Raw genomic sequence first — 57,325 nt, 5'->3', positions numbered from 1 at the left:
CATAAAGATTCGCCATATTGTGGTAGGCTGGCGCATTATCTTGAGCCGCCGACTGTCGGTACCACTTTAAGGCTTCAAGATAATCTTGCCTGACACCTTGACCATTGTCGTAACAAAGGCCCAAATTGTTCTGTGCGGCAGCGTTTCCCTGCTCAGCAGCTTTACGATACCATTTGAAGGCTTCTGTTAGATTGTGCCTGAAAACCAAACCATCACTATAAGCGTTGCCAAGTTTAACCTGCGAGTTGGCATGCCCCTTTTCTGCCGCCTTGCGGTACCATTTCACCGCTTCTTTGCGGTCGGCTTTGACGCCCCACCCTTCTTCATACATTATTCCCAGGTTGTACTGTGCCATGACCCAACCCTGCTCAGCCGCGCGGCGGTACCATTTGGCGGCTTCGGCCTTGTCCTGTTTGACGCCCTGCCCCTCAAAATACATGTAGCCGACCTGGGCCTGTGCCCTGGCATTGCCTGCCTTTGCCGCTTTACTAAAGCGTTGAAAGACTTTTTGATAGTCTCCTTCCTGATAGGAGGGAACGCCATCTTCAAAGGAACCACTCCATGCCTGGCTTGCTACGAACAGGCTGAGAATAAAAAATAGGCCCGGTATGATTTTCTGTCGTTGGCCTGGGCTGGTTTTCATAGAGGACATTCAACGGATGGTTCAAGTAAGTAGGGAAATTCCCAATCTGTCGCCCAGGTTTCAAGGGCTGTTTCGGGAAGCAGGCAGACGATCCTGTTTTCTTTTCAGCGCTTTCTCCGGGTAACAGGGAATTCGCCGGGATACTCAGTCTCAGCCGCCTCTGAGTTTCAGCAGCTCCTTTTTCGATTCCTCATGCCCCTGTGCCGCCGCTTTTTCAAACCACCGCACGGCTTCGGCATTGTCTTTCGGCAAGACCTCCCCGCTTAGGTAGCCCATGCCCATCATGTATTGGGATTCGGCCCAACCTAATTCGGCTGCCTTGCGAAAGTTGCGTTCGGCCTCGACCAAGTCTACCTTGACACCCAAACCCAGGACGTAGAGGTAACCTATATTGTGATAAGCGAGGGCGTAATCCTGTGCCGCTGACTGACGATACCATTTCAGCGCTTCAGCATAGTCCCGCTTGACGCCTTTTCCATTACTGTAAGCAAACCCCAGGTTGCTCTGGGCTGTGGCATTTCCCTGTATTGCTGCCTTGCGATACCACTTCACGGCCTGGGCATGATCCTGCCGTAAACCCAAACCATGGGCGCAGGCCCAGCCCAGTTTGGTCTGGGCCTTGGCATGCCCTTTTTCGGCCGCCTTGCGGTACCATTTCACCGCTTCTTTGGGGTCTGCTTTGACGCCCCACCCTTCTTCATACTGCATTCCCAGGTTGTACTGGGCCATGACCCAGCCCTGCTCAGCCGCGCGGCGGTACCACCTGGCGGCTTCGGCCTTGTCCTGTTTGACGCCCTGTCCCTCAAAATACATGTAGCCGACCTGGGCCTGTGCCCTGACATTGCCTTCTCTAGCGGCATCATGAAATAATCGGAAAGCTTTGGGATAATCTCCTTCCTGATAAGGGGAAAGGCCATCTTCAAAGGATGCAGCCCATGACTGGCCTGTAATTGCCATGCTGAAGAAAAACAGCAGGAAAAAGAGTTGGCGGCTTTTCTGGCGTAGGGGAATGTGGAATGTCATGGGTGTCTTATCGCAAATCATGGCTGTGGAATAATTCTGCCATAAAATCATTTATCCAGGATGAAAAAAGCCCGGCTGTGATTGCCGGACTTCTTGATTTTCAGCATGACGCCGCCTTGTTTCGCAAGGCCTTCAGAAGTAATGCATGTGCCATTCGTTGTATCGAATGAGGTTGTCCATGATGTCGAGCCCTTTTTGAAGGACGTCGTCACCGTAGGTTTCCCTGATGTCTTCTGCCCATTGTGCTGCGGCGTTGAGTTCCATGTTCTGGGCCAGACGCACGCCGCTGCTTTCTCCGGCATGGCCTGTAGCCCTGCCTATCCGTTTCTTGGCCCACCCCACGCCCAGCGGAATGGTGGCTTCTTTAAGCGCATGTAAGAGAGCAATATGCTGGCGCACGTCCATGGCCGTTGAGCGCAGGTCCCTGCCCGAGCGAAGTTTTTTTTGGCACCAGGAGCCGAATATCGGGTTTTTGACAGGATCACAGATGTCTTCATCGCGCCAATGCCTGAAGGCCAGCATCTTCTCATGATAGGTTTTGAGCGCGGCATTGGAAGCGTCAAGTCCAAGAGACAGGCCATTTACCAACCTGCCGCCCCAGGTTTCAAGCGCTGCTTCGGGAGCCAGATAGGCGATCTCGCTTCCTTTTTTAGCTATTTCTCCAGATAAGGTGGCATTCCCGGCATTGTTTGATTGCGTATCCATTTCCATTAAACTTCGCAAGCCTTTTTCTCCCTCTTTTACTACATTGCTCCAAGGTGTAATCTGACGGGCATTCTGCTTATCTGCTTCAGCGATTTCCTCTGGGCTGAGATGTTCCACCGGAACATAATGGCCATTGTAAATATTGTATGAATTGATAGGTAAATCTCCCGCTTTGCTCGCTACCTTTGCACCGCCCAGAGCAAATCCTGTTGCGATGTGACTGCCAGCCCGAGTCGCTCTTGAAGCATCCAAGATATCTCTTGCCATGTTCATCCTGTCCTCCGGATCAGGCCCGAGAAAACGCAGCCCCTCGGCGTATCGTTCATTTTCCGGCCTTGTCACAGGCGGCTGTGTTGCCACGCTCACATCCGGGGATAAATTGCGCTTCACCACCGACCCACTGCCGGACGCCAACCCACCCGCCTTGTACGGCGCTGCTGTCCCAGATGCCTTTTGCTCTGCCCATTGGCTTACCCTGTGGTTTTTTCCGTAGTCATCAAGAAGCTTGCCTATCCCGCCGGTTGGGTCCCCTGTATCGGTATTGCCCGGTCCTGCGGCTTTGGCGGCGCGCTTCCATAGCGTAGCCCTGTCAGCCTGATCTGCTTCCCCGAATAGGGGTGACGATTGCTCCACAGGACTCTTTTTGGGTACCGTCACACCTGTGTCTTCTCCGAAGAGGAAATCCGGCTTTTGCCTTTCCTTGGCTGAAAAGAATGCCGCTGTTTCGGCTGCCACTTTGCCGGGTTCGGCTGCAATGTGCGCCGGGATTGTCAGGTTGTCCGACTCAGACAGGATACCCATATCCTTCATGGTCCTGTGTATTCGCCATTGACTGTCACCCCAATACTTCTCGGGGCCGGGCAAATCCCGTGGCCTGGATGTGTTGTCTTGTTCAAACATATTTTGTGTCCCTGTGCGTGCATAGGTTTACTGTGCTATCGATATCGGCAGCACAAAAAGACCATATTTGGCTTATTATACCACAAACCCAAAGAATTAGTCCGTTTATGGACTGCAATGAAGATAAAATAGCTGGTAGACCTGGCAAAAAATTATTCCGCCAGGATGAGGCTCGCATTTTCGTTCCGTTTTAGCCAGGCCAGCGCTCAAATCCCGCATTACTTGGTAAAATCGCCTTTTTTCGCCCGCGAAACCGACAGGCAAAACACATGGATCAACTGATCGCCCTGGTAAAAGACGTCAACGCCATCGTATGGGGACCGCCCATGCTGCTCCTGCTGGCCGGTGTCGGGCTGTATCTCGCCTTCGGGCTGAAGTTGGCTCCCCAGCGGCACCTGGTCTACGCCTTTTCGCTCATGTGGGCAGGCCGCAAGAAAAGCGGCGCCGCCGGAGACATCACCCCCTTCAATGCCCTCATGACCGCCATGGCCGCACATGTGGGCACAGGCAATATTGCAGGCGTTGCCACCGCCGTCTACTATGGCGGCCCCGGTGCGATATTCTGGATGTGGGTCATTGCCGTCATCGGCATGGGCACCATGTTTTGCGAAGCCACCCTGGCCGTGCATTACCGTGAAAAAGACGAGCTGGGCAACACCGTCGGCGGCCCCATGTACTACATCAAAAACGGCCTGGGAGAAAAATGGAAATGGCTGGCCGTCCTTTTCGCGGTCTTCGGCATGCTGGCAGCCGCCGGTATCGGCACCACCGTACAGTCCCACTCCATGTCGGATGCCCTCTTTGACACCTTCGGCATCAATCCGCTGATAACCGGCATCATCGCCGCCATCCTGTCCGGCGCCGTGCTGCTGGGCGGCATCAAGCGCATCGGCGACGTCACCGGCAAGCTGGTTCCCGTCATGGCAACCACTTACGTCCTCTCCGGCATCATCATCCTTGCCCTTAACATCACCGAAATCCCGGCCGCGCTTTCCCTGATTGTCGAATGCGCCTTCAGCCCGACCGCGGCTACCGGCGGCTTTGCCGGGGCCACCGTCTGGGCAGCCATCAAGTTCGGCTTTGCCCGCGGCGTCTTTTCCAATGAAGCCGGCATGGGCAGTTCCCCCATCGCACACGCCGTGGCCCAGACAGACAACGCCGTCTCACAGGGCACACTCGCCATGATCGGCGTTTTCATGGATACCCTCGTCATCTGCACCATGACAGGCCTTGTCATCATCGTCACCGGCGCCTGGAAAAGCGGCGCCAATGGCGCTGCCATGACAAACCTCGCCTTTTCCAGCGACCTGCCCGGATTCGGCAAATACATGGTGACACTCGGGATGGTGCTCTTTGCCTTTTCCACCCTCATCGGCTGGAGTTTTTACAGCGAAAAATGCACCCAGTACCTTTTCGGCGTCAAGGCTATCACCCCTTTCCGGGTTGCCTGGGTGCTGTTGATCCCCATCGGCACCCTGCCCCAGGTCGACCTGGGTTCGCTGTGGCTCGTGGCAGATATGCTCAATGCCCTGATGGCCATCCCCAATCTTATTGCGCTGGTGCTGCTTTCCCCTGTCATCTTCCGCCTGTCGCGGGACTATTGGGCCAGCCTAAGGAAACGCTGATTAAATGATTTTGGGAGATGAAGTGCAAGGCGCACCGCGCGCAGCAACCAGGATATATCTTAAGACAGGCGAAGGTTGCGAGCACCGCGTAACGCAGCAATTCGCTCACAAAGCCTTTTAAGCAACGTTTCCCTAACGGCTGGTGCGGGCAAAATACAGGACCACGTCGATAGCTGATACCGCACAGGCAGCGCCAATCGCAAAAACGGACGAATACCCCAGCATGGTGGCAACAACCCCGGTAACCGGCCCCGTAAAGGCATACGAAATATCCTGGAAAGCAGCATAGCCGCCGAGCGCCGTGCCCCGCACCTGCGGCGGGATACGCTTGACGATTTCCACCCCCAGCGCGGGAAAAATCAATGAGCAGCCCACACCGGTGAGCGTGGCCCCTGCCAGCGCCATCACGGGAGACGTCGCCGCCCACAGCACCAGCATGCCCGCCGTTTCAACCGCCAGCGAAACACAGGTGAGCCGGATGCCGCCCAGCCTGTCCGGCAATTGCCCGAAAAAAACGCGCATCAGCACATACGCCAGCCCGAAACATGTCAGGGCAAAGCCTGCATTGCCCCAGCCCTGGTCCTTGAAGTAAAGCGACACAAACGTGCCAATCAGCGCAAACCCCGTTCCCTGCAGCGCCAGCGCCACACACGGCAGCCAGATCAGGCCGATAATACGGGAAAGCCGCAGCTTTTCTCCTCCCAGTGGCTCCGTTTTGGGCACCCGGATATCCAGCAGAAAACTCAACAGCGGCAACAGCAGGGTGGCAATCCCGAGGGAAATAAAGCCAAACTCGCGGTACAGCGGCAGGCCGATCGTCATATACGTAAAAAAAGTCGCCGCTGTCAGCGAGGCAATCGTTACATCTTCTTTCGGTATCTGGATTTTTCCGGTTGACATATCCATCCAGGATCAGGGGCAGCAACACAGGCATTCAAAAAGGGAAGTGTAGGCCCAAAAAAAACATTACTGCATATCTGTCCCCCCGTTTTTGCCGCTTTTACGGGCAAAAAAAACTTGAACCCGGCCTCCCGGCATGGTGTAATGGAAGTGTTTGCCGGTACCGTCTGTCCGGCACCCGTATCATCGCGCTAATCTGACCCCTGAAAGCCCGCATGCGTTTTCTCCTCCGCTTTTCCCTGCTGCCGCTTTTCCTTGCCCTTCTGGCGCCTGCTTCCCATGCCCAGGTGGACCAGTTCGGGCGCGGGGTTCCGAACAATCTCTTCGGTGACTACCGGCCCGCCCACCAGCGCGCCAACCCCGGTGCCGAATGGGAGCGCACAAAGGCGCGCGAGCAGCGGCAGATCGACCGTGAATTCGAGCAAAACCGTAACCGCAACAGCCGCAGCTATGGCGGCAGGATAGACAACCGGGATTACAGCCGGGGCAGCCGCAGAAATGACGAGCGAATGCGCTACCACAGCGCCGACCCAAACCGTCACCGCCACAGCGGCCGGATAGACAGCAATACCTACGGCGCAACCACCGCCCCGGCCCCTTCCGCCAGGTCAACGCACCAGTGGGTCGGGCCTGATTATTCCACACGGCAGAAAAACGCCTGGCACACGCCTGCACAAGGCACCCCGCCTGCCCGGCAGGCAAAAAGCCTTTACACACCGGACCGGCAGGACAAAAAACCCGAAAAATACTACGGTACCCGTTCCGGCGAATCGCTTTACCCCTACACCACCAGACCCGTCAAGGGCAGCCTGGCCGACAATACCGCCAACAACAAAACCAGCGAGACCTCCCGCAAGGCAGCCCGGGCACTCTATGAAGCGGCTAGCCCGCATGATCCCTCCTATGGCAGCAACAAGGCCTGGGGTACCTCACGCGAGACACGCGTGGATACCCGCCGCTTTTACCAGGACGAAATATCAAAATACCGCAGAGAACACAAGCCGCCTGCTTACTGCAAGGACGGGAACGTATCCGGGAAAGGCACCGGCGCCTGCTCGGGACACGGCGGCCTCTTGAAACCGAGCTAGCGAAAAAACGGGCACATGCAGCAAACCATTCGCTGCATCGTCCGCACCCCTTTTCCCCAAACCCACAGCCCATCAGCCTTTCCCGATGATGTGACAAAGTTTCGGTCAAATAGCCTGAGCCCCCTTGACAGTAGCGTATAACGGTAGAGAGCACAGTGTCCACTGTGTCCTTTACATTCTGTCACCCCGTCATACAGGAGGCACAGACAAGCTTATACGGAAACCTTCATGAAAAACCTATTTGATAACAATAATCCCTTGCCGGACAGGAATACCAATTTCAGGACAGTCCATGTTGACCGCGGCTTTACGGAAAACAACGGCATCAGTCCATCGGACAGCACATCATTAGCGGCGGCGGGTACAGCGCCTTATGCTTTTTCGCCAGCCAGTATCACCCGTACGGATGACAGCAGCACAGCATCACCGCATGGCCTGGAAGATGAACGGGTCAGACGCGAAAACCAGAATGCCTTTTTCGGCATTCCCCGAAAACGGGATATCCTTTCCGGTAACGCAGCCAGTCCAACTGACTCACCCGATCTTTACGGCAACACCATGCAGGAAATACAGGATCGGGCCGATCCCGCAAAACTGAAATGGAACTGGAGCGGAAAAACCGATGAGGCATTCCGTTACCGTTCGGATGAACCGGCCCGTAATGCCGCCCTGAAAGCATTTCAGCGTATGGGGCAATTGAGTCCTGCCGAAACAGCAGCCGCCGAACAATCCCAAAAAACCATCAACACGGCAAACCAGGAGAAAAACCGGAACCATGCCGGTGACAGCCTTTCCTTCCGCGCTGCCGGAGCCGATGCACAACAGCGGCAAACAGGAAATGCCCCGATCATCAGGAAAGAGCAGATGATTCACGACCTGCGAAACCAGGCCGACAGCGCAGATAACGCCCGTCATGGGGCAACCGGCATATCGCGCTACCAGGACAACTACCAGGCAGCCTACCTGAACACGCAACCAGACGATGTCACCAGGCAAGCAGCCGATATCTACGAGACGCCCGCCAGCAGTATCGGGAACCAGTTTGCCACCAATATGTATGGCGGCGTTTTCGACGTACCTCCCGTCCAGTGGGCAGATCTCATTCCACATTCCATCAACAGGATATCGCGGGCGTCAGGAAACGGCAATTTGGTAGAAACCTTTTCGGGGTTGCAGGAAAAGGTATATCGAAGTGGAAAGGATGCTATGAACGGGGATTCTGCATTGACTGCCCCGGATGGCACAAGCACCGCTACAGGCAAGGCCGTGGAGATCGGCAATGCAGTGGCTCGCCTGATTCCCGCAGTAGCCTTTGCCACCCTGACAGGGCAATATGGGATCAATCCCCGATTGATCGGATCAGCATTTATCGCTGGGGAAATAAGCGACGCTTACCATACGACAGAGGCAAATGCACTGGAAAGGTATGACCGCATGTCTTTCGATTCGCTGATGCAGGACCCTCATTTCAGGCGGCATTACCTTCAGTACAGACAATACAAGCCTGAATTAGTGGCACTTGGCGAAGCCAAAAAAGAGGCGGCATCCGTTCGGGGTGCGGATGAGGCAGCCGAAAAGTTTCTCATCCATCTGGCAACGCTGCGGCTGGACAAACTCGTCCCCGAAGAAGGCACCTCTGCCGCCCTGGATTTTGCCAGAAACATGGCAAAGGATGGCCTGAAAACAGCACTGGGAGAAGCATTACGCATGTACCTAAAAAACGGGCCTGCCATTAACGACGGTCACGGCTGGTAAAAGTGCAAGAAGGCCGGACAACCCGGTCTTCTTTCTTTTGCATCGGCACAAAAATATGGCAAGATAGGCTTGCATCGCCTTTCCAACTAACCGAATCACCAGGAGCCCTGGCATGACATTGTCCTACCATCAACGCCTGACCGGCAACTTCCACAAAACATCCGCCCTGCTCCTGGTCCTGGCATTATGGCTTGTTTCGACCACAGTCATGGCAGACACCTTTTCCGAAGGAGCAAAATATTTTCAACAGGGCGATTATGCCAGGGCGCATGTTTATTTCCAAAAAGCCGCTGAAGAAGGTCATGTCAAAGGCTACGTCGGCCTGGCGACCCTGTATGAAAAGGGATTCGGCGTCAAGAAGGATCTGGCAAAGGCGGCCTACTGGCAGGAAAAAGCAGCGGAAAACGGCGATGTACTGGCGCAGTACAATACCGGTGTAATCTATGATGATGGCATCGGCGTGAGGCAGGATTATGCCAAAGCCGCGTACTGGTACCAAAAAGCTGCCGACAGCAGCGAGTCAAGTGCCTTGAACAACCTCGGCAACCTGTATCGTCACGGCAACGGGGTAAAACAGGATTATACCAAGGCGCTTACACTATACAAGAAAGCGGCTGAACTGGAAAACCGCACTGCCATGTTCAATATTGCTGTTTTCCATGACCTGGGCCTGGGAGTGAAGCAAGACCTTACCAAGGCTATCCAATGGTACAAAAAAGCAGCCGACAAGGGATATGCCGACGCCCAATTCAATCTCGGCGTTTCCTACTGGCAAGGCAAAGGCGTAGCTGTGGATTATGTCAAGGCGGTTGAATACTACCGCAAGGCGGCAGAACAAGGCATGTCGCGAGCCCAACTGCTTCTGGGAGAGGCATACGAACTCGGCATCGGCATCGGGGCTGATCGCGAAAAAGCGCTCTACTGGTACACCAAAGCCGCCGAACAGGGAGATATCGATGCGCAGGGAAAACTGAAAGAATTGCAATGACCTGCTGGTCACAGACCCTATAAAAACAATACAAAGCATCGACCGGAAAGTATGGCAAGATAGGCTCATATAACCCTGTCCATCAACCGCATCACCAGGAGCCTTGGCATGACATTGTCCTACCATCAACGCCTGACCGGCAACTTCCACAAAACATCCGCCCTGCTCCTGATCCTGGCATTATGGCTTGTTTCGACCACAGTCATGGCAGACACCTTTTCCGAAGGAGCAAAATATTTTCAACAGGGCGATTATGCCAGGGCGCATGTTTATTTCAAAAAAGCCGCTGAAGAAGGTCATGTCAAAGGCTACGTCGGCCTGGCGACCCTGTATGAAAAGGGACTCGGCGTCAAGAAGGATCTGGCAAAGGCGGCCTACTGGCAGGAAAAAGCAGCGGAAAACGGCGATGTGCTGGCACAGTACAATACCGGTGTAATCTATGCTGAAAGCATAGGGGTAAAGCAAGATTATGCGAAAGCTGCCTTTTGGTACCAGAAGGCAGCTGAGCAAAATGATTTTGGTGCACTGAACAACCTCGGCAACCTGTACCGGGATGGCAACGGCGTAATACAGGATCATGCCAAGGCGCTTGCACTATACAAGAAAGCAGCCGAACTTGGCGCCGCTGAAGCCATGTTTAATATCGGCACTTCTTACCGCCGTGGCCTTGGTGTAAAGCGCGATGACATTATTGCTACCCAATGGTACAAAAAAGCAGCCGACAAGGGATATGTCGACGCCCAGTTCAATCTCGGCGTTTCCTACTGGCAAGGCAAAGGCGTAGCGGTAGATTATGTCAAGGCGATTGAATACTACCGCAAGGCAGCCGAACAAGGCATGGCACGCGCTCAACTGCTCCTGGCAGAGGCCTACGAACTCGGCATCGGCATCAGAGCCGATCGTGACAAAGCCCTCTACTGGTACACCAAATCCGCCGAACAGGGTAACAAGGATGCCCAAGGAAAACTGAAAACACTGCAATAACCTGCCACTCCTGTTTTACGCTGCCGGTTCCCCTCTGTCTTCCCGCGCCGGAGCACACCCGACCCCACCGCCCCCTCAAAATTGATAAAAGGCAGCAAACCCGGCCTTATATCCCCCTTTTGCCCTGCGCCATGATATGGTATTGTAATGTTGCTTTCATGAAATATTTTTCCACTCCATCCGGGAACACCCATGCCAGCCGAACCCAGTGAGACACTGGAAGATATTGTGACCGAACCGTTTATCTGCACCATTTATGGCGCAGATACCGAGTTTGGCCTGTATGATCAGGTATGGGACGATGGCTCCTACATCTTCTACGGTTACCAGACAAAAAACGACCCGCGGATAACCATCGCCGGACAGACCATCTCGCTGCAGGCCGAGATCATCCCCGAAGGAGCGCCCGAGCGGACCAACCCCTTTTTACTTTCCCGGAAAAAAGACCAGAACACCGTCACCTGGTACGAAAATGCCCTCGGCACCCTGTCTGCCGCCTTTGTGTTCCTGCGCGAATTTGAGGAAAAGCGGGGTTTCCTGCTGGACGGCACCTTGAACAGCAAAACCGAAAAATACTACAACCACGAAGACCTCATCAGCCAATTGGATTCCTTTTCCGCTGTCCTGAGAGACAACACGCTCCCCTTTTCCCGGAAAGTCGAGCTGCTGGCCCCGGTGTTGACATCCATCCGGCGCATCCTGCAAATCAACCGCATCCCGGATGAACTCAAATACGAGGAATCCGTCTTTTACCTCAATGTGTTAAAGCTCCAGGAACACGTCCAGTGGCTGATCGAAGAAACCGACAAGACCAACGAAGATATCATCCCCGACTTCAGGCTGATTGCCGAACACCTGGCTGACGTCCTGACAGAAATCAAGGATGATCATGAAAATGTCGCCCGCGGCAGGGAGCCCGTCCCGACCAGTGAGGAAAAATCCGCGCTTCTCGAAATAATGGAAGAAGCGGCCCGGATCATCGACATGAAAAAAGGCAGCAAACAGGCCATGCAGCATATCGGGCGCAAACTTGAGCTTTGCCAGAAAATCTGGTCTTCCCCGACTGTCGACTGGCAAACCCGGCTGGACTATGCCACCCGTGCGATTGATTTCATCTCTGATGCCATCAACGAGATGGAGGCTGCAGCCATCGACAGCAAAAAACGCCATGCAAAAATCCCTGCCCTTTCCCGCTATGCGGAAGAAATCAATACCTGCCTGGCCGAATTCGACAAAACCGGCTATGCCGCCATCACAGGCCCGGTTGCCGAGCGTTTCCTTTCCAGCATCAACGAAACACGAAAAGCTATCGACAACCCGCCCCTGACAAAAGAAGCACTGGGAGCCGCACTCAAAATCAATTCCCTCCTCGTTTCCGTAACAGAAAAAGACGATGAACTTTCCACCTCGCTCCACCTGTACCTGGCCGATAACGACTACACCTACGCCCTGCACTACCTGTATGTGCTCATTCTCAACGGCAAAATCCACGAAATGAAAATCATCGGGCAACAAACCCTTTTCACACCAAACGCGCCCTGATCCCCTGCACTCACCTTCCTGTAGCAAAAAACCGATCACTTCCTTTTGTTTTTTCTCGAAAAAACCAAACATTTTAGTGGTAGAATGCTCTCTCTTTTTAATGGCAATCGCCGTGCATTTATTTTCGTATAAGCGCTTCATGCGGGCGTTTACACGAAAATAAGTTTGACAAGAGTTTTTCAGGGGAAAAGTTTCCGGCTTTTCCCCTTTCATCTATTTTCTCAAGAGGGCAGGAATCGCGGTGGAAAACGCTCCCATCATCGAACTCCGTGGCGTTGCCAAATTTTATGGCGACACAGCCGCTTTGCATAATATCAACCTGGAAATCGCGAACGGCGAATTCCTCACCCTGCTCGGCCCTTCCGGCTGTGGCAAGACCACCATCTTACGCCTGATCTCCGGCCTGGAAAAACCCAGCCAGGGCGAACTACTGCTTAACGGCACCAATATTGCCGACACCCCGCCGGAAAAAAGGCAGGTCAACACGGTCTTCCAGAACTACTCCCTCTTTCCGCACATGAGCGTGTGGGACAACATCGCCTTTGGCCTGAAGATGAAACGTCTTCCCGCCGCCGAAATCGACAAGCAGGTAAAAGAAGTCCTGCGCCGCGTCCACATGGAGCCGCTGGCACGCCGCATGCCCAGCCAGCTTTCCGGCGGTCAGCAGCAGCGCGTGGCCATTGCCCGCGCCATTGTCAACAACCCACTGGTCCTCCTTCTGGACGAACCCTTTTCCGCGCTGGACTTAAAACTCCGGAAACAGCTCCAGATGGAAATCAAGATGCTCCAGCGCCAGCTTGGCATCACCTTCGTTTTCGTCACCCATGACCAGGAAGAAGCCTTTGCCATGTCAGACCGTGTCGTCGTCATGAACGACGGCGCCATCATGCAGGTCGGCACCTCCCAGGAAATCTACGAAGAGCCGCAAAACCTCTTTGTGGCCGGCTTTGTCGGCGACATCAATGTGCTTGAAGCCACCGTCAAGGCCGTGCGCGAGGATGGCACCTACCAGGCTGACGTCGAGGGCATCGAATTCCCCCTGCGCACCGAACGCGAACTCGAAGTCGGAGAAAACGTCAAGGTACTGCTGCGCCCTGAAGATCTGATCGTCTACCTCGAAAAAGAAAAAGCCTTAAATCCCCCGTTTTTCACCGGGAAAATCGAGCATACCGTCTACAAGGGCGCCACCGTTGACATCCTGCTCACTTTGGACAATGGCAAAGTCCTCCAGGCCGCCGAATACTTCAATGAAGACGACGAAGACATCACCTACCGCGAAGGCGACCGCGTTTCCGTCTCCTGGATCGAGGGCTGGGAAGTCGTACTGGACGAGGAAGGCGAATAATGGCCGTTGCAGAGTCCAAAAACCGCTCCTTTTTCCGGGGATTTTCCATCACCCTGACCTGGCTGTGGCTTGCGGTCTTTGCCCTGTTGCCCACGGTGGCTTTACTCCTGGTTTCTGTACTGGACACCACAGAGCTGCATGCCTCCATCCCCCTTTTGACACTGGACAACTACGCCGAGCTTTTTGACCCCGTTTTTGTTTCCATCCTGTGGGAAACCATCCGCCTGGCCGTACTTTCCACCGTCTTGTGCCTGATCATGGGTTACCCCTTCGCCTACCTCATTGCACGGGCAAAGCCGGTTTTGCGGCCCTGGCTTTTACTCCTGGTCATCATCCCCTTCTGGACCAATTCCCTCATCCGCACCTACGCCCTGATCCTCATCATCGGCGCCCAGGGCATGGTCAACAAGATCCTGCTTTTCTTCGGGATCATCGACATGCCGTTACAGATGATGTACACCGACTTTGCCGTCTTTATCGGCCTGTCCTATACCTTTTTGCCCTTCATGGTGCTGCCGCTGTACGCCTCCATCGAAAAGCTTGACGGCACCCTGATCGATGCCGCAAAAGACCTGGGAGCGAGCAACCTGCGCACCTTCTGGCACATTACCCTGCCGCTCACCCTGCCGGGCATCATTGGCGGGTGCATGCTCGTTTTCCTGCCCTCGCTGGGCTGCTTTTACGTCCCCGAAATCCTCGGCGGCTCCAAGAGCATGCTCCTTGGCACCTTCATCAAAAACCAGTTTTTGCTGACCGAAAACCTGCCGCTGGGCTCTGCCGCCAGTACCGTGCTCACCGTCTTGCTGCTGGCCATGGCTATCCTCTACCGTATCAGCAACCGGCGCATTGCCTCACAGGAAAACAAGACCCTGCTGCCCGTCAAGGCTGCCGGTTCTGATCCTCAACCGGCCCCACTGGTGTAAGGAGGCAACGCCATGCTCAGCCGATATCTCAAACGCCTTTACCTTGCTGGGGTCTACGCCTTTTTCTACGTGCCCCTCCTGATCGTTTTCGTCTACTCCTTCAATGCGAGCAAATACACCGTCAACTGGACCGGCTTTTCCTTTCGCTGGTACGAAGTGCTCTTTAACAACAGCGCCCTGCTGGATGCTGCCCTCAATTCGCTTTCGGTTGCCGTGTCAGCTGCCACCGTCGCAACCATCTTAGGCACCATCACGGCGCTGTGCGTGAAAAGATACCGCTTCCCGGGCCGACAGACCCTCTACGGGGCCGTGCTGCTGTTGACCGTATCACCCGATATCGTCATGGGCATCTCTCTTCTCATTCTCTTTCTCGCCATGAAAATGGAGCTCGGCTTTGTCACCCTGCTCATTGCCCATACCACCCTGTGCGCGCCCTTTGTCACCGTTACCGTCCTGTCGCGCCTGGCCGAATTTGACGAAAACCTCATCGACGCGGCAAGAGACCTCGGCGCCTCCGAAGCCGCCGCTTTCCGGCATGTACTTTTGCCCATGACAGCCCCGGCGATTGCCGCCGGCTGGCTCTTGAGCTTTACCCTGTCACTGGATGACATCCTTATCAGCACCTTTACCACCGGCCCGCATTTTGAAGTGCTGCCCGTAAAAATCTATTCCATGGTGAAGCTGGGCGTCAAGCCCGACGTCAACGCCCTGTCAGCCGTTATGTTCGTATTGACGCTCTTTTTTGTTATACTCGCGCAAATCATTTATCAATCAAGGAGAAAATAATGACAAAATCCGCTTTGTTTTCCCGTATCTTCCGCCGTCCCGTCCTGGGGCTGGCCTTTTTTCTCTTCCTGGCAACGCTCATCGGCTTCAAGGGCGCCCATGCAGCCAGTGGACAGGTCGTAGTCTACAACTGGTCCGAATACATCCCCCAGGAAGTGCTGGACAAATTCACCAGGGAAACCGGCATCAAAGTCGTCTATTCCACCTTTGAGTCCAACGAAGCCATGTATGCCAAGGTCAAAATGCTCCGCGGCAAATCCTACGACGTCGTTGTGCCTTCCGGCTACTTTGTTGACCAGATGCGCAGAAACAATCTCCTGCAAAAGATTGACCACAAAAAACTCACCAACCTCAACAACATCGACCCTTCCATCATGGACAGGGAGTTTGACCGCGAAAACCATTACAGCATCCCCTACATGTGGGGCGCTGTCGGCCTGGCCTACAACACCAAGTATGTGCCCAAAGGCTCGCTGACCCAGTGGGCACAGTTGCAGAAACCCGAGTACAAAGGCCACATCATCATGACAGACGATCTGCGTGACGCCTTTGGCCTGGCGCTTTTGGCCCAGGGCCGCTCGTCCAACACCAAAAATGCGGCAGATATCAAGGCTGGCTACGAATTTCTCGCCAAGCTCAAGCCCTCCATCCGTGTCTTTGATGTCACCGCCACCAAACAGGCGCTGATCACCGAAGAAGTCTGGCTCGGCCCGATCTGGAACGGCGACTACCTCGTTGCCAAGGAAGAAAAGCCCGAGCTCGAATTTGTGTTCCCGTCCGAAGGCGCCATCCTCTGGGTAGACAGCTTTGTCATCCCGGTCGGCGCGAAGAATGTGGACAATGCACACACCTTTATCAACTACATGCTGCGCCCCGAAGTTGCTGCCGCCTGCGTCAAGGAGTACAAGTACTCCACGCCAAACCTGGCCGCCATCAAGCTCTTGCCGGCTGACATGCGCAACGACCCGATCCTGGTGCCCGGCAAAAAAGAACTGCGCAACGCCGAATTCACCGTGGGTGTTGGCGATGCCCTGAAAATCTATGAAAAATACTGGGAACAGCTCAAAACGCTGAAGTAAGCATCCCCCCGGAACAAAAAAGGCTGTCACCACCCGTGACAGCCTTTTTCTTTTCACCCGCTTACGCGGCACTGACATCCGTTACCTCGATTTCCATTGTCTCTGCCAGCACCCAGCCATACAACCCAAAAGAAGAATCAATGACAAAATACTGCTGCCGGGCCTCGCGCAGCTTTTCCAGCAATTCCGCTTCGGACGCATACAGCAGCGGCCAGCCGTAGCGCTTCTTCTGCCCCAGCAGATCGCGGTTATCCTCGATAAAATCTTCAAGCGACGCCGCTTCAATATCAAAAATAATGCTGCCCTTATCCTCATTCTCAAACGCATGGGCACAGACGCTGCCAAACACGATAGCTGTGCGCTCATGCTGCGCGCCAGCATGGTACTCAGTATCAAAAACAATCCGCTCGTTTCCCAGATCGACCGTATACGACAAAATCCTGTTGCCATGAATCTGTGACATGCGGTTGCCCGCTCCTCGTAATATTATCCCTGCCAATCCATCCGGCCCCCAATTTTTCCACAAACCGGCCTGCTCTGCACCCGCCTTACCCCTAGCCATCCGTATCAATCCGTGCGGCAATGCCATTTCCCGTCCGCCCTCTGCGATTTTTCAAGCCATACCGCTTGCAGCCAGGCCAATTTGCGGTACACTTGAAACGTTACCAACGATACTTTTTTGCTATGGGACGCACGTTCCTCCTGGCAGATAACCATACATTACGCTTTACCTCCCCGCCCTGCATTCCTGCTGATGGCTTTCTGTGCGCCGTCGCCCCGCCCTCTTTTTCCCGCATGAAAGGGCACTGAGCATGGAATGGCTGATGGAACCGGCAACCTGGATAGGCCTTGTCACCCTCGTAGTCCTCGAAATCGTCCTGGGGATCGACAACCTGATCTTCATCGCCATCCTGGCGGACAAGCTTCCCGCGCGCGAACGCAACCATGCCCGCATCGTCGGGCTCACGCTGGCGCTCGTCATGCGCCTGCTCATGCTCACTGCGCTGTCGTGGATGGTCAAGCTCACCACCCCCTGGTTTACCATCTGGGACATCCCCTTTTCCGGGCGCGACATCATCCTGATCCTCGGCGGATTCTTCCTCCTGTACAAATCCACCACCGAACTGCACGAACGGGTGGACGGCAAAATCCACCTTCGCGCCAAAGAGCGCATCGTCCCGTCCTTTGCCGTGGTCGTTGCCCAGATCGTCGTGCTGGACGCCGTCTTTTCCATTGACTCCGTCATCACCGCCGTCGGCATGGTCGAGCACCTGCCCGTCATGATGATAGCCGTTATCATCGCCATGGGCGTCATGATGATGGCTTCGCGCCCGCTGACCAATTTCGTCAACGCCCACCAGACCGTGGTCGTACTCTGCCTTTCCTTTTTGCTCATGATCGGCCTTGCCCTCATCGCTGAAGGTGCTGGCCTGAAAATTCCGAAAGGCTACCTGTACGCCGCCATTGGCTTTTCCATCCTGATTGAATTCTTAAATCAGCTGGCACAGCACAACCTCACCAAAAACATGGAACAGGTACCCATGCGCGAGCGCACCGCCGAGGCCATCCTGCGGCTTTTGGGCAACAAGACAAAGGCTGAAAAAGAATTCGAGCCCGAATTTCCCGAAGAAACCATTGCGCTTTCCGCCTTTGCCGAAGAAGAACGCAACATGGTCTCAGGCGTTTTGACACTGGGCGAGCGCTCCATCCATTCCGTCATGACACCGCGCACCGAAGTCTCCTGGATCAATCTTGATGACGATCTGGACACCATCCAGGAAACACTGCGTACCATCCCCCACAGCGTCTTCCCCGTCTGCCGCGGCCAGCTCGACAACGTCATCGGAATTGCCAGGGCCCAGGACCTCATGGACGACATCCACTCCGGCCGCACGCTGGAAAACACCAAAAGCATCCGGGAGCCGCTTGTCATGCCCGAATCCGCAGGCGTCCTCAAAGCCATGAATATCCTGAAACAAACCCGCGGCCACCTTGCCATGGTGGCTGACGAATACGGCTCCATACAGGGTATCCTCACCCCCATTGACATCCTCGAAGCCATTGCGGGCGAATTTCCCGACGAAGACGAGCAGCCAAGCGCTGTCGAAGAAAAACCCGGCGTGTGGGTCATGGACGGCACCACCAACATCTACTACGTCGAGCAACTGCTCGAAACCGATGGCCTCGTTGACGAGGACGACGACTATGCCTCGCTGGCGGGTCTCCTGCTGGAGCGCTTCGGTACCGTGCCCCATGTCGGGCAGGTACTTGAGTATGCGGACTTTCGCTTTGAAGTGCTGGAGATGGGAGGACGCCGCATCGCCAAGGTGCTGGTGACGAAGATCGAACCGACGCCGGTAGCGGATGAGCGGCAGGGGAAGCTGCTGTAGCGCGTCTTTCTCCTTCGCTGGGGTTGTTCTCTACGATGAGATTGGCCCTCAAGATTGGTTTCATCAGGTGGGTCAACCACCCACCTGATGAATGGAAATCGAGGACTAATCTCCTCGCAGCAAATTACACTAGCGAAGGACAAAAACAAAAAAACGCACCATACTGTCGCATTACTCCCCCTTTTCCAGTTATCCTTAACGCTCCCCTTCCATATTGAAAGGCGTCCCATGAGCGATTTCCACGAAAACTTCTTTGTCATCACCGGTGCGCCGGGCGCGGGCAAAACCACCCTTTTGCGTTCCCTGGAAGATCACCACTTCATGATAATGGCAGAAGCCGGACGCTCCATCATCCAGGACCAGACCGCCATCGGCGGCAATGCCCTGCCCTGGGAGGACAAACGCGCCTATGCGGAACTCATGCTCAACTGGGACATGCGCTCCTACAAGGAAGCGCCCAACCACAGCCGCCCAGTCCTGTTTGACCGCGCGATCCCCGATATCATCGGTTACCTGGAGCTCAATGACATCCCGGTGCCGACACACCTCGCCAGGGCGGCAGAAAAATTCCGCTACAACCGGAAAGTCTTTATCGCCCCCTACTGGTCTGAAATCTACGGGCAGGATACCGAAAGAAAACAATCCCATGATGAAGCACTGGCCACCTACGATGCGATGGTCAGGGTATACGAGCGCCTGGGCTATGAATTGCTCACCCTCCCCAAAGCCAGCCTGGACAGGCGTATCCAGTTCATCACCGAACATCTGGACAGCCTGAGCCCGGAAAAACCATCTTACTATCCCTGAAGCGGCCCGAAATCCGGCTTGTTTTCTCGAACCACTTTTACATCGGCAATTTCCTCTTTGAGCCTGCCAACCGCCCGGAACTGCCGGGCAACCCAAATGGAAAAGAAAGCTGATGTGTCCGGTATAATAAAAAATTCACCCTGAAAAAAGAAAGTTACGAGATGTTTTCATTTTTCAAGAAAAAAGACAAAGAATCCGAAGCCATTGATATCCCCGAATGGGCGGCCTTCTCCACGGCTGAAGAATACAAGGCCTTTCTCGATGCTATTGACAGCTACTTCAAGGGAATGGATGTTACCTACATCCTGGAAGACGGCACCATAGAAGTCGATCCCGATTCCTTCCGCTTTTCCAAGCTGGGGCTGTCCAACATCGCACAGGTGTGCAAACAGCATGCGATAGAAGACTACCCTGAGCTTATCAACGGGCATTTCACCACCATGCTCAAGACGCTTGAATTTGACAAGACCTTCGACGAAAACATTACTGATTTTGAAAAAATAAAGCAATACCTGGCCGTTCGCCTCTACAACGCAAAGTACATCGCCTATATCGGCGGGCTGGACGACGACACCGAAATGTCGGTGAACCGCTATCTGGCCGAAGATGTGTTTGCCATGCTGGTTTTTGACCTGCCGGATGCCATCCGCAATGTCCAGCCTTCGCACGTGCTGGACTGGGGCAAGGATGAGGATGAGCTGTTTGCCATCGGCATTGCCAACATCCGGGAAAACTACCCCATGGAAATCACGCAGGAAGACATGGGCGGCTTTTCCATCTGGTTTGTGAATAACGACCACTTCTTCACCGCCAATATCCTGTATGAGCTGGAAGCGCGGCCCGAACTGGTCGGCCGCCAGGGCTCGCTCATTGCCATTCCGCACCGCCACTCTGCCCTCATCTACCCGATCGAAGACCTGGGCGTGGTAGAAGCCATCCAGAAACTGATACCGGCAGCCTATGGCATGCACGAGGAGGGGCCGGGCTCACTCACACCCAATCTTTTCTGGTACCACAATGGCATTTTCACCCGCCTGCCGTATGAAGTGCGTGAAGAAAAGCTGCACTTCATCCCGCCGGAGAGTTTCCTGGACATGCTCAACCGGCTGGAAAACCGACTTCACTAGGCTCAGGCCTCAGTAAAAAGCAGCAGGCAGACTACCAGCTTTCTCGCACCGCCAAAGGACGCCTGTGAAAACCGCCCTCAACACCCTGCTTTTTCTTGTGGCATGTGCCGCCACCGGCACAGTCTGCGCCGACATACGGGAAGCGGCAAACACTCTGTATCACGCCGGCAGCTTTAAGGAAGCCCTTGAAATCTACCGGCACCCCGAATTCAGCCACGACGCGGCGGTACAAAACCGTATCGGCACGATCTACCTTGAGCCCGCATTCAGGAATAAAAAACAATCAGCCCAATGGTTCAGGAAATCAGCGGAGCAAGGCAACCGGTACGGGCAATTCAATCTCGGGCAGGCCTATAAAAACGGCACCGGCGTCAGCAGGGACTACGCAAAAGCAATGCAATACTTCCATCAGTCAGCCTCCCAGGGCTATGCCCCTGCCATGAACGCCATTGGTGCCCTGTATGAAGAAGGAAAAGGCGTTGAAAAAGACGAGGATAACGCCATACAGTAGTATCTCAAAGCTGCGGGAAAAGGCGATGCCAACGCCATGCACCGCCTCTTTGACGCCTACGCATACGGCAGGCTGGGGCAACCGGTAGACAAGGCTCAGGCAGAGGAGTGGAAGGCAAAAGCCGAAGAAGCCGGAAAATAAAGCGGCACTGGACAAAGCCAACGTTATAATTTCAGTGGCTGAAGAAAAATAAAGGAGGAAGATAAACATGAAAAAAATACTGGCTATTGCTATTGGCGTATTCTGTGTAAATGCGTGGGCAGCGGGTCCTGCTTCTGACTGGACTCACGTCAAAACAATCACTGGCGGGAATATTTATCTAAACAAAAAGACCATGGAGCAGGAGGGTGCGTATAAAAAAGCGTGGGTGATGATTGAAATGACCGAGCCGATGGTTGTTAACCATAAGGATAATCTCGTCAAATCATTCATGGTATTGCGTGCCTACGACTGTGAAGGGAAAAAGGAAAAATTCATATCCCAGGCCGGTTATGCGGGGAGCATGGGTACAGGCAAAGAGATGCTGTCGGATACCGCAACCAAGGACGAATGGAAAGCCATTGTTCCGGGCAGCAGCCAGGAAGCCATCATCAAGGCGGTTTGCGCGGCAAAATAACGATCGTCTGCGCAGCCGTAGCGCGCCCGCCGTCGCGCTTACGGCTGTATCTTTTTCGCCACCACCCCGATCAACGCCGACATGCCGTTATGCCCTTTCCCCTCACTCAGGGACGCATCATAGCTCTCCACTTCCACAATGATGAGCGGGTCAAGCGCCTCCCGCAGCATGGCCTCGGTATACAACTGCTCAATCACGGGCGGCCCGCCGGTGCCGTACTGAAGCTGCTCGGCACGGTACCCATGCAAAAACAGGATGCCGCCCGGCCTGAGTGCCTGGATGCACTCGGTAAAAAGACGGTTGCGCATATTGGGCGTCGCAAAATTCATGAAAATCAACACCACGGCATCATACGACTCCGCCTGCCATACCCAGCTATCGATGGAAGCAACGGCATAATTGACGCTCACGCCTTTTTCAGCCGCCAGCGCCCTGGCCTTTTCAACCGCCACAGGAGAGAGATCAAACGCATCGACGGTCATACCCTGCTGCGCGCACCACACACTGTTTCTCCCCTCGCCATCCGCCGGGACCAGCACGCGCATGCCCGGCCGGAAATACACCTGCCTGGCGGCAAGCCATGCATTGGGCGCCGTGCCATAAAAATAGCCGGATTCCCCATAGCGGGTATCCCACATGTGCCGGTTTTTCTCTTTCGGGTCTGTCATGGCTGTTCAGAGATCATCAAACACCTTTTCCCCGCCATTGATACGCAAAAGCGCCTGTTCGGCGCCGGGGTGCCCCTGCCTTGCCGCTTCCATGTACCAGTCCCAGGCGCGGCGCACATTGCGCCGGACTCCCTCACCCTTCTCGTACAGGAGCCCCACCTCGTGCTGCGCCCCCATATTACCCAGTTCGGCGGCCTGGATCATCCACTTTGCCGCTTCGGGCAGGTTTTTACGCACGCCTGTGCCGCTGGCATGCATGCGGGCAAGCTGCATCATCGCCTGGACATTGCCCTGCTCTGCCGACTTGAAAAAAAGCTCCAGCACGAGGCGGTAATCCGGTTTCGTCCCGTCGTTTCTTGTCATGAGCCGCATCCCGGCATCAAAGCGCGCCCGCGCATCACCTGATTGCTTGAGCGCCACCGCAGAATAGTAGCCGCCGATATTGCTCCGTTTTGCCGTTTTCGTGCCATTCATCCGGCTTTCCCGAAGCTCGTGCTCATCCATCAGCATGAGCTGGTGGCGGGCATTGCGGTTACCCTGCTTGATCGCCTTGCCAAACCATTCACGCGCCTCGCTCCAGTCTTGAACCACGCCAATACCGCGCAGGTACAGGTTGCCCACGGCAAGCTGTGCTTCCGCATCGCCCTGCCTTGCCGAGCGCATGGCCCACTTGACACCCTCTTCCGGGTTTTCCCGTACGCCCCTGCCGGAAAAATACATGCCGGAAAGAATCAGCTGCGCCCTGGCATATCCCTTTTCGGTCGAGCGCCTGATCCATTTTTCAGCCAGCATATCGTTTGAGTCCATCTCATCACTGGCAAGATAGGCATAACCCAGCTCACACTGCACCTTGGGGTCGCCCTTTTCGGCGAGGAAAGTGGCAAGCTTCAAGACCATCCGGATATCCTTGTTGAGCGTGGTATTGCGCGCGTACCGGCTGACCAGTTCATACACCGCGCCGGGATGCCCCTGCCTTGCCGCCTCGGCAAACCACTTTGCCGCACGGGCATCGCTCCGTGCCACACCGCCCTTGCCGTACTTGAACGCCACCCCCAGCTCAAACTGCGCCTTGACGTCACCCGCCTTTGCCGCCAGCAGCAATACCGCCGCCTGCCTGACTTCCATGTCGGCAAGATTTTCCCCGTATGGCAAAACAGCCGGTTCCGGCATCGTTTTCTCCTCCTAAGGCATATCCGTCAGGCGCAGCATATCACGCAGCGCCACATTATTCTGCTGTGCCGAGCGGCGGTGCCACTTGCGTGCCTCGACACGGTTCGCCTTTACCCCCATGCCCGTCTCGTACATGGCGGCCAAAAGCCGCTGTGCCTCGCTGTGCTCATGCTCGGCTGCCCAGATAAAAAGCCCCAACGCCTTTGCCTCATCCTTTTGCACTCCCAGCCCGTTGACATACAGGATCGCCAGCTGGTACCGGGCTTCGGCATAGCCCTGTTTTGCCGCCCTGGCATACCAGATCGCAGCCGTTTCCTCGTCAGCCTTTCCCGCTACGCCCCGCGCACAGGCCAGCCCCAGCGCCGATTGTGCCGGGGCATAGCCCTGTGCGGCCGACTGCGCATACCATTTTACCGCCTCGGCATACGCCGTTGCCCTCTCTGCCGCCGCCAGCGCCGAGCGCGCTTCCTGCCACTTTACCAACCCGGCATAATACTGTGCTTTTGCCTCGCCCGATTTTGCCGCGTCCCAGGGGTTTTCCATGAGGTCACGCTCTTCAAGGACCTGGTTCACTTCAGCTTCATGGTTGTGCAGTTCGCGCGCTTTCCCATACCATTGGCGCGCCTTTTCCGTATCCCTCTCCACACCCAGGCCATACTCCAGCATCCCGCCCAGCTCAAACATCGCCAGGCTTGAGCCTGCATTGGCCGCCGTTTCAAACCACCGGTAGGCTTCTTCCATATTCTGCTTCACGCCATAGCCATCCACATAAAACGCCGCCAGCCGGTAAGCCGCTTCCGCCTGCCCGCCCTGGGCTGCCTTCATCAGCCAGGCCGCCGCTACATCCGGGTCCGGCTGCAGGGCGTCCACACCCCACGAGTACACAAGGCCCGCCTCGTACTGCGCCTCCGCATCCCCGGCTTCGGCTTTGGCAATGATATGGCAGGCAGCCCTGTCCAGCATGGATGAATTTTTCAGTGTACCCGCCATGATGGCGTCACACGAGGCATTGGCCGCCATCACCGCTGCGGCAGGAAAACACCATGCCAGTAAAAGCCCCGCTCCCAGAAAAAACCGCCGCATCATCGTCCCCTTTCCTTTTCATCCCCTGCGGGTGTCAGCAACAGCATATCCTGCAATGCCCCGATATCGTGCAGCGCCGCATGCCGGTACCACACGCGCGCCACTTCCCGGTTCTCATTGACGCCGATTCCCCTCACGTACAGCATGCCCATCAGGCTGCATGCCTTGTCATACCCCTTCGCCACCGATTGCCTCAGCAACCCTTCCGCTTCGGCCAGGTCGGGCTTTTCCACCTGTCCCTGCAAATGCAGCAGCGCCAGCTCATACTGCCCTTCAGCATCCCCCTGTGCTGCCGCTGCGCTGAAAAGCGCTGCCGCCTTTTTCAGGTCTTTTTTTCCCGGCGCATCCTGCGTGTACAGGATGCCCAGCTTCACCTGCGCAGGCGCATAGCCCTGCCCGGCCGACTTGCTGTACCATTTTTCCATCCGGTCATAATCGGCCCGGTACCGGTTGTCGCGGTTGTATCGCGCCGCATAATACTGGGCAACCGGGTCTCCCGCTTCGGCGCGAACCATCGGGTCTTCCAGGAGGATCATGTCTTTGGGTGAAAGCGTCCGCTTTGCATAAAAATTGCCCGATGCCTGCGCCTTGGCAACCCATTTTTCAGCCGCTGCATCATCGCGCTTACCGCCAATACCCAGCGCATAGCACTCGCTTAATCTCGCCTGGGCCAGCGGATGCCCTTTTTCGGCCGCCCGGACAAACCACTGGCGCCCCCTCACTTCATCGAGAGCCACGCCCGTGCCAGAGGCATACTGCGTGCCCAAAAGATACATGGCATCCGCATCATCCTGCCTTGCCGCCTTTTCAAACCAGGCAGCGGCCTTTAGCGGCTCCCCCTGCACGTGCAGCCGGTGAAGCGCTGCCAGCCCCACTTCCACCTGCGCCGCCTTATCGCCCGCATTTGCCTTTTTGCACAGGGCGTTGATCGCCTGCTCGTATTGTGTGCCTGCGTAATCCGGACACAGGGCATTTACCCCGCTTTCGCTTCCCTGTGCCGTGGCGCACGAGGAAAAGATCATGGCAAAAAGAGCCGTCCATCCGGTGAGAAAAAGCCGCCTTGCCATATCCATCCTATCGCTTGTAGCCCTCCAGCCGGTACAGCGGCCCGGTGGCGTTACCGCTGCCGTTCTTGACAGCCTTGCGGTACCATTCTTTCGCTTTCTCCTTGTCCTGCGCCACCCCTTCGCCATATTCATAGGCCACACCCATCAGGTACTGCGCCTCGCCGTAGTTCTGGTCAGCGGCCTTCTGAAACCACTCCACCGCCTTGACAAAATCCTGGTCCACCCCGAGCCCTGCCAGGTGAAGCGAACCATAATTCGTCTGGGCACGCGGATATCCCTGGTCAGCGGATTTTTTCAGCCAGGCAGCCGCCTCGTCATAGCTGCGCTTGACCCCCTGCCCCCGGAGGTACATCATCGACAGCTTGTACTCCCCCAGCGCGTCACCAGTCTCTGCGGCCTTTTTATACCAGGAAAAAGCCGCCTTCAAATCCTTTATCACCCCGTCACCGGTGTCATACATCTGCCCCAGCTTCAGCATGGCGCCCACATGCCCACGCCCGGCAGACTTTTCCAGCAGCTTCACGGCCCGGCTGTAGTAGGCCCGGTTATAAGCCGCCATGCCCTTGGCATAGTCCCGCTCACCCCGCGGGTCCATCGCCGGTGGGGTATCACTGTCATCAGCCCCGTCTGCCTCCCGGGCTTCATTTTCCGCTTCCGGGGCTGTTGTTTGCGGTGCCTGTTCCCCAACTGGTGCCGCCTGCACGGTTTCTGCGGCTGACGCTTCCCCGCTCTTTTCCGGCACTTCGTCCGCTGCCACCATGCCTACCAGCACCATACCCGCTGCCGTTAGCAGCATACCCAGAAAAAAACGCCTCATCTGCATACCCATCCTTTTTCCTTTTGTCACCAACCAAACCCGCCTATTGTGCCATACCGAAACCGGCAGTACCTCTTAATACCTGAAGGCGCTGCGTCGCTTCCGCCATACCCTGTGCCGCCGCCATTTCATACCAGCGGATCGCTTCAAGAATATCCATCGGCACACCGCTGCGGCCTGTCTCATAAATCCATCCCAGCGCCACCTGTGCCAGCGGATGCCCCTGCTCGCCCGCCCTGATGAAAAATGCCAGCGCTTTTCCCATATCCTGCGGCACACCGCGCCCCTCGTCATACATGACCGCCAGATTGTACTGGGCCTCTTTCATTCCCTGCGCTGATGCTCGCCGCCACAGGTCCACCGCCCTCACATCATCGGGCATTACCCCGTGCCCGTGATAGTAGGAAAGCCCCAGGTTATAAAGCGATTTCTTTTCATCGCGTGCGGCCCCCATCCCCCACCAGTAAGCCGCCTTTTCCTGGTCTGTCTTGACACCCTCGCCGTTAAAAACCATCTGTCCCAGGAAATACTGCGCTTCCACATCACCATCAAGCGCCGCCTTTTCCAGCCATGCCGCGCCCGCTTCAGGATCTTTTTCAACGCCCTTACCCAGGATATACATCACGCCCAGATTGTAATAAGCATCCCGCGCCTGTTTTTGAGCTGCCTTGAGATACCATTCCCGGGCTTTCGCATAATTCTGGTCGCCCCCCTTGCCCGTGAAATACATGTCTGCCAGCCACAACTGCGCCGCGGTATCATCGTCCTGGGTTGCCGCCTTCATCATCACCGAGAAAGTAATACTCTCGCGCATCTCGTCAACCGTGGACGTCTTTTCCCCTTTCCTGCCTGCGCCGGCAATATCCGGCAGGCACAAAAAAAGCGCAAACAGCATCCCCGGCAAAAAATGCCGGGATACGCCCTTGCGACTGACACTGAGACTATCCATCCTGCTATTGTAGCCTTTCACTACCATGAACCAGGCCGCATTCATGCATCCCTTACCCCGATCTTTTCAAAACGCACACCACGGAACCTCAATCCCTGCAACCGTTTTTTCGTCGCTTCACCAATAACGAGGCCACCCAGGCACGTCCATAATACCGGGACATCGACAGGCACCTCTTCACGTAAAATATAACGCTTTCCCAACCCGCCATAAAGCGTTCGCCTGCAAACGCTGCATGCCCGAGCTTCCGAAAGCGGCTTGCCGTCCATCATCCATGGCCTTTCCGCCCGCAAAAACAGCATGGGCCCTTTTCCTGCAAAAGCATAATGCGGCAGGGGTATCTTTTCCCCCTCAAGAAAAACAGCGCCGAAATGCAGATGATTCGTTATGTCGACTCCCAGCGCATCCCTGAGCCTTTCCGACATCACCCCAAACAGCAGGGAACCGGCAGGCGCCATATCCAGATTTTTCGGTATCTTTTGCAGCACCGGAATATCCGGCACAGAGGGCACATCATCAAGCAGAAAATGACACCCGCTGCAGGCAAATTGCCTGTCCAGTGCGTCCAGCACTTCCGGCGGCATAGCATAGGCATCCGTACCCGAATAATAAATATGCCATAACGTCGAGTCCGTCATATCAGCCAGCTCTATCATCGCTCCTGCACTCCCTGCCGTTTCTGTCAGCGGTGGGCACACAAAAAAAGCAGACATCCTGTCCGCCTTTTCCGGTGCTGCCGCCTGCCTTATTTGGCAACAGGCTTCTTGCCGAGATCATCCAGGATATTTTTCGCATCCTCATCCCCCTGCTCTGCTGCCTTCGTGTACCACTTGATAGCTTCATCCCTGTCAGGCGTTACCCCCAGCCCCTTCTCATAGGCCAGCCCCACCACCGCCTGGGATGTCATGTCCCCGCGCTGCGCAGCCTGGCTGTACCATTTCATGCCTTCAGCATAATCCTGGATAACACCGCGCCCGGCAAAATACAGCGCGCCCAAAGCGGACATCGCCGGGACATAACCCTGCTGCGCAGACAGGCGGTACCACCCTGACGCGTTCGAATAATCCTTGCGCGACCCAAAGCCCTGCTCCGAACACCAGCCTGCGTAGTACTGACCGACACGATTATTCTGCCGGGCAGCCTTGACGAAAAGTCTGCTTGCACGCGAAGGCTCCTTATCGACACCTTTGCCCTCCATCACCATCATCGCAAGGGCCAGTTGCGCATCCACGTCATTCTGCTCGGCAGCCAGGTCATACCATCCGGCAGCCTCGGCATAGTCCTGTTTGACACCCCTGCCTTCGTAAGCCATCAGCCCCAGGCTGTACTGCGCTCGTTCCACGCCCTTGTCTGCCGCTTTTTTGTACCACTTGGCCGCCATTTTCTCATTCGTTTTTGTGCCGATACCATTGGCATAAAAATATGCCAGCTCGGTCTGACCAGCGGCATCTCCTGCCTCAGCCGACTTCTTTATAAGAGCAAACGCCTTCGCGTGCTCGCCTTTCTCATAAGCCGCCATGCCGTCTTCAAGATTGCCCGCCTTTGCCATACCGGCTGCCGCCATGCACAACAGCATCAGCGCGAAAAATACTCCCTGGTACAAGCGGGAAAAAGGCAATGCCGCCATCGTTGCAGGGGCAGTCACATTCCGTTTCATCTGTCAGTCCTTTTCAGAAAAACCATCAATAAGGGAAACGCTGATTAAAAGGTTTTGGGAGATGAAGTGCAAGGCGCACGGCGCACAGCAGCCAAGGCATATCTTAAGATAGACGAAGGTTGCGAGCACCGCGTAACGCAGCAATTCGCTCACAAAGCCTTTTAATCAGCGTTTCCCAAGCAGACACGTCACCCATCATCATATCACCCCCACCTCTTGCCACAAAGAAAGTTTTTATCAGTAAAAGCAAAAATGGCTGATACAATAGTTCCCATCATTGACACCCTGTTTTACGGAGAACCCATGTCATCATTCAAGGCGCGCGTCGAAAATTTCTGGAAGTGGTTTGCTGAAAACGAAACAACTCTCACCCCCTACTTTGAAAACCCGCGCGAGACCGATCCCACGCCCACCCGCGAACGCATCTCCGAGGGTATCAACCGCGTCATCGAAGACCTCCCCTTTGAGTTCGGCGGCAATTTTGAAATCAACTTTTCTGCCAACGGCAGGCGCGAACTGGCCTTTCTGACAACCTACCTGGCAAAAAACCTGCCGGAATCGCTGGCCCAGCGCTGGACCATCACACCACTCAAACCCGCCGCCGGACAGGGCTTTACCATCGGCATGTTTGACAAAATGCTCGGTTTTGACGATGTACTGGTGAGTATGGAACCGGCAGGCAACGACCGTTTCTTCCTGCGCTTTTACAACGGGGTGCTCGATGAAATGGATGAAAACAATGCCTACTTCTTCTTTTTCATCCTCCTGGACGCCGCGCTGGGCGAAGCCATCAGCATCAGCCACATTGACGGGGTGGACAAGGCCGAAGCAGCAGAAGACGGCATGATCCCCCTGTCTGCACTCTCTGACGCCATTACGGCCGAGCTGGCAAAAGAAGACAAAACGTTCAACACCAATCCCTGCGAATACTACGTAGGCTACAGCGGCACACCGGACGAGGATACCGATCCGTCAGAACTTCCGCTGCGCCATGACATCATTGCCGGCTTTACCTGCCAGCAGCGCCTCATGGACGAATACTACAGCGAAGACCACAGCGTATTTGAGCTATATACCGAAGCCGGGGCCAAGGCCGGTTTTATCTGGTACTTTCACGACCACGACGAAGTGCGCGATGCCCTTGACGAGCGCAACGAAATCACCGACAGGATCATTGCCGAAATCCTGGGCGAGCCAGATAGCGGGCAGGAACTGGGATTGAACATCGGGCAGGCCATGGCACCCACCCGCGGCTACATCGATTTCCTGCTGTATGACGAAAACGCCTTCCTGCAAAAAGTCGGCAGTGTGCTCAAGGATTACGACTACACCTTCTACTACACCGACTACCAGCCCGAAGCCGAATCAACCGAACTGCCGAGAGGATGGAAGCAGTAAAGGTATCTGTAAAAGGAAAGTCAGCAGCTCATTGATGAGAAACCAAAGAAAGGAACATATCGCTTCCAGACAGGATCAAGGCGATCCGTTTTCTTTCAGCTTTTGCAGTCTTTTCCTTGCCAGGCCCGAGCCGCCATCTGCGGCTTTCCTGTAAAGTGCCGCCGCTTTTTCCCTGTCTTTTTTCGTCCCCAAACCATTCTCGTACATGACCCCAAGCCAGTAACTGGCAATTGGCAAATCATTTTCTGAGGCAATAGAGAGCATCTGGAATGCCTTTTGATTGTCCAGCTCTTGACCGGCATACCCGTTAAGATAAATAAAGCCCAAGGCAAAGGGAGCGTCTTGTTTGTCACCGTTTTCAACCGCCATGGAACACCAATGAAAAGCTCGGTCCCAGTCCTGCTGACTGGATGATGTTCCGGCAACATATATGGAGCAGAGGTTTGCCTGTGATGGCATATGACCTTTCTCTCCTGCTTTTGTGTACCAAAAAATCGCCTTGTCTTTATCAACAGGGACAGACCACCCCTTGGAATACATAACACCGACCGCATGCAGCGCATTTATATTGCCTTGTTCGGCTGATTTTTTATACCACTGCATGGCTTTCTTATCGTCTCTTTTTATTCCTAATGCATTCTGGTAGGCGTACCCGACCTTGTATTGCGATTTAGCGTGCCCTAATTCTGCGGCTTTCAGATACCAGTCAAATGCCGTGGTCAGGTCCTGCTTAACACCCAAGCCTTCTTCGTAAAGAAAGGCAAGATTGTATTGGGCACTTGGATTAGTTTGTTTTGCGGCTTTGGCAAGCCATTGTCGTGCAAAATTGAGATCCTTTTTTACACCCAGTCCTTTCTGGTACATCAATCCCAGATTATTCTGCGCATTGGAAAAAGCCTGCCGCGCACTTTTTTCATACCATTCAAAGGCCTGACTGATGCTTTCTGTTATGCCCTGTCCGCGCTGGTACATTTTTCCCAACTGGAACTGGGCTTCAGCATTGCCAGTCCTAGCGGCTTTTTCAATCAGCGGAAAGGCTTCTTTATACTGTTGTTTTTCATACAGGGCCATGCCTTCTTCAATATCACCCGCGAAGGCTGTAACAGAATATCAACTCCGAGATAATTCCGTCAGACTTTTTCAATTTTCCTTCAGTTCTTTCAAGCGCTTAATTGCAAGCTCGGACCCTCCTTTTGCTGCCGCTTCATAGAGCATCATCGCTTTGGCCTTATCGACCGTGGTGCTCACACCGTATTCATACATGAACCCCAGCCCGTACTGCGCTGTAGACATATCCCTTTCTGAAGCTACTGTCAGATGTTTAAATGCCTGCTTGTAGTCCGCTTTCTGACTGCCATACCCATTGAGATAAATCAGACCTAACGCCGAGGGCACTATTCCCTTTTTACTTTCGCCTTCATCTGCCATCTGACACCACTTGAAGGCTTCATCCCAGTTTTTTTTCTCGAACTCAACAGCGCACAAGTTTTCCTGAGCCTGTCGATGACCATGCCCTGCTGCTTTCCGATACCAGGATAAGCCTTTTTCGTAATCCTCTTTTACCCCCAATCCTGTTATATAAGCATGACCGACGCTGTATTGTGCCCGCTCAAATCCTTGATTGGCAGATTCTATGAAGAGGTCAAACGCTTTTTTTTCATCTTTAGGAACCCCTTCACCGACCTGGTACATCCGACCAAGACTGAACTTCGAATAGGTACTTCCCTGGTCGGCTGCGGCGGCATACCACTTTGCAGCCTGCGCCAAGTCCTTTTTGACGCCTTCTCCATCATGATAGTGCACCCCCAAATTGTGTTGGGCGCTCGCGTTACCCTGCTCTGCTGCCCTCCTGTACCACTGAATAGCCTTACTGGAATCTTTCGTCGTGCCTTGGCCCAACGCAAACATTTTACCGTACTGAAACTGGGCTTTCGCGTTGCCGCTTTTTGCGGCCTTTTCAATGAGCGGGAAAGAGGACTTGTAATCCTGCTTGTCGTAGAACGCCATCCCATCCTCGTAGTCACCCGCGAAAACAGTAGCAGAAAACAAAACGAGAATCAGAAGGGAAAAAAGAGAGCGAAAGAAGGTCGGCAATGAGGTCATGGTGTTCCTTATGGTCTTGTCTACTTATCTTACCTGAAACAGGTAAAAGCGCCCATCGAAAAGATGGACGCTTCAACACTAACCAAATATATAAGAAAATATATGTCAATTTTTGTGCAATTACTTATAAGGTTCACCTCCTTTTTCAGCGTCCTTCGCAATTTTCTTATGATCTTGATTAATCGCCTCCTGTGCCGTTTCCTCAAACCGTTGCAGCATAAATTCCTGCAGATTCTGAAACACAATCCCTTCCGAGCCGGTAGCGCCTAAACGAAGTAACCGTGATGCCCCGGCTGTCAGGAGGCTTAATGTTCCTGCCTGCACACCCACCCGCCTGCCTTCTGCCTGGATGAAGTCATTTCGGGCAACATCAAAGGGCTGGCTGGTGTGCTTGAGGTATTCGTGAAACCGGAGGTCGTTATCCACCATGTGGGGATTCTTGATAAGGGTATTGACCCTTTCTGAGGCTCCCAGGTTAAAGGCCCTTGTGCCGATCCAGGTGAACTGGGTAAAGACGGTACCGGCTTTGCTGAAGTTGCCGACAGCGGTCAGCTTGTTGGGAAGAGCGAGACTCACCATGGTGGGGACGAATTTTTCAAAGAAGTCGCCTGTCATTTTGTCAGGACGGAGAAAGGCACTGCGGCTGGGATCACTGGTGAAGTATTGTAAATCATTGTACGAATCACTTCTCAAGTCTTTGAGCATGTTTTTTCCATCATCGAAGAAGCTGTAGACCTCGCGTTTGGCATAGTTGGCGTATTCGCGGTTATCTTCGATTTCTTTGGCCCAGGCAGCGGTGTCGTTGCCGTGGGTAAGCCAGCTCATCTGGTAGCCGAAGGCCATGACTTCGGGCGGCGGATAGCCCTGCATCATGGTCATGAGGGTATTGGCAGCTTCCTGCCCGATGTTGAGTGAGCCGGTGTAGACGCTTGCCATGATGTCAGTAACGCCTTTGCCGTATCCGGTGCTCTCCAGGCTTTTCATGGCCTGGGCGGTTTGTTCGATGTGAGCATAATTGAGGTCGCTGCCTTTTGCCATGTAAGAGAGGATGTCTTTACCGAGGTCGGTTGCCTGCTCTTTCAGATGGCGCGTGGAGAAGCTGCCTCCTGCAAAGCCCGTGTTACCGATGGTGTCGTAGCCATGGGATGCGCCATAGCGGTCGAGTATGGGGTATGCCTGTTTTTTGGCAAGTTCGGGGTCCCACTTGATTTCTTTGCCGGTTCTCAAGGTGTTTTCAACCTGTTCTCTGGCGTATTGTCTTTCGTAGTTGCCATACCAGCTATTGAATGCGGGGTCAAAGCGGGCATTCCGGGAATTGAGTATTGCCTGCGCCTTGTCAGATGCGGCACGGTAGGGGACATCGGAGGTATTGTTCACGATTGCCGAGAGATTGTCCGCCATTTGCTGCCGCCACTGTGAGGATCGCAGCTTGGCGATGAACAGGGACGGATCCATGATTTCGGCTTCTTTCCTGGCTTGTAGCCCGAGTTTGCCGGTCTGATCACTTTCCGCTCTGTCAGCTTCGGCTGTCCGATTAAGCTGCTCTGAGAGACCATCAGGGGTAAAGGTGCCTTCTTGCTGGATGCGTAATCCGAGGGTGCCGGTTTGGGCACTGGCTTTTCGTTGGGGGTCAGAAAGCTGGTTAATGTTTCGTGCCATTTCTTCAGGATTGACCCGGACTTCCTGTTGAACACGCAGGCCAGGGTTTCCTGTATTTTCGCTTTCACTCCTCTCGTCCTGTGACAGTTGATTTAGCTGTCGCGCGACTTCTTCGGGATCGATTTTCGCTTCCTGCTGGATACGAATACCGAGATTGCCAATATCTTCACTTGATGCGCTTTCAGATCGTGATAATTTGTTGATCTGGTTTGCGGCTTCTGCCGGATTTACCCTGACTTCATCTTTGATCCGCAACCCAAGGGTTGCGGTGCTTTCGCTATCCTGCAATGCAGGCTGAACCATCCGGTTTAACGCGGCTATACCCCTGTCGATTCCTGAGGGGCTTTCTGCCTTGAGTTTGGCATACGGTTTTGCCGGTTCTACCTTGACTGCCGTGACAGTGGGTTGCACCACTGGTTTGACGGTACTATCGGGAACAACTAGCGGCTCGATTTTAGGTGCTTGGTAAAGATCAGCCGGCAAACCACCACCATCCCCGCCACCCGTTGCACCCAGGCTGCCTGTCAATTTTTTCGCGTAATTGTCCAGCGAAAAATCCATCCTGAATCCTTCATCCGTTTTCCCGGGTTTGAATGGATCGTCCGATGTGAAATCCTCGTCAAGGATGCCCATAAAAGCCTCCTGTGATCGGATTGATTTTTATGATGCGCATCATTTTTTCACCTGCCTGTTTGGGGCCTGAAAAAAGCGGGGAGGATCAAAGACCCTCCCCGAAAAGATCGCCTACATGAAGAAAGACATGAACATGGGAAGTTCACGCTTTCTGTTATACAGGATAAAATCTGCGCGGTCACCTATTATTTTTAATTAAATCAAAGCGTTACAACACGAATCGTTTCACAGTTGGTTCAACGAATCGTTTAACGAACCGTGAGGGAGGAAAAAAGACGGGCAGGGGATAACCCTCTGTTTTTTAAAGTGAAATTGACTGAATCCGCATGAATGGAAGGAAAAAAATTTTGAATCAGCACGGGGCCAGAATTTTATGTAAAAAAATTCAGGCGATGTTGTGTGGTTGCGACAGATTCACCTTGAAGGAACCATCAGCACAGATGCCCTGCTACTTCGCGGTTTCCTGCATGATCATCAGCATCTGTTCAGTCGCCGTGCCGGAAGTAACCGCAGCCTGCTCAAACCATTTCAAGGCCTTTGCACGGTCTTTCTTCACGCCGCGCCCGTCGCGATACATCATGCCCAGCCCTTCCTGGGCACGCGCTATCCCCTCGTCAGCCGCTTTTTCGTAGAGAGCAAACGCCTTTTTCTCATCAGACGACACGCCCTTGCCTGTGGCATACAGGGTGCCCAGCGCCGCTTCGGCTTCGGCATCACCCTGCTCGGCAGCAAGACTGAGCCAGGTGGCGGCTTCAGCCGCATCGGCTGCCACGCCCCGTCCCTCCAGGTACGCCAGCCCGAGCCGCCGCTGGGCGGGCACCAGAAGCCCCGAGGCCGCCAGCCGGTACCAGGCCACCGCCTGCTCCGGGTCAGCCGGCACGCCCGCGCCCTTTTCATATGCCAGCGCCATCACATACTGGTCGCGCGCATCCCACTGCTTTACCGGCATATCCCGCTTGCCGGGCGCCGAAGCGATCAATTCTTCCTCAATGAAATACGCCTTGCCGTACCAGTTGCGCTTGGCCTTTGCCCGCTCATACCAGAGCCTTGCCAGCTCCGGGTCACGGCGTGGATGCGCGCCGTCATACCATGCACCCAGCGCTACCTGGGCCGGGGCATATCCCAGCTCTGCCGCCTTGTCGACCCACGACACCGCCTGTTCATCATCATCGGCGACACCCTTGCCGTCAAAGTACGCCATACCCAGCAGGTACTGCGCTGGCGGGTGGCTCTGTTCCGCTGCCCGCCTGAAAAGCTGCGCAGCCTCCCGGTAAAACACATTCATCCGGTTGGCCGGATCACTATCCCCGAGCCAGTTAAACACCAGCCCCAGCAAATACTGCGAGCGGGCATCGCCCTTGTCCGCCCCGGCCTGCAGGCTGGCCAGCGCCTTGCCGTATTTTTCCGCCGTGCTCACCCACAGCGGCATGGCGATAAAATCCAGCCCGGCAACCGACGCCTCCTCACGCATCGTATCCAGCACGGTCTTTGCCATCTGCCCGATATCTCCCGGCTGCTCGGCGGCAAATCCCAGCCACATCCGGGCCACCGCAATATCCTGCTCCACCGTAATGCCTTTCGCATACAGAAGGCCCAGTTGGAATTGCGAGAGACCATAGCCGTTTTCCGCTGATTTCTGCAGCCAGCGGCGCATGGCGTCATAATCCTGTTTTACCCCCTCCCCGGCGGCATACATGATCGCCATCTGGAGCTGCCCTTCCGCATTGCCCTTGTCAGCTGACTTTTTGAACCACTGCACTGCCTTTGCCGGGTCTTTCTTCACCTTGTGTCCCAGCCGGTACATGTACCCCAGCATCAGCGCCGCATTGTCATCCCCCTTATCGGCTTTTTTTGCCAGGGTGGCCGGGCTGGCCTGCTGCTTGAAAATCGACAGGGCAGCAGGTGAAAGTCCCTTGGTATCCATCGTCTTTCCTCCTTGTGCCCAGGCAAAGGGCGCAGACATGAGAAGCGCCAGCCCCCAGAGCATGACAGCTTTCCTTACCCCGATTCCCACAGGCCTGTCCATCACTCCTCCTTCTCGTCGCTCTTGAGCTTTTGCAGCCGGATGGCAGATTCGGCATCCCCGCGGGCTGCCGCCTTCTCAAACCAGAATCTCGCCTGCGCAGCGCTCCTGCCGACACCCAGTGCATTTTCAAACGTATCGCCCAGCTCGTACTGCGCCTTCACATACCCCATCCCGGCAGCATACCGCAACCAGAAGAGGGACTTGCGGTAATCCCTCTCTATCCCGTCCCCGTCCTTGTACGCCAGCCCGATCCGGTATAAAGAGGCGGCATCCGCACGGGAAGCCGCATCCCGCAGCTTTGCCTCATCGCATTCCGGACGCTCCGGAAAACGGCGGCAGGTATCCGCTATCCTGTCCAGCCGCCTGATCGCATTGGCATTGCCCATCCCTGCCGCATACACATACCATCTGCCGGCTTCCACCCAATCCTTGTCTACCCCCTGCCCGGCCTCGTACATCCCGCCCAGGTTAAATGCCGCCATCGGATGTCCCTGCATCGCAGCCTTCCTAGTCCATTCCAGTGCCTGTACATAGCTGTCTTTTACCGTGCCATCGCCAGGAAAGAGATAAGCCACATTGTACTGGGCCTCTGCATCACCGTTTTCAGCCGCCTTCATCAACCACTGATGTCCGGTGTCGTCATTCCTTGCAAAACCGCTTCCCCTCAGATAAGCCAGGCCAAGCTGGCGCTGTGCGAGAGCATCATTAGCCTGCGCCTGCCTGGGAAGCGCAGCACGTTTTTTCCGGATCAGCCATCCTTGCCGTCAGCTCAAACTCATCCAGAAACCTCAGGCGATGAATAGCTGACGGACTGCCCGCCTTTGCCGCCAGATCATACCAGCCACGCGCGGCCTTCACATCCTTTGCCGCTCCCTGCCCGGTTTCCAGCATCATCCCCAGGTTGTACTGCGCCATCCGGAAACCCCGGTCCGCCAGCTTTTTCACCAGGCCATAAGCTGCCACCGGATCGGCCTTGACCCCCTGCCCCCGCGAATACAGCATCGCCAGCGTGAGCATCGAATGAACATGCCCCTCTTCAGCCGCAGCGGCAAACCATTTCACAGCGTCCGGATAACTCTGGCGGACGATTTTTCCCTCCAGGTACACCGTCCCCAGCTTGTAGCGGGCCACGTCATAGCCTTCATTGGCATCCCTTACCAGGCGCGTCAATTTGTCGCGCTCAATGGCAGACAAGGGCCGTCTCGTGCGTATCTGCGCATCGGCATCGCTCAACGGCAAAAACATCGCCACTGCCAGGAGCATTATTGCCCCTGCCAGCGCCGGTCGTTTTACCGCCCGCTGCCTCATTTCCTTTTCTTGCCAGCGGCTTTTTTACGCGCGGGCTTTGCTGCGGGAGCAGCTTCCTCAGGCACGACAGCCACCTCACCCGGATCATCCGTTGACTCCCGGAAAACCCCGCCCTCATGGGGAGAGTCTTTTGCCGGCAGCGCATTCATCACCGGCGCACCCGTTTCATCCACCGTCATCTCCGGCGCATCATCCCCGGCAGACGCTGCCTGGCCGTCGCCATCCAGTTGCCGCAACAGCACCGTTGCCAGCCGGTTGCCCTTTTCCGACGCCTTGAGATAATACGACCGGGCCACGGCGGTATCCCGCGAAACCCCGGTACCCGTCTCATACATCCGGCCCACATTCAGCATCGACATCACATGCCCGGCATCCGCCGCGCGTTTGCCCAGTTCAAACGCCTTTGCCAGATCCTGCTTTACCCCCTGCCCCCGGGCATACATCCCGGCCAGGCGGCCTTCTGCATAAATATTGCCCTGTGCCGCGCTCTTCTCGTACCAGGACACCGCTTTCGCATCATCCGGGTCTGTCCCCAGCCCGTATACAATCATCATCCCCAACGTATACTGCGCATCGGCGCTGCCCTCGTTCGCCTCCCGTTCCACGGCAGAAAACGCCTGCTGCATCTCCCCGGCAAACCCCTGGCCGTGCTTGTACATGTCGGCAATCTCGTGACGGGCTGCCGCATCATCCTGGTCTGCCGCCTTGATAAACCATGTCAGCGCCCGGCGAAAATCCTTCCTGACACCCTTTCCCCAGCGATAAAGACAGCCCAGCTCGTACTGCGACTTTGCCGTTCCTTTTTCCGCATTCGCCTTCAGCACTTCCACATCCGCCGCATCCGGCACGCCGGGCGCCATCACCACTTCACACGTCATGATCTGGGCGTGCGCCACACCGGCGCCCGCCAGAAACACCCCTGCCATCACTACCGCAAACAGGCCACGCCTGACCGAAAAAAACATCATTCACCCCTTTCCATGTGTTCCAGGCGTTCCTTCGCCTTGCCATTGCCACGCTCTGCCGAGCGCCGGTAAAAATCCATCGCCTTTGCGCGGTCCTTTTCCGTACCCTCGCCCATCTCAACCATCCGCCCGATCACCAGAAGCGCCCGATCATGCTGCTGGGCTGCCGCCTTGTCCAGCCATGAGCGCGCCCTGATGTAATCCTGCGCCACACCCCGCCCGCGGTAATACATCATCCCGAGGCGAAACTGCGCATCCGCCAGCCCCTGGTGCGCAGCCATCTCCAGCCACTTTATCGCTTCGGCATAGTTCCGCGGCACACCCAGCCCATCCCGGTAAATCATCCCCAGCCTGAACTGCACATCCGCATTGCCCGCCTCACCCTGCTTTCTCAGCACGGCGATCCGCGCTTTCTTTTCTTCCTTGTCCTGCACCTCATCCCAGGCCTGCAGGTCAAAAAACTCATGCCGCGCCAGCCTGTGCCGCTGGCCCGCAGCGCGCCCCAGCCAGCCCTTGGCCTGCGCGCGGTCTACCTCTACCCCCCAGCCATACCGGTAAAGACATCCCAGTTTGTACTGCGCATCGGCATCATTTCCCTCTGCCGCCTTCCTGATCGCAGCAATCCCTGCCTTGTCCGGCCTGCCATCGGCAAACGCCGCCTCACACGAACTGCCCTCCTCCTGTGCCATGCAAAAAGGGGCAAGAGAAAACAACAGTACCCACATCACCGCCAGCTGTTTTATCCACCTCATGATTCCTCCTGTGCAAAGGGAGCCACGCCTGTCATGAAATAGTACACCACAGGAAGACCCATCCCGTACAGGGACATCAAAAGAAGTGTTGTATTTTTGTCAGCCCCTCTCGCCAAAAGAGGAAAAGCGCAGCGCTATTTCAGCGGCTCGACTTTCATCTGGCGGTAGACTTTCCCGTCAAATGACCAGGTGCGCTTTGCCCAGTTGACCAGCGGATCAGCATGCCTCATGGTCCTGTCCGGCGCTATCACCTCAAACTCGGCCCACTTCACCCCGTTCACCGGCGAATACCGCGCAGGCACCGGTATCTCACGGCTGTCAAAACTACCCACCGGCGTGTAGTAATCATCCCCGCATCCGGCATACAGCATGATGAAATAAAACGCCCCTGCCGGCTCATAAATGAAAAGATCGTCGACGATATCGCCGTTCAGATCAACCGAACGGAAAAGCCCGATAGTCACACCATACCCGAGCGCCCGATCCCCTGCCGGGTTCCGGTTGAAAAGAAACACATCCACGTCATTCTTGGCAAAGATATCCGCCAGCCGTTCTCGCTTGTCAGGCGTACTGTTTTTACCAGACGGCTCATCGGCAATCCCCTTGTCCGTCACCCGGGCCGAGATGAGGTAGAACATCGGCGCATCATGAGGCAGGCCCACCCCCTTGCAAGCAGGCGCGGAAAAAGCCAGGGCAGGCAACAACAGCATACCTGCCGCCAAAACCTTCATTCCAAATTGTTTTAGCTGCATTTCCTCAACTCCTGTTCCCCGGAAAAATATGCCGGACGAATCAGGACAGCATAAACCATGGCAGCCCCTTCCCGCGCAGCCTGACTTGACTTTTATTTTTACCCGGATGAAAACAAGGGCCCCTCTTTACCGAAAATGAAAAACATGACAACAGCAATCACGTACACCAGCTTTGACGGCAACAAACGCATTGCCTCGGGAAGCCTTCAAGCCAATGCGCTTGCCGTAAAGCAGGCGCTGGCTGCACGCAGCCATGGTGCCGTGCTGACTTTCAACGATCAGACCGGCGAAACAGTGGAAATCGATGTCTGCGGCACCGATGCAGACATCCTTTCCCGCCTGCGCGGCTTGACGCCTTCGGCGCCTGCCATCCTTTCTGAAGAACCCAATGCTGAGCCTGTGCCGGAATCGCGCGGACGCCCGAAGCTTGGCGTGGTCTCCCGTGAAATCACGCTCCTGCCCCGCCATTGGGAATGGCTGGAATCCCAGCCGGGCGGCGCATCCGTTACCCTGCGCAAGCTCGTTGAAAAGGCGCGCAAAGCGGGCGCAGAAACGGACCGGCAGCGTCATATGCAGGAACGCACCTACCGATTCATGTCAGCTGTTGCGGGGAACCTGCCTGCCTTTGAAGAAGCATCCAGGGCACTTTTTGCCAGTGAAGCAGAACGCTTTTACCAACATACCGAAAGCTGGCCATCTGACATACGTGATTACATCCGGCAACTGGCATTCGGCATTAAAAAGACGGCATAGCCCATCTGTCCGGCCACCGCATCCAGCCTGCCGGCGAACATTCCGCCGGTAGAAATACTCATTGGCACAAAATCCAGCCGCAGACGATAACAGTTCTGCATGGCACGGTCTGAAAAAACCTGGCCATCGAGGCGTGAAGCATAGGGTGAGCTCAGCCGGAAGCCTTAATCCGTTTCGGGAGTCATCGCCTCGCCTGTTGTTATTTGATAAAGATCAACGTCGCATCATGAAAGCAGCCGCAGGCACACAGGGTTTTATCCGGATCAAGCGGTGACGCCTTCCTGCAATCTAGCATAAAGCTGGTTGCAGGAAGCGGATGCGTCCTGCCTTGATCAATCCGATGGGGCACAGATACCCCAGCCCCGCTTTCAGGAAGGTGAGCCATGAGCAGCAAAGACAGCAAAAAAGCCGATACCGCAAAAATCGCCGAACTTCTCGGCAACATGTTTTCCCACAACACCAGCCTCAAGCTTTTTCACTGGTGGATCACCGGCAGAGGCAGCTATGCCGAGCATATCGCCATCGACCAGGCACTGGAATCGCTGCCGGATATCCTGGATCGTCTGACAGAAACCAGCATGGCACTTTACGGTGATCTCAAAATTACCGTGCCAAAAGCCACACGGCCTGAAAATCTCGTTGACCACTGCCAGGCCTTTTACGATTATGTCGAAGACAGCCGTGAGTTCTTCAGCGAAAATTTTTCCGATTCGATCATTGATGACTGGCAGGAAACCAAGCAGCAGCTTCTCTATCGCCTCAGACGCCTGCAGTAGAGCCGCCAGCAGGCAAACAAAAAGGGCGGTACCCGCCCTTTTTGCTTTACCTGTGACCCGTCCTAAATAGAGTTGACACTTTTTTCCTATAGGAAGGAGAAGTCAATGGGAGATTGGATTAAACGCACCCAGCGGGATTACACAATGGCTTTTAAACTGGCCGTTGTAGAGCAGGTTGAAAAAGGGGAAATGACAGCAAAAGAGGCGCAGGAGCGCTATGGCATCCAGCGCAGATCAACCGTCTTAGTCTGGTTACGCAAGCACGGACGGATGAATTGGCATAAACTGGGGGGATCCGGTCTCAAGAGAAACATTATGGATTCCGAAAAGCGCCCACAGACACCGGAACAGCGGATCAAAGAACTTGAGCAAGAACTCAAGGAAGCCAATCTCAAAGCACAGCTGTTTGAATCCATGCCGGACATTATCAAGACAGAGTATGCAGTAAAGCTGCCAAAAAAGCATAGCGCAAGCCTGCCGGTTTATCGGCATCAGCCGCCAGGCCTGTTACCAGAGAAAAGCGCGGGAATTACGTAAAGAGGCTCTGGGAGAACAGATTCTAAAGCGAGTTCGCCATGAGCGGATGATTCAGCCCCGGCTTGGCACCAGAAAACTCTACGCCATGCTCAAGCCGGAGGGCATCCTTGTGGGACGGGACGCCCTGTTTGACCTGTTAAAACAGGCAAGGCTATGGTACCGTTGCTGTCCTGGCTGTATGTTCACCAGATCGAGCTGCTAAGCAACCCGGATAGACGAAAAACCGGCATCCGCTTCGAGGCCGATTTCAACAACAGGACGATGGACATTTCCATTGAGCTGGATCTCACGGAAAAGGTGATCGTCAGGGAAGATGAAAAAGGCAAACTCTCTGCCCGACACCAGCAGGAACCGCAGTTTACACCTGACTATACAGACAAATTCTGGCAACTGTACAAGGGTGATGACCTCCTGGCCGAGTGGTATACCGACGCCCTCAAAAAGCCATGAATGGTGAACTGGAGCGGTTTGAAAACTGGATTGGTGGTCTGCTGGAAAAAGCCACACCTGCCGCCCGCAAAAAGCTGGCAAGAAAAATCGGCGTAGATCTGCGCCGCAGCCAATCCCTTCGTATTGCAAGCCAGGTCAACCCGGACGGATCCGGTTACACTCCCCGCAAAAACAAAAAGCAGCTACGCAGCAAAAAGGGCCGCATCAAGCGCAAACAATCCCTCATGTTCAACAAGCTGAAGATGGCCAGCCGCATGCGCATTCAGGCAGACCAGAATCAGGTCGGCATCTCATTTCTGGACAAGGTATCCCGTATCGCTGCCGTCCATCACTTCGGAAAGAAAGACAGGGTTTCGCCGGATGGTCCGGAAGTCCGGTACCCGGAACGTCGCCTGTTGGGGTTCAGCGAGGCAGATGAGCGGTTGATCATGGATTCCGTGTTGCGACACATGCAGGAATAACCTTACACAACCCGGATTTCGAGGCTTTTTCCCATGGTTTTCAGGGCCGCTTCAATGCGTTCAATCTTTGTTGAATGCTGCAGGTTTACCATGCGAGTCACTTCCGCCGGTTGCACACCGAGGCGCCTCGCCAGATCAGCCTGCTTTACATTCTGCCCGATCATTTCATTGAGCAGCAGCGCTTTTGCCGCTACATTGGCCGACAGCGTCACAAGATGCTCCCCCCTTTTCGCCTTGGAAGGCAAGGGAACAGGAAGGCTTCTGTCAAAATAATGTTTCAAGGCGAAAGCCAGCACGTCTTCTGCCATTTCCATGGCCTCTTCAAAGGTATCTCCCTGTGTAATGGCTTCCGGAATATCCCGGAAAGTGACGACATAGCCACCGTCTTCCTTATCGGGTGTAAATTTTGCTGGATATTTCATGTTGTTACCTCTCTTTATTCATTATCGGGCAAGTGAAAGTAACCCTTTTTCAAGGGTTACTTCAGGTTCAGGTCTTTTTTTACCCCTTCTACCAGTCCTTTTTTCAGCTCTTTCGAAGGGTGCCTTGGCAAGTAGCTTATCCGGTCATTTAGATAGTGTCTACATGAGATATAAGAGATAAAACTCCCTCTGTTTGCCAGATGGCAGATGTTATGAAGCGATGATCATTATAGGAAGACCACCCTTTAACAGGAGATTCCATGAGACCAGCGTACAGACGCCACGACATATCCGACCAGGCCTGGGCTTTACTTGAGCCCCACCTTCCAGGACAGCCTGGTCAATGGGGCAGGATAGCCAAAGATAACCGCACCTTCATTAATGCTGTATTCTGGATATTACGCACAGGCGCCCCCTGGCGTGATCTTTTGCCGGAGTACGGAAAATGGGGGAGCGTTCACCAGCGCTTCATCCGCTGGCGCGACAAGGGCATATGGGAGCGCCTGCTGGAAATCCTGATAGATGAGCCTGATTTTGAATGGCTTCTGATAGATGCAAGTCACATCAAGATTCACCCGCACGCGGCGGGGGCAAGAGGAGGCAACCAGGGCATGGGGCGCACAAAAGGGGGCTCAACTCAAAAATACATCTGGCCGTGGATGCGAATGGTATGCCGGTCAGATGTCTTGTCACATCGGGTACCGTTGCAGATTGTACGCAGGCTTCACGGTTAATGGATGGGATATCCCCTCGCCATCTGGTGGCGGATCGGGGTTATGATTCAAACGCCATTCTTGACCATGCAAAATCCCGCAACATCATACCCGTCATACCCCCGAAAAGAAATCGCAAGGAGAAAAGAAGCTACGATCGGCAGATTTATCAGAAGCGTCACCTGGTGGAAAATGTCTTTCTTTATCTCAAACGCTGGCGGGGTATTGCCACAAGATACGCAAAAAATCTCGCGACATTTGCTGCCGCTGTGCAGGTGCGCTGTATCGCCCTTTGGTTGAATGCGTTAACCATACTCAAGTAGACGCTATCTAGAGTGACTTTCAGATGCCTTGTTCCCTGCTCAAAAGTCGCTCCCTGCCTCCTTAGCCACTTAACAAATTCACTTTGTTTCACTTTGCCCTCTTCTTTTTTATGACCTTGCAATAATTATATACAAAAATGTATACAAATTCAACAAAAAGATATACATTTTTGTATATAAATTTTCAACCAATGAATATTCCTCCGGGTTACTAAAGCCCAAAGTAACCCGCCAACAGATGCGAGATCCTGCACGAGTAGGGATATGTAGCCATGCAAGATATCCTCGCTGAACTGGCAGAATTGCGCCGCCTGATTGAAAACATAGTCCGTTACGGCACCATTGCCGAAATCAACTATGAAGAAAAGCGTGTGCGCGTCCACACGGGTGGCGATGATGAGGACATCCTTGCCATCATTATGGCAATCGCGCTGGCCGCTTTTCTGATCTACAAGTACTGGGAACCGATTAAAGCCTTTTTCAGCAACTTGTGGTCTGGAATCATTGCGCTTTTCACTTCCCTGCCCGGCAGGTTTGCCGAATTCGGCGCCATGATCGTACAGGGGCTGATCAACGGGATCACAAAAGCGGGCAATCTGCTTTTGGACAAGGTAAAATCCTTTGCCGTCAGTATTACCGAAACCTTTCAGGCGTCCATGGGCATCCACAGCCCCAGCAGGCTTTTTGCATCGTATGGCGGCTACCTGACTGACGGGCTGGCTATCGGCATCGATCGAGGGCAGGTGGAACCCATCAGGAAGGTAAAAGGCCTGACGACGCAGCTGGGCAATATTGCTTCTGACAACCGGACACGCCTCTACGCCGACATCGGCTTCAGCCACGCCCCGGGAAAAGAATCACTGCAAACCAACCTCACCGTCCTGTGCAGCACCATGGACCACATCGCCAGCAGCGTCGAAGAAGCTCGCAACGCCGCCACCGACATCCTGGACTTCGTTTTCAAGAAATAACCCGCGGCGTCAAAAGCAAAAGGGATACAGATCATTTAGCCTGTATCCCTTTTTCTATCAATGGAATTCACTTGTTTTCGATAATCCCTTTTCTTTGGATTACTTCAAGAAAAGCATCGACTTCCGTACACATGGTTTTATAAAGAGAAACAAGCAAGGAAGCATGAAATTTCATTCTTTCTTCAATATCTTGCAGCCTAAAACGATTTTCCGCTGTTCTCTTCTTATAAGAGCTTCTCGCATTATTAAATACAAAAACAATTTCATTGTAATTTTCGTGATTCGTTTTAAAGTTCTGTATACACCTAAAGCATTTCATAGTGGTCAACCGAACCTCTTGATCTTTTATTTTTCCTATATTTCTGGCTATATCCGGAAGGCTGTAAAAATCCGTTCCAAAAACAACGATTCGCTTGGCATACAAGGCCTCTACATCACGAAAATCCGAATCACTCCAGTCTCCATATGCACCAGAAAAATTTTTAATCTCATCGTATGCCGTTACAAGCATATTTTGAACTTCAATCTCATCTCTTTCTTCGTCACGTTTTCTTTGCCTTATATCTTGCTCATCCATAATTCCAATAGCAAAAAATACAGCGAGAAGCGTTCCACCAGCTTGTGCTCAAGCCGCCATTTCAGCGGCATTCATACCTCTGTTAAAGTAAAACAAAAATTCCGATATAAAGGGCACCATAACAACAAGAAACGCAACCACGAGCATGATTCTCTGCTGATTTTTACGCTTCCATATATTCCGCCACATAACCAACCTCATCCATTAAATAAAGCCAAAGACCTCCCTCCCCGCATGTTGCGACGGATAAGACCGCGTAAAGACGGATCGGTCTATGTCACCTATTTTTACAACGGGCGCGATGAAAACGGTAAACGCATCGAGATACCACTCGGCACGGACCTGTACGAAGCCAAGATCAAATGGGCAAAGCTGGAAAAGCAAACCGCGCCCGATCGAGGCCTGATGGCTCCCATCTTTGACCGTTATGAGCGCGATATCATTCCGCCCAAAGCCCCCAGGACACAAAAAGACAATCTGGAAAGCCTGCGACAGCTTCGGAAGTCTTTTGAAACCGCGCCGATCGATTCCATTACCCCGCAGCATATTGCGCTTTATCGGGATAACAGAAGTGCAAAGGTACGGGCAAACCGTGAAATATCTCTTCTCTCCCATATTTTCAATATGGCGCGGGAATGGGGATATACGGCGAAAGAAAACCCGGTGCGAGGGGTAAGAAAGAACAGGGAAAGGCCAAGGGATTTTTATGCCGATGATGCGGTATGGAATGCGGTTTACCAGTGCGCCAGCCTTGAATTGCGTGATGCAATGGATATCACCTATCTTTCCGGGCAGCGCCGGAATGATTCTCTGAAAATGCGTAAAACCGACATCATCAATGATCATCTCCAGGTGATACAGGGCAAAATCGGAAAAAAACTGCTGATTGCCCTAACGCTTTACGATGAGCATGGGAAACCATATCGGACAGGGCTTGGCAAAAAGATCGACGAAATATATGCGCGCGGATCAAAAGTCAGCAGTGTTTTTCTTATCTCAACGCCGGCAGGCCAGCCATTAACACCAGGTATGCTGCGCCTGCGCTTCGACGAAGCCAGGGCAGATGCCATTAAAGAGGCAGAAAAAAACGATCCGGATCTGGCACACCGGATCCGACAATTTCAGTTCCGGGATATACGGGCAAAGGCAGCGAGTGAGATCGACAGCCTGGAAGAGGCCAGCATGCTGCTCGGACATACCGAAAAACAGATCACAAAAGATGTTTACCGCCGCGCCGACGAAAAGGTAAAACCGACAAAATAATGGGGGGTTGCGGAACGCCTCATTTTCAGGCACAAAAAAAAACAGCCGTAAGTGGCTGTTTTAATTGGCGGAAGGGGTGGGATTCGAACCCACGGATGCTTGCACATCGCCGGTTTTCAAGACCGGTGCATTCGACCACTCTGCCACCCTTCCGGAAGATGGCATTATACCCAAGCTCTCACGTGTTGGGTTCAATTTGTGTGAGAAAAGTCACTCGTCCGGCAGAAAAATCTGCTGGAGATCATTCAGAAAGAGCATTCCCTTCTCTGTGGGACGGATGATGGTCGGGTCGCGGTACAAGAGTCCCCGCTTTTCGGCCTGCTTGAGATACGGTCTGATGCTGTCCAATGGCAGTGCCGTTCTTTCCTCAAACATCTCGGGGTAAAACCCCTTGGTCAACCGCAGGGCATTGAGCATGAATTCAAAACCCAGGTCTTCATGGGAGAGTGTGAATTCCTCATCTACGGCACGTCCCTTGCCTGCCTCCAGCATATAGGTTGGCGGCTGCTCAAAACGTGTCTGACGGATCACCTTCCCGTCAACAGTAATCTTGGAATGCGCGCCTGAGCCGATACCCAGGTAGTCACCAAAGAGCCAGTAGTTGATATTGTGGCGGCAGGCACGGCCCGGTTTGGCATAGGCCGATACCTCGTAGTGTTCGTAGCCTGCTGTTGCCGTCATCATCTCGATCATGTCCTGCATATCGGCCACGGTATCTTCATCCGGCAGGTCCGGGGGATTAAAGGCAAAATAGGTGTTTTGCTCTATGGTCAACTGATACAGTGAAAGGTGTGCCGGATCGTAGGAAATAGCCATGGTCAGATCGGCATCCAGATCGTCTTTTGTCTGGTGCGGTAATGCGTACATCAGGTCCAGGTTGACGTTGTCAAAGTGCGTCATGGCGATTTCAACAGCCCTTTTCGCCTGGTTGACATCGTGGATACGGCCCAGTATATCCAGGTGCTTCTGGTTGAAACTCTGGATGCCAATGGAAAGGCGATTAACGCCCGCTTCACGATAGGCTTTTATCTTGTCGTCATCAAAGGTGCCCGGATTGGCTTCGAGGGTGATCTCCACATCCGGCGTCAACAGCAGCTTGTTGCGGAGAATGACCAGCAGCTTATTGATGGCATCGCCTGAGAGCAGGCTGGGCGTTCCACCACCGATAAACACGGTGGAGACCTGCCTTCCCTTGATAAGCGGCAGAGACGCTTCCAGATCCTGCTCCAGTGCGGTGAGGTATCTTTCTTCCGGCACGGCAGAGGAAATGGCGTGGGAATAGAAGTCGCAGTACGGGCACTTTTTCACACACCAGGGTATATGGACATACAGCGAAAGCGGCGGCAACAGGTCAAAGTGCAGCAGGCCGTCTTCGCGCCTGTTGGGTACGCGTGGTGGAATGAGCATCATTTCAGTTTCTCCAGCAATGCGCGCAGGGCTTTTCCCCGGTGGGACAGCCGGTTTTTTTCTTCCGGTGAAAGCTGCGCAGCCGTCCTGCCCATCTCAGGAACCAGAAAATGTGGATCATAGCCAAAGCCATTTTCGCCTGCCGGTTCGGCAACGATCTGTCCCCGCCAGATACCGTCGGCGATCACGGGCTGGGGATCATCAGGGTGCCGGACATACACCAGCACGCAGTAAAAATTGGCCGACTTGTCCTCAAATGGCGCGAGATCGGCCACCAGCTTCTGGTTATTGAGCAGATCCGAGCCATGCTCACCGGCATAGCGTGCGGAAATGACGCCGGGCGCACCGCCCAGGCTGTCCACACAGATACCGGAGTCATCGGCAAGCGCAGGCAGGCCGGTCTCGCGTGACGCATGGCGGGCCTTGTTCAGCGCATTTTCGACAAAAGTAAGATAAGGCTCCGGCGCATCACTGACGGCAAAGTCAGATTGCGGGCAGACATCCAACCCTGCCGGGGAAAGCATTTCCCGCAGTTCTTTCAGTTTTCCCTTGTTGCCCGAAGCCAGTACGATTTTCTGAAGCATGTTTCCTGTCGTTGCCTGATTCCCGGTAGAAAAAACCAGGCATTATCCATCAATACTGGTTATCCACGCCCAGAATGGATTTTTGCAGGCTGATAAGCTCTGCAATTCCTTTTTGGGCCAGCGCCAGCATATTGTCCAGTGCGATGCGGTCAAAGACATCGCCTTCGGCTGTGCCCTGCATCTCGACAAACATGCCCTCTTCTGTCATGACAATATTCATGTCGGTATCGCACATACTGTCTTCCTGGTAATCCAGGTCAAGCATGGCAATGCCCTGCATCATGCCCACAGAGATGGCGCCAACAAAATGGCGCAATGGCACGGTTTCAATGACGCCATCATCAACCATTTCGCTGAACGCATCATAAGCGGCAATCATGGCGCCGCAAATGGAAGCGGTACGGGTGCCCCCATCTGCCTGGATGACATCGCAATCAAGTTTCAGGGTGCGCTCACCAAACGCATTCAGATCAAAGGCCGCACGCAGGGAACGCCCGATCAGGCGCTGGATTTCCTGTGTACGGCCCGACTGGCGCCCTCTCGCCGCTTCACGGTCGGAGCGGGTGTGGGTTGCGCGGGGCAGCATGCCGTATTCAGCAGTCAGCCAGCCACGTCCGGTGCCTCTCAAAAAGGGAGGAACGCGCTCTTCAATGCTGGCCGTGCAGATAATTTTGGTATCACCAAAAGTGGTCAGCACAGAACCTTCCGCATATCGGGTAAACCCGCGTTCAAAGGTAATCGGACGCATTTCGTCAATGCGGCGGCCAAATGAGCGCTGGAACTCGGGAGCGGTCATATCTTTTATTTCTGAATCAGGCATTTTACTCTCGAAAAAAGTGTGGACTATCGGCTATGATGCCACTGAAAACTGCCCGTGAAAACTGCTGACAGGCAAAAACCACAAAAAAGATATCCTGCTTTTTCAGGCAAGCCACATCAAGATAACGCAGCAATTATATGTTTTTCCTGTTATTTCCGGAACAAACCCATCGAACCAAAAAGATGTTGCATGTCTGTGTTGCGAATGAAGGACAGATTGTAGGGATGCTCGGAAGCCACCTGGGGAAAGCGGGAAACGGATTCGATCTCTGTGAGCTTTTCCGCGATTTTTCCCCACAGGACAAGCACAGGCAAAGGCTTTTCAGACGCAGCCGCATTATCTGCCAGCGCATCCATGACCGTCTGCAAAAAAGGGAGCCATGCCCTTGATTCTCTGGCCGGAGCGATATGCTTCCTGAAAACCAGCGTGGCATTCAAAAGCAGAAACCCTTGGTCCAGCATCGCCTGCTGCAACTCATCGAGCTGGCGGATATAAGGTGAGTCCGGTGATGAAACGGCACGGGCCACTGCCGCCATGGCTTCCCCGCTGGTATTGCCCGGCTGCAGGGTGTTTTCTGCCACCAGCAGCATCTTCAGGAAATTGCGCAGCGAGGTGGCCCGGTTGACCGGCTTTGAAAAGCCCTTGTCTGACCAGATATCACGCACGGCACCATCCATGAAACAATAGCCGGAGGCACTCTCTTCCCGGGGATAAGGCCCCTCTCCAACGAGCACATAGCGCACGGCATCCATTGGCTGTGAAAAGGCTGCAAAGAGACGGTTTTTCGTGGGAAGAAAGGTGTCTTTCTCCAGCCCGGCCAGATAACTGCTGTCAGCCTGTGCCACCGCACGGATGCCCTTTTCAAGGACAGGATGCCAACTGGGATGGGCCCGTGCACAAGAATCGGTAATAAAAGCGGGCAAGGTCATTTTTTGGGTGTCGCCTCAAGAATCCTGTCAACGATACCGGCACCGAAGACGCGCTCTCTTAAAAGCCGCAACTGGTCACGGACCTGGGCCGCCTGTTCAAACTCCAGATTTTTCGCATGGTCATTCATCTGTTTTTCCAGCCGCTTGATTTCCTTGCCAAGCTGCTTTTCGCCCATGGAATCATAATGTGCCCTGTCCTGGCGGATCAGCATTTCCTGCCGCGCCTGCTCTGAATTGAAGACCCCGTCAATCAGGTCACGCACTTCTTTCATGATACCAGCGGGCGTAATATGGTGCACTTCATTATAAGTCAGCTGCTTGGCGCGGCGGCGTTCGGTTTCCTCAATCGCCCGTTTCATCGAATCTGTCATGACATCACCATACAGGATGGCTGTCCCGTTCAGGTTGCGCGCTGCACGGCCAATTGTCTGGATGAGGCTGCGCTCGGAGCGCAGAAAGCCTTGCTTGTCGGCATCCAGGATCGCCACCAGCGAAACCTCCGGAATATCAAGCCCTTCCCTTAAGAGGTTGATCCCGACGAGCACGTCAAAGGTACCCAGGCGCAGGTCACGCACGATTTCAACACGCTCGACCGTATCAATATCACTGTGCAGATAACGGACCTTGACGCCACTTTCGCTTAAAAAGTCAGTCAATTGCTCGGCCATGCGCTTGGTCAGGGTGGTTACCAATACCCGCTCGCTTTTCTCCACGCGGTCATTGATTTCCAGCAGCAGGTCATCCACCTGCGTGCTGGCAGGACGCACAATCACGGCAGGATCCACCAGCCCGGTAGGACGCACCACCTGCTCGACCACCTGGTCGGAGTGCGACAACTCATAGTCGGCCGGTGTGGCCGATACAAAGATCGTCTGCCCGATCTTGCTGATGAATTCATCAAAACGCAGGGGCCGGTTATCCAGCGCAGAGGGCAGGCGAAAGCCATAATCCACCAGATTGGTCTTGCGCGAGCGGTCACCGTTATACATGCCATTGAGCTGCCCGATCATCACATGGGACTCATCCAGGAAAAAGAGCGCATCAGGCGGCATATAGTCCACCAGTGTCGGCGGTGGATCACCCGGCTTTGCACCGGTGAGATGACGCGAATAGTTTTCGATTCCCTTGGTAAAACCCATTTCCTGGAGCATTTCCAGATCAAAACGCGTGCGCTGGTCAAGGCGCTGCTCTTCGACAAATTTGCCGCTTTGCTGGAAAAAGGCCTTTCGTTCCCGCAGCTCATCCTTGATGGTCTCTATCGCCTTGAGCACGGTTGCCCTTGGTGTCACGTAATGTGAGCCGGGATAAATGGTAAAACGCGGAATCCGCTGGATAATCCTGCCGGTGAGTGGATCAAAAAACTGCAGGGTCTCGACTTCATCATCAAACATGTCGATACGCAAGGCGTATTCCGCATTCTCTGCCGGGAACACATCAATCGTATCGCCCCTCACCCGGAAAGTACCTCGCGCAAAGTCCAGCTCGTTCCTGTTGTATTGCATCTGCACAAGCCGGGCAATGACATCACGCTGGGACAGCTTGTCCTTTTCACGCAGGGTCAGGATCATCTGGTGGTACTCATTGGGATTGCCGATACCGTATATCGCCGAAACGGTCGCCACAATCACCACATCCTTTCGCTCCATGATGGATTTGGTGCAGGACAGGCGCATCTGCTCGATATGCTCATTGATCGCAGAATCTTTTTCGATAAAAAGATCCCGCTGGGGAACATACGCTTCCGGCTGGTAGTAATCGTAATAGCTGACAAAATATTCCACCGCGTTTTTCGGGAAAAACTCCCTGAACTCGCTGTACAGCTGTGCCGCCAGGGTCTTGTTCGGAGCAAAGACGATAGCGGGCCGGCCTGTTCTGGCAATCACATTGGCCATGGTATAGGTCTTTCCCGAGCCGGTCACGCCCAGCAGTGTCTGGTACGCCAGGCCATCTTCCAGACCTTCCACCAGCTTGTCCACCGCCTCAGGCTGGTCACCCGATGGTTGGAACGGCTGGTAGAGCTGAAAAGGCGAATCTGGAAAGGAAACGAACCTGGCTGTCTCTTTTTTGTCAGAAAATGGCGATAAATGCGGCATTAAATTCTTACCTTTGATAAGATGATGGTTGCATCAGGATTGTGTAACATCCTGAGTAACCTGAATACCGGTAAAAACGATGTATCGTGAAGTGAATTAACAGGAAAAAACAATCATTTACACCGGATAATATTAAATGGTAACACGATGAGCCAATCTATACCGGAGCCCCTCTTTTCCGCCATCCCGATGGCGCCACGCGATCCTATTTTAGGTATCACCGAATCATTCAACGCTGATCAAAATCCAGAAAAGATCAATCTGGGCGTCGGTGTCTATTACGATGACAACGGCAAGGTGCCTCTGCTCAAATGCGTACAGCAGGCAGAAACCATGATGCTGGAAAAAGCCGCTCCGCATACTTATCTCCCCATTGACGGCCTGCCGGCTTTCAATACGGCTGTGCAGAAGATGGTTTTTGGCGAAGGCTGCCGTGGATTTGATGAAAAGCGCATCATGACAGTGCAGGCGCTTGGCGGAACGGGCGCGCTCCGGATCGGCGCTGACTTCATCAGCCGCTTTTCAGCCAGTTCCCATATATGGATCAGCAACCCGAGCTGGGAAAACCATCGGGCGCTTTTTGAAGCGGATGGGTTCACCGTTCATACCTATCCCTATTATGATGGCGAAACACGCAGCATCAATTTCAATGGCATGATAGCCGAACTCAAATCCATGCCGTCAGGTTCAACAGTTCTGCTCCATGCATGCTGCCACAACCCGACAGGTCTTGACCTTTCAGACGGGCAGTGGGATGAAGTCATCGCAGTCATCAGTGAACGCTCCCTCATTCCTTTCCTGGACATGGCCTATCAGGGATTTGCCCAAAGCCTGGAAGCTGACGGACGCATTATCAGGCGCTTTGCCGATAATTGCCCCTACCTGCTGGTATCGAATTCCTACTCCAAATCATTCTCCCTGTATGGTGAGCGTATCGGCGCATTCAGCTTTGTCGCCAGATCAGCCGATGAGGCAACCCGCGCACTTTCCCAGGTAAAACGCGTGATCCGCACCAATTATTCCAACCCTTCCCGGCATGGCGCAGAAATCGTCACAACGGTTTTGTCATCTCCTGAGCTTTACACCATGTGGGACAACGAATTGTCAGACATGCGTTCACGTATCCGACAGATGCGGGAAAAACTGGCACAGGACCTGTCCGCCCTGCGCGAAGACCTGGATTTCAGCTATATCATTACGCAAAATGGTCTTTTTTCCTATTCCGGCCTCAATAAAAAACAGGTTGAGCAGTTGCGGGATGAACATTCCATTTATGCGGTTGATACCGGCCGCATTTGTGTTGCCGCACTCAACTCCGGCAATATCGGACGCGTGGTCAAGGCTATTGCACAAGTGCTGTAGGCCCATCCGTCTTTTTCAGAAAACCGCCGGTTCTGACAAGCAGACCCGGCGGTTTTCTCATGACTATTCATCCTGAAAGCTCTCCCTTAATCCTCATCACATGAGGTTTGTCAAACAATTCTGCCTGCCCGGGCAGAACCAACGCCTGATTCTCCCGTCTGAAAAAAACCACACCAAACCCGTGGCAGATTCCGGTCTTTTGTTTTGAGAAGAAATGCACCTGAAACAAACGTGAAGAAGCATGGTGTCAAAAAACAAATCCGGCGGTTTTTCGAAAATACAGCAAACCCAATGGAGAAATCTATGCGCACGAAAATCACTGTTTCCGTTCTTGCAGCAGCTATTGCCATGACAGGCTGCGCCAATATGACGGATACCCAGAAAAAAACAACAACCGGGGCTGGCGTTGGCGCTGCTGCCGGTGCTGTACTTGGTGCTGTAACCGGTCCTGGCGGCTGGGCACGCGCACTGGGCGGAGCCGCACTGGGCGGCCTTATTGGCGGCGGCGGCACTTACCTCTGGTCCAAACATATGGAAAAGCAGAAGGATGATATGACCGCTTCCACCCAGAATACCGGTGTCACGGTAACCAAGACGGAAGACAATTTCATGCAGGTCAACATCCCGAGCGACATTTCCTTTACAACCGGAAGCTCCCAGCTGAATTCAGACTTCCGCCATGTGCTGGATAAAGTGGCAGCCAATCTGAAGGCATACCCCAACACGCATATTATTGTTGCAGGTCATACCGACAGCACGGGCAGTGATGCCATCAACAATCAGCTGTCACGTGATCGTGCAACCCATGTAAGGAATTACCTGGTCAGCCAGGGTGTTCAATCCAGCCGCATCCGCATCGAAGGTCTGGGTTCCCAATACCCGACTGCTGATAACAGTACTGCTGAAGGACGTGCTGAAAACCGCCGCGTGGAAATCTACGTCGGTGAAAAAACCGCATCCTGACCGGATGTTGCCGATAAAAGCCCCGCGTTTTTGAAGTGAACCCCTAAAGTTGGACAGCCAACGCTTAAGGGTTTCACTTTATGGGCAAGAAGAAATACAGTCTGGAATTCAAGCGAGAGGTTGCGCTCCATTATCCCAACAGTGGAGAGGGAGCCAGAAGGACCGGAAAACGTTTCGGCATTGATGCAAAATCTGGTATTGCGGCGGCTTGTACAGTCAGCAGATGGGAGCGTCTTTACCGTCAAGGCGGTATCATAGCCCTTCAAAGTAACCGAAAAGGACGGCCCCGATTGTCAGAGAAGAAAGCAAACCCCGTCAATACCATGACAGCATCTCTTCCTGAATTCAAAACCATCCAGGAAGCGCTTGAGTATCTTCGCGCGGAGAATGCCTATCTAAAAAAGCTGCAAGCCCTGATTCAGGAACAAAAGAAATCAACGCAGCCAGTAAAAACTGAATTTAAACGGCCTGAGTCCTGGGTAATACCGTACTCAGGCCATTTCAATAACCGCAGGAAATGTCCAATATTAAAGGTTCACTTCATAAGCGCGGTTTTTTCTTTTCCCTGCACCTGCGTATCTCATTGTTTCATTTCTGGTATGTTTCTTTCTTTTTTCGCCAGGGAAAACTGTGCTTTTTTCGTAAAAATTGTGCAAAAATGACAATAATCACTTCGTGCAGGCAATCGCTTTCTATCTGTCTGCAAATAATCATCCCTCAGGAAAGGAGCACACTATGCGAACGAAAATCACGGTTTCAGCGCTGGTTGTCGCCATGTCACTCTGCGGTTGTGCGGATATGTCAGAAACCCAAAAATCCACAACAACCGGGGCCGGTATTGGCGCAGTAGCAGGCGGCATCATTGGCGGTATGACAGGTGGCGGGGGCGTCGGCCGGGTTGCTGCCGGAGCCGGTATAGGCGCCCTCATTGGTGGAGGAGGCGGTTATCTGTGGGGACAGCATATGCAAAAGCAGAAAGAGGATATGCAAAAAGCCACACAAGGCACAGGCGTAGAAGTGACCCAGACGCAGGACAACCAGCTCAAGATCAATGTACCGAGCGATATTTCCTTTGCGCAGGGCAGCGCGGAAATATCACCCAAACTGGCATCCATCCTGGATACTTTCGCTGATAACCTGAAAGCCTATCCAGACACCACTGTTGCCATTTACGGAT

58 protein-coding genes and 1 tRNA gene (2 of these 59 running past the window's edge) are annotated in these 57,325 nt (G+C 54.2%); 28 read left to right on the top strand and 31 right to left on the bottom strand.

The features are described 5' to 3' along the window. The 3 genes from NB640_RS11610 to NB640_RS11600 all read right to left on the bottom strand — a co-directional run. Window positions 1-643 carry the 5' portion of an SEL1-like repeat protein gene (locus NB640_RS11610; RefSeq protein WP_269308854.1) on the bottom strand. The gene continues 224 nt to the left of window position 1, outside the view, so 643 of the gene's 867 nt are visible here — the first part of the coding sequence; the start codon lies at window positions 641-643; the stop codon falls past the left edge of the window. 150 nt (window positions 644-793) lie between these two features. Then, window positions 794-1,666 carry an SEL1-like repeat protein gene (locus NB640_RS11605; RefSeq protein WP_269308853.1) on the bottom strand — a complete coding sequence of 291 codons (873 nt, stop codon included), beginning with the start codon at window positions 1,664-1,666 and terminating at the stop codon, window positions 794-796. A 132-nt stretch (window positions 1,667-1,798) separates the two neighbouring features. Further along, window positions 1,799-3,271: a hypothetical protein gene (locus NB640_RS11600; protein WP_269308852.1), complete on the bottom strand. Its 1,473-nt coding sequence runs from the start codon at window positions 3,269-3,271 to the stop codon at window positions 1,799-1,801. A gap of 269 nt (window positions 3,272-3,540) precedes the next feature. Here NB640_RS11600 and NB640_RS11595 point away from each other — a divergent pair, with 269 nt between their 5' ends. Next, window positions 3,541-4,896: an alanine/glycine:cation symporter family protein gene (locus NB640_RS11595; protein WP_269308851.1), complete on the top strand. Its 1,356-nt coding sequence runs from the start codon at window positions 3,541-3,543 to the stop codon at window positions 4,894-4,896. Window positions 4,897-5,028: 132 nt separating this feature from the next. Here the strand turns inward: NB640_RS11595 and NB640_RS11590 are convergent, their stop codons facing one another. Next, a complete protein-coding gene (locus tag NB640_RS11590) occupies window positions 5,029-5,796 on the bottom strand; it encodes an MFS transporter (RefSeq protein ID WP_269308850.1) in 768 nt (255 codons plus the stop codon). A 215-nt stretch (window positions 5,797-6,011) separates the two neighbouring features. On the opposite strand from NB640_RS11590, the gene NB640_RS11585 reads away from it, so the two are divergent. The 9 genes from NB640_RS11585 (at window position 6,012) to NB640_RS11545 (ending at window position 16,286) form a co-directional block, all read left to right on the top strand. Next, a complete protein-coding gene (locus tag NB640_RS11585; RefSeq protein ID WP_269308849.1) occupies window positions 6,012-6,884 on the top strand; it encodes a hypothetical protein in 873 nt (290 codons plus the stop codon). 228 nt (window positions 6,885-7,112) lie between these two features. Further along, on the top strand, window positions 7,113-8,639 hold the full coding sequence (locus NB640_RS11580) for a hypothetical protein (protein ID WP_269308848.1): 1,527 nt from the start codon (window positions 7,113-7,115) through the stop codon (window positions 8,637-8,639). A gap of 112 nt (window positions 8,640-8,751) precedes the next feature. Then, window positions 8,752-9,627 (top strand): tetratricopeptide repeat protein, encoded by an 876-nt coding sequence (locus tag NB640_RS11575; RefSeq protein WP_269308847.1) that lies wholly within the window; start codon window positions 8,752-8,754, stop codon window positions 9,625-9,627. A 108-nt stretch (window positions 9,628-9,735) separates the two neighbouring features. Beyond that, a complete protein-coding gene (locus NB640_RS11570; RefSeq protein ID WP_269308846.1) occupies window positions 9,736-10,611 on the top strand; it encodes a tetratricopeptide repeat protein in 876 nt (291 codons plus the stop codon). Window positions 10,612-10,803: 192 nt separating this feature from the next. Beyond that, a complete protein-coding gene (locus tag NB640_RS11565; RefSeq protein ID WP_269308845.1) occupies window positions 10,804-12,153 on the top strand; it encodes a hypothetical protein in 1,350 nt (449 codons plus the stop codon). A gap of 241 nt (window positions 12,154-12,394) precedes the next feature. Next, window positions 12,395-13,498: a spermidine/putrescine ABC transporter ATP-binding protein PotA gene (gene potA / locus NB640_RS11560; protein WP_269308844.1), complete on the top strand. Its 1,104-nt coding sequence runs from the start codon at window positions 12,395-12,397 to the stop codon at window positions 13,496-13,498. Next, a complete protein-coding gene (locus NB640_RS11555) occupies window positions 13,498-14,421 on the top strand; it encodes an ABC transporter permease (protein ID WP_269308843.1) in 924 nt (307 codons plus the stop codon). The genes potA and NB640_RS11555 overlap by 1 nt, the downstream gene beginning before the upstream one ends. A 12-nt stretch (window positions 14,422-14,433) precedes the next feature. Beyond that, window positions 14,434-15,207 carry a spermidine/putrescine ABC transporter permease PotC gene (potC, locus tag NB640_RS11550; protein ID WP_269308842.1) on the top strand — a complete coding sequence of 258 codons (774 nt, stop codon included), beginning with the start codon at window positions 14,434-14,436 and terminating at the stop codon, window positions 15,205-15,207. Continuing rightward, window positions 15,207-16,286, top strand: a complete 1,080-nt coding sequence (locus NB640_RS11545; RefSeq protein ID WP_269308841.1) for an ABC transporter substrate-binding protein — start codon at window positions 15,207-15,209, stop codon at window positions 16,284-16,286. The genes potC and NB640_RS11545 overlap by 1 nt, the downstream gene beginning before the upstream one ends. Before the next feature lie 61 nt (window positions 16,287-16,347). Here the strand turns inward: NB640_RS11545 and NB640_RS11540 are convergent, their stop codons facing one another. Then, on the bottom strand, window positions 16,348-16,848 hold the full coding sequence (locus NB640_RS11540) for a hypothetical protein (RefSeq protein ID WP_269308840.1): 501 nt from the start codon (window positions 16,846-16,848) through the stop codon (window positions 16,348-16,350). A 100-nt stretch (window positions 16,849-16,948) separates the two neighbouring features. Further along, entirely contained in the window at window positions 16,949-17,233 is a 285-nt protein-coding gene (locus NB640_RS11535; RefSeq protein WP_269310468.1) for a hypothetical protein, read from the bottom strand. Here NB640_RS11535 and NB640_RS11530 point away from each other — a divergent pair. From NB640_RS11530 to NB640_RS11510, 5 genes are all read left to right on the top strand, one after another. Continuing rightward, on the top strand, window positions 17,129-18,676 hold the full coding sequence (locus NB640_RS11530) for a TerC family protein (RefSeq protein WP_269310457.1): 1,548 nt from the start codon (window positions 17,129-17,131) through the stop codon (window positions 18,674-18,676). The genes NB640_RS11535 and NB640_RS11530 overlap by 105 nt on opposite strands. A 228-nt stretch (window positions 18,677-18,904) precedes the next feature. Beyond that, on the top strand, window positions 18,905-19,483 hold the full coding sequence (locus NB640_RS11525; RefSeq protein ID WP_269308839.1) for an AAA family ATPase: 579 nt from the start codon (window positions 18,905-18,907) through the stop codon (window positions 19,481-19,483). Window positions 19,484-19,644: 161 nt separating this feature from the next. Next, entirely contained in the window at window positions 19,645-20,610 is a 966-nt protein-coding gene (locus tag NB640_RS11520; protein WP_269308838.1) for a hypothetical protein, read from the top strand. A gap of 64 nt (window positions 20,611-20,674) precedes the next feature. Next, window positions 20,675-21,121, top strand: coding sequence for a tetratricopeptide repeat protein (locus NB640_RS11515; protein WP_269308837.1), 447 nt, complete (start codon window positions 20,675-20,677; stop codon window positions 21,119-21,121). A gap of 208 nt (window positions 21,122-21,329) precedes the next feature. Continuing rightward, entirely contained in the window at window positions 21,330-21,737 is a 408-nt protein-coding gene (locus NB640_RS11510) for a surface-adhesin E family protein (RefSeq protein ID WP_269308836.1), read from the top strand. Between the two features lie 38 nt (window positions 21,738-21,775). Here NB640_RS11510 and NB640_RS11505 read toward each other — a convergent pair whose 3' ends face one another. From NB640_RS11505 to NB640_RS11470, 8 genes are read right to left on the bottom strand one after another with little or no spacing between them, the layout of a single operon-like run. Then, on the bottom strand, window positions 21,776-22,405 hold the full coding sequence (locus NB640_RS11505; RefSeq protein ID WP_269308835.1) for a class I SAM-dependent methyltransferase: 630 nt from the start codon (window positions 22,403-22,405) through the stop codon (window positions 21,776-21,778). A gap of 6 nt (window positions 22,406-22,411) precedes the next feature. Next, entirely contained in the window at window positions 22,412-23,575 is a 1,164-nt protein-coding gene (locus tag NB640_RS11500; RefSeq protein WP_269308834.1) for an SEL1-like repeat protein, read from the bottom strand. A gap of 12 nt (window positions 23,576-23,587) precedes the next feature. Then, window positions 23,588-24,661 carry a tetratricopeptide repeat protein gene (locus NB640_RS11495; RefSeq protein ID WP_269308833.1) on the bottom strand — a complete coding sequence of 358 codons (1,074 nt, stop codon included), beginning with the start codon at window positions 24,659-24,661 and terminating at the stop codon, window positions 23,588-23,590. Continuing rightward, window positions 24,658-25,725, bottom strand: coding sequence for a tetratricopeptide repeat protein (locus NB640_RS11490; protein WP_269308832.1), 1,068 nt, complete (start codon window positions 25,723-25,725; stop codon window positions 24,658-24,660). Before NB640_RS11490 ends, NB640_RS11495 begins: the two co-directional genes overlap by 4 nt. Before the next feature lie 7 nt (window positions 25,726-25,732). Continuing rightward, on the bottom strand, window positions 25,733-26,554 hold the full coding sequence (locus NB640_RS11485; RefSeq protein WP_269308831.1) for a tetratricopeptide repeat protein: 822 nt from the start codon (window positions 26,552-26,554) through the stop codon (window positions 25,733-25,735). Between the two features lie 31 nt (window positions 26,555-26,585). Continuing rightward, window positions 26,586-27,536 (bottom strand): tetratricopeptide repeat protein, encoded by a 951-nt coding sequence (locus NB640_RS11480; RefSeq protein ID WP_269308830.1) that lies wholly within the window; start codon window positions 27,534-27,536, stop codon window positions 26,586-26,588. Then, the gene (locus NB640_RS11475) at window positions 27,533-28,204 is read right to left on the bottom strand and encodes a hypothetical protein (RefSeq protein WP_269308829.1); all 672 of its coding nucleotides are present in this window, start codon (window positions 28,202-28,204) and stop codon (window positions 27,533-27,535) included. Before NB640_RS11475 ends, NB640_RS11480 begins: the two co-directional genes overlap by 4 nt. Before the next feature lie 32 nt (window positions 28,205-28,236). Next, window positions 28,237-29,148, bottom strand: coding sequence for a tetratricopeptide repeat protein (locus NB640_RS11470; RefSeq protein ID WP_269308828.1), 912 nt, complete (start codon window positions 29,146-29,148; stop codon window positions 28,237-28,239). A 252-nt stretch (window positions 29,149-29,400) separates the two neighbouring features. Between NB640_RS11470 and NB640_RS11465 the strand changes: the two genes are divergently transcribed. After that, complete coding sequence (locus NB640_RS11465) at window positions 29,401-30,546, top strand: hypothetical protein (protein WP_269308827.1); 1,146 nt, start codon at window positions 29,401-29,403, stop codon at window positions 30,544-30,546. Window positions 30,547-30,621: 75 nt separating this feature from the next. Here NB640_RS11465 and NB640_RS11460 read toward each other — a convergent pair whose 3' ends face one another. From NB640_RS11460 to NB640_RS11420, 9 genes are all read right to left on the bottom strand, one after another. Further along, complete coding sequence (locus NB640_RS11460; RefSeq protein ID WP_269308826.1) at window positions 30,622-31,617, bottom strand: SEL1-like repeat protein; 996 nt, start codon at window positions 31,615-31,617, stop codon at window positions 30,622-30,624. A 69-nt stretch (window positions 31,618-31,686) separates the two neighbouring features. After that, on the bottom strand, window positions 31,687-32,649 hold the full coding sequence (locus NB640_RS11455; RefSeq protein ID WP_269308825.1) for an SEL1-like repeat protein: 963 nt from the start codon (window positions 32,647-32,649) through the stop codon (window positions 31,687-31,689). 120 nt (window positions 32,650-32,769) lie between these two features. After that, window positions 32,770-34,941, bottom strand: coding sequence for a hypothetical protein (locus tag NB640_RS11450; RefSeq protein ID WP_269308824.1), 2,172 nt, complete (start codon window positions 34,939-34,941; stop codon window positions 32,770-32,772). 448 nt (window positions 34,942-35,389) lie between these two features. Next, complete coding sequence (locus NB640_RS11445; protein ID WP_269308823.1) at window positions 35,390-36,967, bottom strand: tetratricopeptide repeat protein; 1,578 nt, start codon at window positions 36,965-36,967, stop codon at window positions 35,390-35,392. After that, window positions 36,967-37,716: a tetratricopeptide repeat protein gene (locus NB640_RS11440; RefSeq protein WP_269310456.1), complete on the bottom strand. Its 750-nt coding sequence runs from the start codon at window positions 37,714-37,716 to the stop codon at window positions 36,967-36,969. Before NB640_RS11440 ends, NB640_RS11445 begins: the two co-directional genes overlap by 1 nt. Then, complete coding sequence (locus NB640_RS11435) at window positions 37,673-38,275, bottom strand: tetratricopeptide repeat protein (protein WP_269308822.1); 603 nt, start codon at window positions 38,273-38,275, stop codon at window positions 37,673-37,675. The genes NB640_RS11440 and NB640_RS11435 overlap by 44 nt, the downstream gene beginning before the upstream one ends. Continuing rightward, complete coding sequence (locus tag NB640_RS11430; protein WP_269308821.1) at window positions 38,272-39,243, bottom strand: tetratricopeptide repeat protein; 972 nt, start codon at window positions 39,241-39,243, stop codon at window positions 38,272-38,274. The genes NB640_RS11435 and NB640_RS11430 overlap by 4 nt, the downstream gene beginning before the upstream one ends. Next, window positions 39,240-39,992: a tetratricopeptide repeat protein gene (locus tag NB640_RS11425; RefSeq protein ID WP_269308820.1), complete on the bottom strand. Its 753-nt coding sequence runs from the start codon at window positions 39,990-39,992 to the stop codon at window positions 39,240-39,242. Before NB640_RS11425 ends, NB640_RS11430 begins: the two co-directional genes overlap by 4 nt. 134 nt (window positions 39,993-40,126) lie before the next feature. Next, the gene (locus NB640_RS11420) at window positions 40,127-40,744 is read right to left on the bottom strand and encodes a hypothetical protein (RefSeq protein ID WP_269308819.1); all 618 of its coding nucleotides are present in this window, start codon (window positions 40,742-40,744) and stop codon (window positions 40,127-40,129) included. A 144-nt stretch (window positions 40,745-40,888) separates the two neighbouring features. Here NB640_RS11420 and NB640_RS11415 point away from each other — a divergent pair, with 144 nt between their 5' ends. The 5 genes from NB640_RS11415 (at window position 40,889) to NB640_RS11395 (ending at window position 43,721) form a co-directional block, all read left to right on the top strand. Further along, a complete protein-coding gene (locus NB640_RS11415) occupies window positions 40,889-41,497 on the top strand; it encodes a DUF2239 family protein (protein ID WP_269308818.1) in 609 nt (202 codons plus the stop codon). 383 nt (window positions 41,498-41,880) lie between these two features. Then, a complete protein-coding gene (locus NB640_RS11410) occupies window positions 41,881-42,273 on the top strand; it encodes a DUF5856 family protein (RefSeq protein WP_269308817.1) in 393 nt (130 codons plus the stop codon). Window positions 42,274-42,378: 105 nt separating this feature from the next. After that, window positions 42,379-42,810 (top strand): hypothetical protein, encoded by a 432-nt coding sequence (locus tag NB640_RS11405; RefSeq protein ID WP_269308816.1) that lies wholly within the window; start codon window positions 42,379-42,381, stop codon window positions 42,808-42,810. A gap of 153 nt (window positions 42,811-42,963) precedes the next feature. After that, window positions 42,964-43,260, top strand: coding sequence for a phage tail protein (locus NB640_RS11400; RefSeq protein WP_269308815.1), 297 nt, complete (start codon window positions 42,964-42,966; stop codon window positions 43,258-43,260). Beyond that, the gene (locus tag NB640_RS11395; RefSeq protein WP_269308814.1) at window positions 43,257-43,721 is read left to right on the top strand and encodes a phage virion morphogenesis protein; all 465 of its coding nucleotides are present in this window, start codon (window positions 43,257-43,259) and stop codon (window positions 43,719-43,721) included. The genes NB640_RS11400 and NB640_RS11395 overlap by 4 nt, the downstream gene beginning before the upstream one ends. 2 nt (window positions 43,722-43,723) lie before the next feature. On the opposite strand, the gene NB640_RS11390 is transcribed toward NB640_RS11395, so the two are convergent. Further along, entirely contained in the window at window positions 43,724-44,143 is a 420-nt protein-coding gene (locus tag NB640_RS11390; RefSeq protein WP_269308813.1) for a type II toxin-antitoxin system HicB family antitoxin, read from the bottom strand. A 260-nt stretch (window positions 44,144-44,403) separates the two neighbouring features. Here NB640_RS11390 and NB640_RS13085 point away from each other — a divergent pair. Beyond that, a protein-coding gene (locus NB640_RS13085; protein WP_408637931.1) for an IS5 family transposase occupies window positions 44,404-45,179 on the top strand; the annotation gives its coding sequence in 2 pieces (ribosomal slippage) (window positions 44,404-44,776 and window positions 44,776-45,179; 777 coding nt in all). A gap of 272 nt (window positions 45,180-45,451) precedes the next feature. After that, the gene (locus NB640_RS11375; RefSeq protein WP_269308811.1) at window positions 45,452-46,150 is read left to right on the top strand and encodes a phage tail protein; all 699 of its coding nucleotides are present in this window, start codon (window positions 45,452-45,454) and stop codon (window positions 46,148-46,150) included. A 67-nt stretch (window positions 46,151-46,217) separates the two neighbouring features. On the opposite strand, the gene NB640_RS11370 is transcribed toward NB640_RS11375, so the two are convergent. Continuing rightward, a complete protein-coding gene (locus NB640_RS11370; RefSeq protein ID WP_269308810.1) occupies window positions 46,218-46,727 on the bottom strand; it encodes a hypothetical protein in 510 nt (169 codons plus the stop codon). 234 nt (window positions 46,728-46,961) lie between these two features. On the opposite strand from NB640_RS11370, the gene NB640_RS11365 reads away from it, so the two are divergent. Then, window positions 46,962-47,990 (top strand): tyrosine-type recombinase/integrase, encoded by a 1,029-nt coding sequence (locus NB640_RS11365; RefSeq protein WP_269308809.1) that lies wholly within the window; start codon window positions 46,962-46,964, stop codon window positions 47,988-47,990. 65 nt (window positions 47,991-48,055) lie between these two features. Here NB640_RS11365 and NB640_RS11360 read toward each other — a convergent pair. The 6 genes from NB640_RS11360 to uvrB form a co-directional block, all read right to left on the bottom strand. Further along, window positions 48,056-48,143 (bottom strand) — tRNA-Ser (locus NB640_RS11360). A gap of 57 nt (window positions 48,144-48,200) precedes the next feature. Further along, a complete protein-coding gene (gene hemW, locus NB640_RS11355) occupies window positions 48,201-49,400 on the bottom strand; it encodes a radical SAM family heme chaperone HemW (RefSeq protein ID WP_332880214.1) in 1,200 nt (399 codons plus the stop codon). Beyond that, window positions 49,397-49,981, bottom strand: coding sequence for an RdgB/HAM1 family non-canonical purine NTP pyrophosphatase (gene rdgB / locus NB640_RS11350; RefSeq protein WP_269308808.1), 585 nt, complete (start codon window positions 49,979-49,981; stop codon window positions 49,397-49,399). The genes hemW and rdgB overlap by 4 nt, the downstream gene beginning before the upstream one ends. Window positions 49,982-50,030: 49 nt before the next feature. After that, on the bottom strand, window positions 50,031-50,801 hold the full coding sequence (gene rph / locus NB640_RS11345) for a ribonuclease PH (RefSeq protein WP_269308807.1): 771 nt from the start codon (window positions 50,799-50,801) through the stop codon (window positions 50,031-50,033). Between the two features lie 149 nt (window positions 50,802-50,950). Beyond that, the gene (locus tag NB640_RS11340; RefSeq protein ID WP_269308806.1) at window positions 50,951-51,730 is read right to left on the bottom strand and encodes a uracil-DNA glycosylase family protein; all 780 of its coding nucleotides are present in this window, start codon (window positions 51,728-51,730) and stop codon (window positions 50,951-50,953) included. Further along, window positions 51,727-53,823: an excinuclease ABC subunit UvrB gene (gene uvrB, locus NB640_RS11335; protein ID WP_269308805.1), complete on the bottom strand. Its 2,097-nt coding sequence runs from the start codon at window positions 53,821-53,823 to the stop codon at window positions 51,727-51,729. The genes NB640_RS11340 and uvrB overlap by 4 nt, the downstream gene beginning before the upstream one ends. A 147-nt stretch (window positions 53,824-53,970) precedes the next feature. Here uvrB and NB640_RS11330 point away from each other — a divergent pair, with 147 nt between their 5' ends. The 4 genes from NB640_RS11330 to NB640_RS11315 form a co-directional block, all read left to right on the top strand. Then, window positions 53,971-55,185, top strand: a complete 1,215-nt coding sequence (locus NB640_RS11330) for an amino acid aminotransferase (protein WP_269308804.1) — start codon at window positions 53,971-53,973, stop codon at window positions 55,183-55,185. Window positions 55,186-55,488: 303 nt separating this feature from the next. Further along, entirely contained in the window at window positions 55,489-56,148 is a 660-nt protein-coding gene (locus NB640_RS11325) for an OmpA family protein (protein ID WP_269308803.1), read from the top strand. Window positions 56,149-56,228: 80 nt separating this feature from the next. Continuing rightward, window positions 56,229-56,810: a transposase gene (locus NB640_RS13080; protein WP_408637930.1), complete on the top strand. Its 582-nt coding sequence runs from the start codon at window positions 56,229-56,231 to the stop codon at window positions 56,808-56,810. A 73-nt stretch (window positions 56,811-56,883) separates the two neighbouring features. Then, window positions 56,884-57,325 carry the 5' portion of an OmpA family protein gene (locus NB640_RS11315; RefSeq protein ID WP_269308802.1) on the top strand. Its footprint extends 272 nt past the window's final position, so the window shows 442 of its 714 coding nt (coding positions 1-442); its start codon is at window positions 56,884-56,886; the stop codon falls past the right edge of the window.

The organism is Oxalobacter vibrioformis, assembly GCF_027118995.1.
GTDB classification, from domain to species: Bacteria; Pseudomonadota; Gammaproteobacteria; order Burkholderiales; family Burkholderiaceae_D; genus Oxalobacter; species Oxalobacter vibrioformis.
This window is presented reverse-complemented; position numbering and strand designations above follow the sequence as displayed.

Coding starts and splice junctions, on each gene's coding strand:
- NB640_RS11605 (WP_269308853.1), bottom strand. CDS start 1,666: ATGACATTCCACATTCCCCTACGCCAGAAAAGCCGCCAACTCTTTTTC.
- NB640_RS11600 (WP_269308852.1), bottom strand. CDS start 3,271: ATGTTTGAACAAGACAACACATCCAGGCCACGGGATTTGCCCGGCCCC.
- NB640_RS11595 (WP_269308851.1), top strand. CDS start 3,541: ATGGATCAACTGATCGCCCTGGTAAAAGACGTCAACGCCATCGTATGG.
- NB640_RS11590 (WP_269308850.1), bottom strand. CDS start 5,796: ATGTCAACCGGAAAAATCCAGATACCGAAAGAAGATGTAACGATTGCC.
- NB640_RS11585 (WP_269308849.1), top strand. CDS start 6,012: ATGCGTTTTCTCCTCCGCTTTTCCCTGCTGCCGCTTTTCCTTGCCCTT.
- NB640_RS11580 (WP_269308848.1), top strand. CDS start 7,113: ATGAAAAACCTATTTGATAACAATAATCCCTTGCCGGACAGGAATACC.
- NB640_RS11575 (WP_269308847.1), top strand. CDS start 8,752: ATGACATTGTCCTACCATCAACGCCTGACCGGCAACTTCCACAAAACA.
- NB640_RS11570 (WP_269308846.1), top strand. CDS start 9,736: ATGACATTGTCCTACCATCAACGCCTGACCGGCAACTTCCACAAAACA.
- NB640_RS11565 (WP_269308845.1), top strand. CDS start 10,804: ATGCCAGCCGAACCCAGTGAGACACTGGAAGATATTGTGACCGAACCG.
- NB640_RS11555 (WP_269308843.1), top strand. CDS start 13,498: ATGGCCGTTGCAGAGTCCAAAAACCGCTCCTTTTTCCGGGGATTTTCC.
- potC (WP_269308842.1), top strand. CDS start 14,434: ATGCTCAGCCGATATCTCAAACGCCTTTACCTTGCTGGGGTCTACGCC.
- NB640_RS11545 (WP_269308841.1), top strand. CDS start 15,207: ATGACAAAATCCGCTTTGTTTTCCCGTATCTTCCGCCGTCCCGTCCTG.
- NB640_RS11540 (WP_269308840.1), bottom strand. CDS start 16,848: ATGGCTAGGGGTAAGGCGGGTGCAGAGCAGGCCGGTTTGTGGAAAAAT.
- NB640_RS11535 (WP_269310468.1), bottom strand. CDS start 17,233: ATGGTTGCGTTCGCGCGCGGGAAGCTTGTCCGCCAGGATGGCGATGAA.
- NB640_RS11525 (WP_269308839.1), top strand. CDS start 18,905: ATGAGCGATTTCCACGAAAACTTCTTTGTCATCACCGGTGCGCCGGGC.
- NB640_RS11520 (WP_269308838.1), top strand. CDS start 19,645: ATGTTTTCATTTTTCAAGAAAAAAGACAAAGAATCCGAAGCCATTGAT.
- NB640_RS11510 (WP_269308836.1), top strand. CDS start 21,330: ATGAAAAAAATACTGGCTATTGCTATTGGCGTATTCTGTGTAAATGCG.
- NB640_RS11505 (WP_269308835.1), bottom strand. CDS start 22,405: ATGACAGACCCGAAAGAGAAAAACCGGCACATGTGGGATACCCGCTAT.
- NB640_RS11500 (WP_269308834.1), bottom strand. CDS start 23,575: ATGCCGGAACCGGCTGTTTTGCCATACGGGGAAAATCTTGCCGACATG.
- NB640_RS11495 (WP_269308833.1), bottom strand. CDS start 24,661: ATGATGCGGCGGTTTTTTCTGGGAGCGGGGCTTTTACTGGCATGGTGT.
- NB640_RS11490 (WP_269308832.1), bottom strand. CDS start 25,725: ATGGCAAGGCGGCTTTTTCTCACCGGATGGACGGCTCTTTTTGCCATG.
- NB640_RS11485 (WP_269308831.1), bottom strand. CDS start 26,554: ATGGGTATGCAGATGAGGCGTTTTTTTCTGGGTATGCTGCTAACGGCA.
- NB640_RS11480 (WP_269308830.1), bottom strand. CDS start 27,536: ATGAATGCGGCCTGGTTCATGGTAGTGAAAGGCTACAATAGCAGGATG.
- NB640_RS11475 (WP_269308829.1), bottom strand. CDS start 28,204: ATGTCTGCTTTTTTTGTGTGCCCACCGCTGACAGAAACGGCAGGGAGT.
- NB640_RS11470 (WP_269308828.1), bottom strand. CDS start 29,148: ATGAAACGGAATGTGACTGCCCCTGCAACGATGGCGGCATTGCCTTTT.
- NB640_RS11465 (WP_269308827.1), top strand. CDS start 29,401: ATGGCTGATACAATAGTTCCCATCATTGACACCCTGTTTTACGGAGAA.
- NB640_RS11460 (WP_269308826.1), bottom strand. CDS start 31,617: ATGGCCCTGTATGAAAAACAACAGTATAAAGAAGCCTTTCCGCTGATT.
- NB640_RS11455 (WP_269308825.1), bottom strand. CDS start 32,649: ATGACCTCATTGCCGACCTTCTTTCGCTCTCTTTTTTCCCTTCTGATT.
- NB640_RS11450 (WP_269308824.1), bottom strand. CDS start 34,941: ATGGGCATCCTTGACGAGGATTTCACATCGGACGATCCATTCAAACCC.
- NB640_RS11445 (WP_269308823.1), bottom strand. CDS start 36,967: ATGGACAGGCCTGTGGGAATCGGGGTAAGGAAAGCTGTCATGCTCTGG.
- NB640_RS11435 (WP_269308822.1), bottom strand. CDS start 38,275: ATGAGGCAGCGGGCGGTAAAACGACCGGCGCTGGCAGGGGCAATAATG.
- NB640_RS11430 (WP_269308821.1), bottom strand. CDS start 39,243: ATGATGTTTTTTTCGGTCAGGCGTGGCCTGTTTGCGGTAGTGATGGCA.
- NB640_RS11425 (WP_269308820.1), bottom strand. CDS start 39,992: ATGAGGTGGATAAAACAGCTGGCGGTGATGTGGGTACTGTTGTTTTCT.
- NB640_RS11420 (WP_269308819.1), bottom strand. CDS start 40,744: ATGCAGCTAAAACAATTTGGAATGAAGGTTTTGGCGGCAGGTATGCTG.
- NB640_RS11415 (WP_269308818.1), top strand. CDS start 40,889: ATGACAACAGCAATCACGTACACCAGCTTTGACGGCAACAAACGCATT.
- NB640_RS11410 (WP_269308817.1), top strand. CDS start 41,881: ATGAGCAGCAAAGACAGCAAAAAAGCCGATACCGCAAAAATCGCCGAA.
- NB640_RS11405 (WP_269308816.1), top strand. CDS start 42,379: ATGGGAGATTGGATTAAACGCACCCAGCGGGATTACACAATGGCTTTT.
- NB640_RS11400 (WP_269308815.1), top strand. CDS start 42,964: ATGGTACCGTTGCTGTCCTGGCTGTATGTTCACCAGATCGAGCTGCTA.
- NB640_RS11395 (WP_269308814.1), top strand. CDS start 43,257: ATGAATGGTGAACTGGAGCGGTTTGAAAACTGGATTGGTGGTCTGCTG.
- NB640_RS11390 (WP_269308813.1), bottom strand. CDS start 44,143: ATGAAATATCCAGCAAAATTTACACCCGATAAGGAAGACGGTGGCTAT.
- NB640_RS11375 (WP_269308811.1), top strand. CDS start 45,452: ATGCAAGATATCCTCGCTGAACTGGCAGAATTGCGCCGCCTGATTGAA.
- NB640_RS11370 (WP_269308810.1), bottom strand. CDS start 46,727: ATGGATGAGCAAGATATAAGGCAAAGAAAACGTGACGAAGAAAGAGAT.
- NB640_RS11365 (WP_269308809.1), top strand. CDS start 46,962: ATGTTGCGACGGATAAGACCGCGTAAAGACGGATCGGTCTATGTCACC.
- hemW (WP_332880214.1), bottom strand. CDS start 49,400: ATGATGCTCATTCCACCACGCGTACCCAACAGGCGCGAAGACGGCCTG.
- rdgB (WP_269308808.1), bottom strand. CDS start 49,981: ATGCTTCAGAAAATCGTACTGGCTTCGGGCAACAAGGGAAAACTGAAA.
- rph (WP_269308807.1), bottom strand. CDS start 50,801: ATGCCTGATTCAGAAATAAAAGATATGACCGCTCCCGAGTTCCAGCGC.
- NB640_RS11340 (WP_269308806.1), bottom strand. CDS start 51,730: ATGACCTTGCCCGCTTTTATTACCGATTCTTGTGCACGGGCCCATCCC.
- uvrB (WP_269308805.1), bottom strand. CDS start 53,823: ATGCCGCATTTATCGCCATTTTCTGACAAAAAAGAGACAGCCAGGTTC.
- NB640_RS11330 (WP_269308804.1), top strand. CDS start 53,971: ATGAGCCAATCTATACCGGAGCCCCTCTTTTCCGCCATCCCGATGGCG.
- NB640_RS11325 (WP_269308803.1), top strand. CDS start 55,489: ATGCGCACGAAAATCACTGTTTCCGTTCTTGCAGCAGCTATTGCCATG.
- NB640_RS13080 (WP_408637930.1), top strand. CDS start 56,229: ATGGGCAAGAAGAAATACAGTCTGGAATTCAAGCGAGAGGTTGCGCTC.